Source organism: Stenotrophomonas nitritireducens (assembly GCF_001431425.1).
Taxonomy (GTDB): domain Bacteria; phylum Pseudomonadota; class Gammaproteobacteria; order Xanthomonadales; family Xanthomonadaceae; genus Stenotrophomonas; species Stenotrophomonas nitritireducens.
Window position 1 is genome coordinate 112439 of sequence record NZ_LDJG01000008.1, and the last position, 57246, is coordinate 169684.

Genomic DNA, 57246 nt, shown 5'->3' on the forward strand with positions numbered 1-57246 from the left:
GCCTTCGCCTGCATTTCTTTCTGAGCTGCCTACTCGGCAGCGAACAGTGCTAGATGGCTTCCCGGTGCACGGCTCTTTTTCTGAGCTGCCTACTCGGCAGCGAACAGTCAGGTCCTTTCGCAGCTCGGCGCCAGGCATTTCTGAGCTGCCTACTCGGCAGCGAACTGCCGGTCAAGGGTGGCGTGGTGGTGGTCGATTTTCTGAGCTGCCTACTCGGCAGCGAACGCCTGCCGGTCGCCCATCAGGCAAACCATGTCTTTCTGAGCTGCCTACTCGGCAGCGAACGCCAAGCTGACGCCCGGCGCCGGCGCGGTCAATTTCTGAGCTGCCTACTCGGCAGCGAACGCGCGGGGTGCGGCCGAGCCCGAACTGATCGATTTCTGAGCTGCCTACTCGGCAGCGAACGCTGCAGCCAGGCCTCGGTGTGCTTTCCGAAGTTTCTGAGCTGCCTACTCGGCAGCGAACAAGCGCTGGCACGTGCACGGGATGCCCTGCGTTTTCTGAGCTGCCTACTCGGCAGCGAACCCGAGCACGACCGCGCCGGCCACGATGTCAATTTTCTGAGCTGCCTACTCGGCAGCGAACTCATCCAGGCTGTCACGGGCATAGCCGATACGTTTCTGAGCTGCCTACTCGGCAGCGAACCAGGTCCGCGATGAATGCCTGGTAGCTCTGTATTTCTGAGCTGCCTACTCGGCAGCGAACGCCGGTTGTGCCCTCCCACCCATGCACGCCCATTTCTGAGCTGCCTACTCGGCAGCGAACTCCACGACATTTCCGCACGCTTCGCCCGGCCAGTTTCTGAGCTGCCTACTCGGCAGCGAACGACTTCAACCGCATCGCCGGCGTGCCCGGCACTTTCTGAGCTGCCTACTCGGCAGCGAACGAGCAGAGCCTTCAGGCGCTCGTCCCACCGCATTTCTGAGCTGCCTACTCGGCAGCGAACACGGTTCCGGAGTACGAGCAGCCGATCCTCGAGTTTCTGAGCTGCCTACTCGGCAGCGAACAAGCAGGCCGTTGTAGGTGCCGCTGGCATCATTTTCTGAGCTGCCTACTCGGCAGCGAACACCAGCGGTATGCCGGTGAGTCCGGCCAGCGTTTTCTGAGCTGCCTACTCGGCAGCGAACCGCGAAGAAGCACAACAACACCGGCCGCGACATTTCTGAGCTGCCTACTCGGCAGCGAACCCCGTGCTGACCATTCGCCCCGACTTCGGTGATTTCTGAGCTGCCTACTCGGCAGCGAACAAGGTCACGAACGCCACCCGGATGCGCTACGATTTCTGAGCTGCCTACTCGGCAGCGAACGGATGATGGGCACCTACGCCGAGCTGCCGATGTTTCTGAGCTGCCTACTCGGCAGCGAACCGTCCCTGCAAGTCGTCAACGGGCAAGCCGATTTTCTGAGCTGCCTACTCGGCAGCGAACGCTCTCGGTGCGTGCCCAGGCGTCGACCAGCATTTCTGAGCTGCCTACTCGGCAGCGAACACAATCATCCGCAACACTATCGATGCGCAGAATTTCTGAGCTGCCTACTCGGCAGCGAACGAAGTGGCCTTCGACTGAGGGCTCCGCGCCCATTTCTGAGCTGCCTACTCGGCAGCGAACGGAGTCGGCGATGCCTTCCGCCGTGTTGACAATTTCTGAGCTGCCTACTCGGCAGCGAACGCTACCTATCGACTGGTCTATCGATCCCACTTTTTCTGAGCTGCCTACTCGGCAGCGAACGGCCATGCACAAGCACACGGACGGCATCGCCATTTCTGAGCTGCCTACTCGGCAGCGAACGTGCAGCAGTTGCAGAAGCTGCGCGAAATGGTTTTCTGAGCTGCCTACTCGGCAGCGAACCCGGCGATGCGCTTCTCGTTCTCGGCGGTCTTTTTCTGAGCTGCCTACTCGGCAGCGAACCCGATGAAGTGGTTGCCGTCCTGGTCGACGTATTTCTGAGCTGCCTACTCGGCAGCGAACCGTCTCCGCGCTGCGCTGAATCAGTTCAAGCATTTCTGAGCTGCCTACTCGGCAGCGAACGCACGACGTACACAGTTCGCTGGTTGCTCAATTTTCTGAGCTGCCTACTCGGCAGCGAACCGCGACGGACGGCTTGCCGCGTTGGAGCGTGTTTTCTGAGCTGCCTACTCGGCAGCGAACGCATCCACTTCGGAGGCCCCAGCTTGGCGCCATTTCTGAGCTGCCTACTCGGCAGCGAACTGGTCCACCCAGTACACCGCCACGCCCGGGTCTTTCTGAGCTGCCTACTCGGCAGCGAACGGGAATGGCCGCGAACTTGGCCCGGTGCTGGTTTTCTGAGCTGCCTACTCGGCAGCGAACAGTTCGCGGCAATCGCGCTTAACGCCGTTGATTTTCTGAGCTGCCTACTCGGCAGCGAACAGTGCCCGTACCACAACCTCACCTTCCCCAGCTTTCTGAGCTGCCTACTCGGCAGCGAACAAAAAGCGGCAGCACCTGCGTTGACGCATTCCTTTCTGAGCTGCCTACTCGGCAGCGAACTGGTCGGCAGCCGCGAGCGGAGGTACTTGATTTTTCTGAGCTGCCTACTCGGCAGCGAACGACGTGCAGCTGCTTGAGGCAATCCGTCAGCATTTCTGAGCTGCCTACTCGGCAGCGAACTCGTCGTCCGACGTGGGGGCCGTGCCCAGCAGTTTCTGAGCTGCCTACTCGGCAGCGAACCCGGCCCTGCGCAGCTGCTTGGCCAGCACGTTTTTCTGAGCTGCCTACTCGGCAGCGAACCTGCTGCACGTAGTAATCGCGCACTTTCACGATTTCTGAGCTGCCTACTCGGCAGCGAACTCCCACCGGATGATGTGCGCCACCGCGGCGTCTTTCTGAGCTGCCTACTCGGCAGCGAACTCTGGCTGGACGATGAAATGCCGCTACGGCCATTTCTGAGCTGCCTACTCGGCAGCGAACGCGGATGGTGTTCAGGCCACCGAACTCCAACAGTTTCTGAGCTGCCTACTCGGCAGCGAACTGGTGCAGGTGGACATCCGGGCGGGCTCGTCTTTTCTGAGCTGCCTACTCGGCAGCGAACTCGTCAGTCGCATAGGACTGCATCTGGTAGTTTTTCTGAGCTGCCTACTCGGCAGCGAACCATGCCCCCAGCTTGTCCATCAGCCCCCGCTCGTTTCTGAGCTGCCTACTCGGCAGCGAACTGCGCGCTCTAGAGATGGCGCTCATCTCGACATTTCTGAGCTGCCTACTCGGCAGCGAACTAGACGAATTTCACGTCAAGTCATTGGTAATGCTAAGGAAATCCATGAATAAAGGAATGCCCCCAAAATTCCGGGGGCATTCGCAAGCCACTGATTTTCAAAGAGCGTTACTGACTCCCTGGAAATTGGGTCAGAACCACGGGACGGTACTGGTGCTGCTCAATCCGTGGCTGTTGAACTTTCCCGGTGTGGGGGTAGCCGCCAACGGACCCAGGGCGACGAACAGACAGAAGGGCTGCCCGGTGCTGCGGCTGCGCAGGTGCAGATAGGGCAGGTTGGGGCGGCGCTCCACGGTCTGGGGGATGGCTTGTTGCGCTTGCTGTTCGGTCTCCCCTTGGCGTCGCATACGGCGGCGCCGCAGGCGTTCGACGTTGGTTTTGAACTGCCGGCGGTGCACGGTGCGTTGCGGCACCCCCTCCGGGACCGGATTGATCCCGGTGAGGCGTACGTGGTCGCGCAGACCCTTGAGCCAATCTTCCTGCAGGAGGCGGAGCAGGGTCGCCTCGCTGCCATGCAGGCGCAACACAGTGCCCAAGGTGCGAGGCGCAGTGCTGTAGCCCGGGAAGCTCGCGCCGATGTCCTCGATGCGCTGCTGGACCAGCACCAGGTGCAGGCGGTCATAGAGCGCGCCAAGTAACTGCGGAGCCGTGGTTTCCGGGTCGGGGACGACCTGGATGTCGACATGATGGCTGGTCATGATGTTCAGCTCGCTTCGCCGAACACGCCACCCCGAACCAACGTGGCGATGACAAAGTGCTGCTGCTCCACCGGTGGAGCCTTGTCCTTCAATACCCAGGCATCGAGCAGGTTGTAGAAATCCTGCTTTTCCTTGGGCTGGCGATAGGCCTTGCCCTGCGTGGTCACCGAGCCGTAAGGCTCCACTGCGATGGGGCCGTTGCCGGTAGCCTCCGGATACCAGGTATCCACCGTTCGCAGCGCATTGCCGATCTTCTGCGAGTGGATGGCAGCCACCTTGTCGACGTGGTACAGGGTTTTGCTCTTCTTGCTGGCCGCCTTGTCCAGGATAAGCTCCTGCGAGGGGAAAACCTCTTGGCCTGCGCCCATGCGGACGAAAGCGGTGACCTGCAGCAGCACATGGTTGTCACCGGCCAGGCCAGCGGCAATCAGCTCACCCAGTTCGGCCAGGGCAGCGGTTTCCCCTGCCGGCGCCATGAGATCGTGCAGCGAATGTGCCAGTGCATCGAAGGTCCATTGCTGGGCGGGCTTGCCGTCACGCAGATGGGCCACGCTTACTTCGACCTGCTCGGCGCCAATGCGGTTGCGCCACAGGAAGCGGCCATTGGCCAGATTGGCCGCATAGCGGCGGGCCAGCTCGTTGAAGCCGTGCTGGCGTACATAGCCGTCCACCGTTTCCAGCAGCTTGCTGCGATAGGCGGCGTCGTTGCAGGCCGAGGGCCTGCCGGTTCCACCGAGTACGCGCAAGGTGAACTGCACCATCAGCGTGTCGGCATCAGCTGGCAATGCCGCCACGTCCACGGTCTGCAGGTTCGGCTTCTGGATGTCGGCGTCCAGCTTGGCCGGGTCCTGGCCGCTGGTTTTCAGGCGGTTGGAGATGGTGCCGCGCACGGACTTTTCGCGCAGGCCTACCGGCTTCCAGTCCGCCGCTTGGGTGCGGGCGGCCCAGTTTCCACTGGTGAACAGGGCATCGGACGGGTCCAGCTTGCGTTCGAAGGCCAGGACGGATGCGGTCTTGAGTTCCTTGGACATGATGGGATTCCTTTTCTGCCGGGTCAGTAGGTGGTGGTGTCGAATTCAAGCGGTGTATCCAGCTCATCCTCGTCGAGAGGTTGCGCATGGTCGTTGCGACAGCGATACAGGCCGAGCTCAGGCTGCGTGTCGGCATACCAGAGCAGGCTTTCAGGCACATGCAGACGGTGCGGGCTGATCCATTGACCCGCCGAGTACAGGCTTTCGACGAAGCGGAACGGCGTTACAGCATCGCGGGTGTTGACCACGCTACCGGCAGCGTGCAGTTCGCCCAGCGCGCCGTACCCTACTGGGATGGGAACCACCCAGCCTTTACCAGTTCGGTCGTTGGACCAGCTGCCCTTGCCGGTATCGTGGTCGGCCTGCCAGCGCCAATTGATGCGGGACAATGACAGCCAGGCATCCAATGGGTCTGGCGCCTTGCCTGATCGCTCCTGTTGCTGCAGGCGCTCGGCCAGCAGGTCGTCACGGCTCACAAGCGCGAAGCCGGGCAGCAGGCGCATGCGCGCCTTGGCGAACAGCGCCTGGCGATCGGCTGCGGTGCCTGTCAGCTCCAGCGCCCAGGGTTGGTAGCGCCTACACCAGGGATGGGCCGGCGGTATCAGGCTGCCACCCGCGATGCGCATGCCGGCCAGCAGTTCGGCCAGTGCCCGCAGATCGCCTTCACGCGTTTCTGGCTCCTTCTGCCAGCGAAGGCTTTTGGCGGCCAGCAGCAGGCTCAAGCCCAGATGGATGCGGCCTTCCTCGACGATCGCCGAGCTGCCGCCTTCCTTGTTCATCGGGTTGCGGGTCAGATGGAAGCTGTTGACGAAGCGGCCTTCGGTGGCCAGTTCGCGATGCTGGTGGCAGACCACTCCCACTGCATTGAACCGGACATCCAGTCCCGCAGCATCCGCCTTGCGCTGCAGGGCCCACATCAGCCCCAGGAAAGCCGTCATCGACGGGAAGCCATGCGACAGCGGGCTGGAAATGGCGTTGGCGTTCTGCACCTGCAGATGCGGGAAGACAAGCAGGTGATCGAATTGCGGGCAAGTGCTCATGCCGTGCCTCCTTTCGGTACGCGCCGCCGCACGGGTACCGGCCAGGTCGCATCGGCGACCGCATGGCGCGCCCAGTGCCGGTATTCCGCGTCTCCGACAGCGATCAGTCCGGCGGAGCGCAACCGGTCATTCAACCAGTTGGCGAAATCGCCAGCCACCTGATCAGGCCAATCGCCGAACTCCCAGATGGCGACGAACGCTTCGTCCTCAGCGGCCAGCTCGGGTTCCGGGCGCGGATCCAGCTCCACGCGTTCGGGGTCCAGCCAGACCTGCTGGTGCAGGGGCAGGGTGCAGCTTTCATTCCGCGTCCATCCCGGTTCGAAACGAACCTGCGTTTCTACGGCGAAGATGGCCAACTGGGCCCCCAACTCCTGAGCCAGTTCGGTGCGTTTCCGTCGCGTTGCCTCGGTAGGGGGCGGATTGGACAGAAGAAAGCTGGCCAGTTGGTCAACGGTGTCGCGAACGCCAGGGAACCAGGCCAGGCGGTCCATTGCCGATTCGAGATTCAGCAATTTGCGCGATTGCTCGATGTCCCAGCTCGGCGGAAGGGAGGCCAGCAGGTAGTTGATGCCGCCGCGCTCGCTGTTGAGCTGCGACACATTCTGGGGCTTGGTGCCCCCCAGCTTGCGGGCGACCAGGTTGCGGTAGTCGCGATAGGGCGCTTCGTGCGCCTCCCCGGCGCGGAACGCCTGCCGTGCGGCCTTGTTGTCCTCACCGAAACGCGCGTCCTGGATTTCGGCATGCACGGCATGGGCCAGGCTGCTGGAGAACAGGGGTTGCAGCAGGTGATAGGCCTCGTCTTCCGTCGGTGCGCCGTCGACCAGCCAGTACAGCTGTTTTGCGGCTTCGTGCGACGTAGGGTGGGTATCGCCGCGGACCAGGCCGCTGAAGGCCTTCATCCAGTTGGCCGCGGTCTCGGAATCCGCGTGCAGAGCCGAGCGCAGGTCTGCATCACCGGCTTGCATCCAATCCAGCAGCCGGCGTCCCTCCACTTCGACCTTGAGGAACTTGAATACATCCAGTGCTGCGGCATTGCCCACGACATCCTCTGCGAAGTCGTCGCCCAGCACATGGGTGCCGATCTCGGCGTGGCGGGGCAAGGCGTCTGGCCGGACATGCAGGCTGCTGCCCCGTGCGTCCGGGTGGGTGGCCTTGAGTACGTGGGTGACCGCCTGGATCTGGCCTACCCGCCGGGCAGCATCGGCCAACCAGGCGCCATAGTCGTATTTGGTGGAGATATCGCCTTCTTCTTCCTTGCCTTTCAGCTTGGCTTCGCGCCGGGCTTCGATGAAGCCGGCGATGGCCATACGAAAGCCCTTCCCTCTATCGGTTAATTCCTGCACCACCCATCTCCTTGGTTGATGATCGTGTATGACTCTTTAGAACATATCTTTATCAGTAGCCAAGACGATCATGGTCCGATCGTCATGGATTGAATCCCAACAACGGATGCCATCTCCAGCCATTTGGGCTGGAGCTCACCTCAACTGTGGTGAAGCGCCGGGCGCAGTAGTCCAGTGAGTCTCCCGAGTGTGCGGCCTGATCTTCCAGCAGGGTCATCAGCTCGAACTGTCCCCAAGGGCTGATTCCAATGCCTAAGGTCAGCTGGATATCCCTGCGTTGGCTCTGGTCGACCAGGACGTACAGGGGGGGGGAATGCCGGCCAGCGGCTTCCTCGACCCGATGCAACAGCAACCGCTCACCCTCGTCATCGGGCAGGAACACCAGCGTGGTGGTGTGCATGGTCTGCCGCCGGAACCGCTGCTGTTGGGGGAGAACGCCGGTCAATGCGGCCCGTGGGTATCTCCAGGCAACATAAGCCTGATCCTGCTCGACAGGAGGAATCTGGCTCTCCGTGGCGGCTGATACTGGCAGCATGCTGAGGGCGGTACGTGCCTGCTCCAGGTCGACGAGGCTATGGCGCGTCCGCCAGGTCTTCGACGGCCGTGGCTGGATACGCGGCAAGGCGTCGAGTACCTCGAACTCGGCCGGCTGAAGCAACTCGGCAAGGCGATGCGTGGACAACTGCAGGCGTTTCTGCGCGGGGCTGGAGCCGGACTTCTCGTAACCGGGCCGCTGGAATGCCGGCCGGTCGGAATGAGTCTCTGCAAAGTGGCGAAGGTTGGTATCGAACACCAGCACATTCGCCTCCGACGGTGCATGGCCCCGATGCCGCTGCACGCGTCCAGCCAGCTGGATCAGTGAGCGCATGGATGAAGGTTCGGCTACCGCCCAGTCCGCGTCCCAGTCCCGGCCAACCTCGCAGACGGGGGAGGCCAGTACCACAAACAGGTGCTGCGGTTCCGGGTGGGCATCCAGCGCACTGCGGATGGCGGGAAGCTGGAAGACGGCGTTGGCGTCGCCGCGACGATTGAAAGAACCATCCAGCATTGCCTCGATGGCCGAACGTTGCAAAAGGGGGAAACGCGCGTGATAGACACAGAGGTGGATGCGGACATCTTCCGGCGCGCCTTGCGTGAAAATAGCTCGCGCAACGTCGAACAGCGGGCCTATGTTCGCCATGCGTACCAGCCCGAGGCTGACCTGCTTTCCGCTGACAGGGTCCTTCTGGCAGTGCGCACGATGGAGTTGCAGGCAGGCGTCGCGGACATGCAGGGCGAATTCGGCGTTCCGCTGCTCAGGCTTCCTGGCTTCAAGCGACAGTGGCAGCAATCGCGCGCGGCGCAACGGCGCTACTTTCCGCAGCTGTGCGGCGCGCTTGTCCACGAATCGCAGGTGCTGTTGTTCGAAGTCCTGGCCACCCACACCCGCTACCTGAACGCCGAACTCGTCCGTCCATAGGCAAGGAATCTCCGCCCCAATATTCGCGATACCTGGCTCGCCCCGGTTCTGGCGATACAGCCGCCGCCCGGCGCGGTAAGCGAGATACATGCCGGTGACCAATGCCGGTGGTAGCGTGGCCGACGACAACACCACGCGGCAGCCCAGCATGCCGGCCCAGTGCACCAGCCGCGTGAGCGCTGGCATGTCGTCCAGGTCGTAGTCATCCAGTTCGTCGAGCACCAGGTCGGCACTCATCAAGCGCAGCATCGGGGCGATCTGGCGGCCGGCACGCAGGGATTCCGTTGCGGGCACCATGTGGTCCACCGTGCAGACCAGCACGGGCGCCGATAGCAGGTTGCGGATGTCCGGATCGTGCAGTGCGCGCGACACCAGCGGATGCTGACTGCTGTTGCCCTCGTAAAGAATGTGGCTGTCTTCCTCGATAAGATCCTGGATGGATGCCGATCCGGAAGACTCTGCCTGCTGTTCGTAGTACTCGAACACCGCCCGGCTCGCCGAACCGCCAACGCGTATGGCCAGTTCGTCCTCTCCAAGATGGAGGTCATTCCGGTAGCTGCGGCCGGTCTGCAGCGTGAGCATGCGCAGGCCGAGCGCATACGTCACGCGCATGCCGAGTTGCGGATCGCTGAGTGCGTACAGGATACGTGCATTGGCCAGCGTCTTGCCGCAGCCGGTGGACGCCATGTTGACAATGAAGCCGCCGAGCCTCTGGAAGTCTTCGCGCAGGCTTGTCGCAGCATCAGCGGCCTTGTCCTGCCATGCGAACTTCGGGTTGCTGCTGCGCTTACGCAGTCCCCGGTGATTGGCCAGCCGCGGAAGGTGGCGCTCAAAGCTGGGAAGTGCGTGCGCGACCATGCCTGCATCGCGGGCGACACCGAGCAGGTGCTCAAGCAATGTCTGTTTGAGCTTCCCGTCCTTATGGGTGTTGGCATACAGCTGGCTGTCCGTCTTGACCTTCAACCGCTCGGAAGCATCCGGTGGCAGGCTGGAGTAATGATGGTCAGCCAGCATCAGGCACAGGCGTGCGAGATGCATGACGTAGGGATTGTCGATCCACTGGTTGTCGTCAAGCCGCTGTAGTTGCAACAAATTTCCGGCAACGCGAGCGGCTTGGCGCAGCCAATCCCCCTCAATCACTGGCAAGTATGCGGCGGGTTCCCAGTACGGCTGGGCTTCCTGCTCTGAAGGCGATTGAGGTCTCTCGTTCCACCCATGTGAGACCAGTGCGAGCGGGTCCTTCAGCCAGAGCTCATTCCAGTGCGCGGTACGGGACCCGAGCGGCTGTTGAGTGCCGTCGCTGGCGAGGGCCGGAACAACGGGAAGGCGATGATGGCTGACCACCAGCCACGCGATGGCGCCAGCCAAGGGAGGCAGCCGCTGGAACGGGAAGGCATGCGAGGCATCCATGCCATCGCGCTGATAGCGGTCCTCGGCCAGCCAGTCCAGTTCATTGGCGTTCTCGATATCGCTCAACCGTTTTAGCCACCCCGCGTCGTCATCGGTTCCGACGAAAGCCTGGAACAGGCGCAGCGATACCCACTCATGGCGATACAGGTTGCGTTCGGTACGGGTGCCGCGCAGGCGTTCCTGGAAGGCGATGCTGGCCTTGCCCAGGTCGTGCAGGAGGGCGGCCAATTGGGCCAGGAGTCGGATTGGTTGGGCGGTGTGCCAATCGTTCTCATCGTGGGGGCGCAGGATGTTGCGGCGGGTAGCGTTGGTCGGTACGGCGCCCTCGGCATTAAATCGTCGGGCATCACCAACCACCCACAGCAGTTCGCTGTGATCGCGTCCCCGGATCCAATGGCAGGCAACGGCGGTATTCTTCCGCGCGGTCTTGCGCAGCAATCGCCTCAGCGTATCCAGTCCCTCCTGGGTGATGGCGGTCTGCCAGCTGCGGTCGCCACGGCGCTCGGCGAACTGATCCAGGATGCGCCGTGTTTCGGACAGTGCCCTCTTCTCGCATTGCGAGATCAGCAGGATGTTCAAACTTTCACCTGTGCAGCCGTCGAGAGAGCGATGGCCTTGAGGCTGTCGATGATGAAATCCAGCGAATCGCTGCGTGTAAGCGACTCGATGCAATGGCGGCGGAAGCTCTGCTCGTCGTCGCCACGCATCGCCGAGAGGAATGCCTGGGGAAGGATGCTGGCGTCCTTGATAAGGTCGGCGGCATCGAATACCAGCCCGCCGCGACGGGTCTTTCCGTGCAGTACTGCCAGGCCGTGCGGCAGGCCCAATACCCAGCAGGCCGTGGCGCCCAATCCATAGGCGAGGTAATTGCCATGATCCAAGAAACGATTCGCCGGATCTGTGCCGGTGCCTCGTTTGGCGCGGCTGAATTCGCCGTAGCCGACGGTATCCACCGCAAGCTTGAACAGGGCTTTGCTCAGGCGTGCCTCCTCGGTGAGCAGTGCCGTTGTGTCCTGCGCCAGTTCGATGTTGCGGCTTGAAGGTTGCAGCAGGCTTTCAAGCCGGCCGGCATCGACCTTGAAGCCAGCCTCATGCAACGCACGTTGCTGCCATTGCCCGGATAGCCGCTGCAGCCGCAGTTGTTGGAGCTGCTTGGCCGCCAGAAGACGGAGTTCGTCGTCGAACCAGAATTTCACCCACGCCTGCAGATATTCGGTAGGACGGTACTCGCTCTGTGGCGAGAACCAGGCTACGTCGACGTCGATCTCGTTGGCGCTGAAGAGGGGCGTCCCACCCCCGCCACAGAAGCCCACCAGCACGCCCGCCTTGGCCAGCTCGCGCATCGCCGCCTGGGTGACAGAAGTGCCGGTACCCAGAAGTACGGTAGTGGTGTTGGCGATCGGAATGTTCCAGTAAAGCGATTGTTTCCCGGCGTCGGTGACATACTCGACGCGGCCACCATTGACCAGTACCCGGCAGTGTTGCAGGTAGTAAATATTGGCCCGCTTTGAATGCAGGATTGTCTTCAGGTCCGAAGACGGCAACTGTTCCATGTCGATCCCCTATGCCGTGCCATCCATATGTGCCCTGAACGGATCTCACGGAAGGAGACTGTAGCGGCAATCATGCTGGTCCGGGTACTGGGCTCTGCAGGTCGTTCCGTTTGCCACATCCAATTGGGTGGAGGGAATGGATGGCGGTTCTCTTATAGCTCTGTTGGCCATCTCGGATACTCATGGGCGGTCCCGATCCGTTGACAACTGTTGCGATCCGGCAGCACCAATTACTGGCTGCGGCTGAATTCCGCAGTCGGGTTTGGCAGCTCGAAAGCACAAGAATTCCCTATCGCTCAAGGAGTCCGATATGCGCCGTTCCAAGGAAATCACCCGCGCTTCCACCCCTGCGTCCAACCGCAACCCGTCCAAGCACGAGGTACTCACGCCGCGGATGATCGATTCCGCGCCGGTTCCGGAGTTGTTCTCACCACCGTCTTCGACACCGCCTGCTTCCAGCGGCTGGGCGCGCATGCCCAAGCGCTGCACGATGGGTTGCCTGTACTACGACGAGCGCAGGGGCGAGCAGATAGTCGGTCGTGCCGTGCCCAGGCTGCGTTTGTTCGGCCGTTGGTTGGAACGTTGCGGCTTTGCCGTGGGCGATGCGTTGCAGGTGACGGTGGGGAACGGGTTGTTGTTGATCAGCCGTGGCAAGGGCGACGACTGAGCAGTCCGCTCCGTGGCTGGCGACCAGCACGCACATACGCTGGTGGTGGTCACCATAAAGTGACGTGTGGGTAACGAAACCAAGAGGCCCGCTTGTGCGGGCCTCTTCGCAGGATTGAACGGTCCATACGCCATGGTTTCCCCTATTTTCCTTCCAGCGGGTTCCCACTGACCACGTTCCACAAATGGCCGTTGACAAACCCCCGGCGGAAACGGAATCTGCGTCGCCTTACGCCAGCCCGGCGCTCTATCGGTGGATCACATGCAGCAGGGAAGGGGGCAGGGAATGTGGGGACGCGGTGTAGTGATCGGCACGCTGTTGGTAGGTGGGCTGCTGGCGGGAGTGGTGCAGGCGCAATCCTTCGATCTGCGCGCGCACAAAGGGCCGCAGCATGGGGTGAAGAACGAGGTCGCGGTGCTGGGCACCACGCATCTGGCGAGCATGCCGGAGACGTTCGACCCTGCGACGCTTGATGCGCTGATCGAGCGGATGGCGGCATGGCGGCCGCAGGCTATCGCCATCGAGGTGGTGTCGGGCCTGCAGTGCGACATGATGCGCCGCTACCCGTACCGCTACGCGAGGACGGTTGGCGGCTACTGCCCCGACGTGTCGGCGGCGGCCAAGGCCACCGGGCTGGATGTGCCGGCGGCGAATGCGGCGGCGGAGACGATGCTGGAGGCATGGCCCGCGCAGCCGGCGGCGGCGCAGCGGCGCACGCTGGCCGCCACGTTCCTGGCGGCGGGTGAGCGCGAGTCGGCGTTGGTGCAGTGGCTGCGGCTTCCGCTGGCGGAGCGGCATGCGGGCGACGGGCTGGACCAGGCGCTGGTGGACGTGCTGGAGGCGCTGCGTACCAGCCGTAACGAAACCACGCTGCTTGCCGCGCCGCTGGCCGCGCGCCTGGGGCATGAGCGGCTCTGGCCGATGGACGACCACAGTTCCGACCGCTACGGCCGCGACATCAAGGCCTACGTGGCCGCCATCCGCAAGGCGTGGGACAACCCGGCGACCCAACAGCGGAGCGCGATGTTCAGCGAAATGGAAGCGCAGATGGACACGCCGGAGAAGGTGCTGGCCATGTACCGCCGCTACAACGCGCCGGAGCTTGCCGCCATCGCCTTCGAGAGCGACTACGGCGCCGCGCTGGAGGAACCGTCGGAGCAGGGCTACGGGCGCCTGTACGTGACCAACTGGGAAACCCGCAACCTGCGCATGGCCGCCAACATCCGCGACCTGATGGGGCCGACCCCGGGGATGCGCACGCTGGTGATCGTCGGTGCATCGCACAAGGCGTATCTGGATGCCTACCTCGACCAGATGCACGACGTGCATATCGTCGATGTGCGGCCGCTGTTGAAGTAGCCCACCGACGCGGGGGCTTTCCCGAGGGGAAAAGGAAACAGGCACCCAGCGCGAGCCGGGTGCCTGTTTTCATTGCGGGTCGTGAAGGGTTTGAACCTTGGACCCGAAGACTAAAATTCTTCTGCTCGATCAACATGCAGCACCGCCGGCGCGCTCACGCCACCTTCCCGCGCCGCGCCCGCTCCAGGTGGACCAGCAGCAGCGAGATCGCCGCCGGGGTCATGCCGGGGATGCGCTGCGCCTGGCCGATGGTCTGCGGGCGCACGCGCTCGAACTTCTGCAGCGCCTCGGCCGAGAGGCCATGCACCGCGGCAAAGTCGAAGCCCTCGGCGATCACTGTGTTCTCGTGGCGCTGCTGGCGTTCGATCTCCACCCGCTGGCGGTCCAGGTAGCCGGCGTACTTGACGCTGATTTCCACCTGTTCGGCCACGCGCGCATCGCTCACGCCGGGGCCGAGCGAGGGCACCTGCATCAGCTTGGTGTAGTCCAGTTCCGGGCGCTTGATCAGGTCGAGCACGTTGGTTTCGCGGCTCACCGCCACGCCAGTGGCTGCCTGTACCTCGCGGCCCAGTGCGTTGGCGGGGGTGGCCCACAGGCCGCGCAGGCGCGCGCTTTCGCCGGCGACGGCGGCCTGCTTGGTTTCGAACGCGTGCCAGCGGCGGTCGTCGACCAGGCCCAGCTCGCGGCCGGTCGGGGTCAGGCGCGCGTCGGCGTTGTCCTCGCGCAGTTGCAGCCGGTATTCGGCGCGGCTGGTGAACATGCGGTAGGGCTCGCTGGTGCCGTGGGTGATCAGGTCGTCCACCAGCACGCCGATGTAGGCCTCGTCGCGGCGCGGGCACCAGCCCTCGCGGCCCTGCACGTACAGCGCGGCGTTGACGCCGGCCAGCAGGCCCTGCGCGCCGGCTTCCTCGTAGCCGGTGGTGCCGTTGATCTGGCCGGCGAAGAACAGGCCGGCGACCTGGCGGGTTTCCAGCGTGTTCTTCAGCCCGCGCGGGTCGAAGAAATCGTATTCGATGGCGTAGCCGGGGCGGGTGATGTGCGCGTGCTCGAAGCCGCGGATGCTGCGCACCAGTTCCAGCTGCACGTCGAACGGCAGCGAGGTGGAAATGCCGTTGGGGTAGATCTCCACTACGTTCAGGCCTTCGGGCTCGACGAAGATCTGGTGGCTGTCCTTTTCGGCGAAGCGCACCACTTTGTCCTCGATGGACGGGCAGTAGCGCGGGCCGATGCCTTCGATCTGGCCGCTGTACAGCGGCGAGCGGTGCAGCGCGTTGCGGATCACCTCGTGGGTGCGCTCGCTGGTGTGGGTGATCCAGCAGCTCACCTGTCGTGGGTGCTCGGCGGCGTTGCCCAGGTAGGACATCACCGGCAGCGGGTCGTCGCCGGGTTGTTCGTCCATGACGCTGTAGTCGAGCGAGCGGCCGTCGATGCGCGGCGGCGTGCCGGTCTTGAGCCGGTCGATGGCGAACGGGCGCTCGCGCAGGCGCGCGGCCAGGGTGGTGGCCGGCGGGTCGCCCATGCGCCCGGCGGTGTACTGGGTTTCGCCGATGTGGATCTTGCCGGCGAGGAAGGTGCCGGCGGTGAGCACCACGGCCGGCGCATGGAAGGTCAGCCCGGTCTGGGTGATGGCGCCGCGCACGGCGTCGCCTTCGATCACGAGATCGTCCACCGCCGCCTGGAATACGGTCAGGTTGGGCTGCGACTCGACGATGCGGCGGATCGCCATGCGGTACAGGTTGCGGTCGGCCTGGCAGCGGGTGGCGCGCACCGCCGGGCCCTTGGAGGCGTTGAGCGTGCGCCACTGGATGCCGGCCAGGTCGGCGGCGTGCGCCATGGCCCCGCCCAGGGCGTCGATCTCCTTGACCAGGTGGCCCTTGCCGATGCCGCCGATGGCCGGGTTGCAGCTCATCGCGCCCACCGTTTCCACGTTGTGGGTCAGCAGCAGGGTGCGGGCGCCGCCGCGCGCCGCGGCCAGTGCGGCCTCGGTGCCGGCGTGGCCGCCGCCGATGACGATGACGTCGTAACGATGGAAGGAGTCGGTCATGGGGGTAAGGGCTGGAAGTGTGAAATCCGTCGGTGGCCTGTGGCACAAGCCCTTGGCGACGGCGTGGTGATTTTACCGCCAATGCCTGGCGGGCATGCAGGAAGGCCTAAAGTTGGCACGCAAACTGCAGTTAACGTCATTGCACCCGGTGTGGCATGCGCCATCGGCGCAGTGGCTGGAATTGGAACAGGGGCCAGCCGAAGCGCACACCGGGGAAGCATGGGGCCGGCAGTCGGGGGACTGCCGGCCCTTTTTTCATGGCGCATGTTCCTGTGCGCGACCCGTGTGGCGGCTTTGCCTTGAAGACGGCTGCCCTGCCGCTATTCCCTGCGGGTTCCGGCTATGCCGGCCGGGGGTGCCCGCCTTGTGCGGGCAGGCCTGTCCGGATGGCTGGCAGGAGCGGGCCCGAACCCGGAAAGACGAAGCCCCGGCATGGCCGGGGCTTTGTCGTTATAGGCGCCGATGCCCGACAGGGCCGGAACAGGGGGGATCCAGATTTCCTGACGGACATCGACATTGAAGCGGTGAGGTGTGAAGGGCAGTTCGTGTCAGTTATCGACGCTGCCGGTCACCCGGTTCAACAAGATTGCCTGGTTTTTCCGCAAATGCAAGCGTCTCAGGGCTCCTGCTGCTGCGCCGGGCGCGGGCGATGGGACTGTGACGGCGGTCGGGCCGGTGCCGGACGCTGCATCATCGGGCGCGGCGCGCCATTGGCCTGCGGCGACGGCATCGAGCGCGGCATCGCCTGGGGCTGCGGACGCGGTTGCGGGCGCGGCTGGCGGTCCATGTCACGCCACGGCGACTTGCCGCTGCCGCCGCCATCCACCGGCGGGCGGGGATGCGGCGGGCGTCCGTCGCCGTCACCGGGGCGCGGCGGTGGGCGATGGCCGCCGTTGTCGTTGCCCGTCGGCGGCGGACGATGCCCGTCGCCCCAATGGCCACCGTGCGGCGGGCGCGGGGGCGGGTTGTACGGCGGGCGGTAGACCGGGTACGGGTAGCGGTCGTAGTAGCCGTAGCTGCCGTAACCGTACGGGCCGTAGCCGTAGGAGCCATAGCCATAGGAGCCATAGCCGTAGGAACCGTAGGGATAGCCGTACGGGTAGGTGCGCTGCACCGGCGCCGAGCCGCTGTAGTAGCCGCCGGAGCCACTGCCGACATAGTCGTAGGTGGCGCAGCCGGACAGGCCGAGCAGCAGGCCGGCCGAAAGAATCAGGCGCATTTTCATGAGTTTCTCCCCCTGTTGGGCACGCGGCCAGCTTCGTGCGTTTGCATTGAATCGGTCCTTAACCCTCCCGGCCGGGGCTGAACGCGGGTCCAGTGGCGGCCCGAGATGGTCCGGCACCCGGGGCCTACGTTAACCTTTCCCCATGGTTGAACTCACCCTGCCAGGGCCGGCCGACGTGCTGGCCGCCGCGGCCCGCATCGCACCCCATGCCACGGTCACCCCGGTCCTGCGCTCGCGCGAGCTGGATGCGCTGGCCGGCGCCCGCCTGCACTTCAAGGCCGAGCACCTGCAGCGCGGCGGCGCGTTCAAGTTCCGCGGCGCCTGCAATGCGGTATGGGCGCTGGGCGAGGAACAGGCGCGCCACGGCGTGGTGACCCATTCCTCCGGCAACCACGGCGCGGCGCTGGCCCTGGCGGCACGCTCGCGCGGCATTCCCTGCCATGTGGTGGTGCCGGAAGGCGCGGTGGCGGCCAAGCTGGCCAACATCGCCCGCCATGGCGCGACCCTGTGGCGCTGCGCGCCGACCCAGGCCGCGCGCGAGGCTGAGTGCGCGCGGGTGCAGCAGGAAACCAGGGCGACGCTGGTCCACCCCTATGCCGACATGCAGGTGATCGCCGGGCAGGGCACGGCGACGCTGGAACTGCTGCGCCAGGCCGGCACGGCGCTGGATGCGGTGGTGGTGCCGGCCGGCGGCGGCGGGCTGGCCTCCGGCACCCTGCTGGCGCTGCGCCAGGCGGCGCCGGACTGCGAGCTGGTGCTGGCCGAGCCGGCCGGCGCAGCCGACACCGCGCGTTCGCTGGAAGCCGGGCGGCGGCTGGTCGATTTCGTACCCGACACCGTCTGCGACGGCCTGCGCGGCGCGCTGGGTGAACCCAATTTCGCGTTGCTGCATGGCAGCGCCACGGTCGTGACCGTGGATGACGCCGCCACCGTGGCGGCGATGCGCCTGCTGTGGCAGGTGCTCAAGCAGGTAGTGGAGCCCTCGTCGGCCACGGTGCTGGCGGCGGTGCTGGCGCAGCCGCAGCGCTTTGCCGGGCGCAACGTGGGCCTGGTCCTGTCCGGCGGCAACGTCGACCTGGACGCGCTGCCGTGGATGGGCGCGTGAGCCGCAAGCGCGCCGGCCTGTTCGATTGGCTGTGGCGCCTGTGCGTGCTGGTGCTGCTGTGGCTGCTCGGCGTGGCGGCGTGGATCATCTGGGTCGGCGACCGCGACCAGGCCGCGCCGGCCGACGCGATCATCGTGCTGGGCGCGGCGGCCTACGACGCCAAGCCGTCGCCGGTGTTCGAGGAGCGCATCCGCCATGGGCTGGACCTGTACCGGCAGGGCTATGCGCCCAAGCTGATCTTCACCGGTGGCTTCGGCGGCACCGGCGCGCGTTTCTCCGAATCGCAGGTGGCGCGCCGCTATGCGCTGAAGCAGGAGATTCCCGCCACGGACATCCTGATCGAGAACCGCTCGCGCACCACGCGGCAGAACCTGGTCGAGGCCAAGCGGCTGATGGATGCGCATGGCATGCGCCGCGCCATCCTGGTCAGCGACCCGCTGCACATGGCGCGCGCGCTGCGCCTGTCGCGGGAACTGGGCATCGATGCACTGGCCTCGTCCACGCCGAGCACGCGCTTCCGCAGCTTCCACACCAGCTGGCGGTTCCTGGCGCAGGAAATCTATTTCTTCCACCGCGACCTGTTCGCCGGCGCCACCTGAGCGCCGCCGCTCTTCGAGAAATCCCATGAGCCACGACGTTTCCCCCGCGCAGCAGCAGGCCATCGACCTGGTCCGCGGCTACTACGATGCCTTCAACCGCGGCGACTGGGCCGGAATGCTGGAGCGTCTGAGCGCTGACGTGGCGCACGACCTGAACCAGGGCACGCGCGAAAGCGGCGTCGAGGCGTTCGCCGCGTTCCTGCAACGCATGGACGCCAGCTATCGCGAACAACTGCGCGACGTGGTGGTGATGGCCAGCCTCGATGGCACCCGCGCCGCTGCCGAATACGTGGTGCACGGCGAGTACCACCACACCGACGAAGGCCTGCCGCCGGCCAACGGCCAGCGCTACGTGCTGCCCGGCGGCGCGTTCTTCGACCTCCGGGACGGCCGCATCGCGCGCGTCAGCAACTACTACAACCTGCAGGACTGGATCGCGCAGATAGGCGGTTGAAGGTAGAGCGGGGCAACGCCCCGCTGGGGCTTTACCGGGCAAGCCCCGCCGGGCGTTGCCCGGCGCTACAAAGCGCTTCGCTCTTCCAGGACGGGATCGCGCGGGTAGGTGGCTGAATGTAGAGCGGGGCAACGCCTCGCTGGGGCTCTACCGGGCAGGCTCCGCCGGGCGCTGCCCGGCGCTACAAACCGCTGCGATCCGCTCCCTTCAGGACGGGATCGCGCGGGTAGGCGGCTGAAGGTAGAGCGGGGCAACGCCCCGCTGGGGCTCTACCGGGCAAGCCCGCCGGGCGCTGCCCGGCGCTACAAAGCGCTGCGATCCGCTGAGGCATTCCCGGCAGGCGTCTTCGCGCTGCCGTGGGGTGGCCCCGCGTCTACGGACTCTGTGGCTTGCGCCGGATCGGAATGGCCGACACCGGTACTGCGGCGATGTCGTGGCCGTGCTCGCGGATCGGCGCGCCCGGCTCCGGCGCCCAGGCGTGGGCGTAGATGACTTCCCAGCTGCTGGGAAGTTTGCCGTCGGGCCGGCGCAGCGGTTCATAGGCCGCCTGCGCGGCGTTGAAGCGGCCGCGCCCGGTGAGCGTGTGGCGGCGTTCGCTCAGCGCGTTGGTCGCACCGATGGCCTTGAGTTCGCGCATCAGCGCCGGCAGGCCGTCGTAGGTGAGGGTGAACAGGTCGCGGTCCAGCACCGGGTCGCGGAAGCCGGCCATCATCAGCGCGTCCCCGAACTGCGCGATCTGCACGAAGCGGCTCACGTGCGGGGTGGCGTCGGCCTGTGCGAACGCCTCGCGCAGCTCGATGAGCGTGTCCGGGCCGAAGGTGGAGCACACCAGCAGGCCGCCGGGCTTGAGTACGCGGCGGAAGCCGGCGAACACCGACGGCAGGTCTTCCACCCACTGCAGGCACAGGTTGCTGAAGATCACGTCCACGCTGTTGTCGGCCAGCGGCAGCGCCCGCGCATCGGCGCATACGCGCGAGAACGGGCGCCACCAGCCGGCCTGCTTCTTCGCTTCGGCCAGCATCGGCAGGGCCAGGTCCAGCGCGATCACCTGCGCCTTGGGCCAGCGCTTCTTCATCGCCGCGGTCGAATGCCCCGGGCCGCTGCCGACGTCCAGCACCACCTGCGGCTGCCGCTGCTCCAGGTAGTCCAGCGATTCCAGCAGGCGTTTTGCGACCTCCTGCTGCAGCACGGCGGCGGCATGGTAGCGGGAGGCGGCGCGCGAGAAGGCGCGGCGGACGTGCTTGGCATCGAACAGGGAAGGCATGGGAATACGCGCTTGCAACAGGGTCAGAAGGTACCGGGGTAGGCGCCGCCGTCGAGCAGCAGGTTCTGCCCGGTGATGTAGCCGGCATGCGCACTGCACAGGAAGGCGCAGGCGGCGCCGAATTCGTCGGGCGTGCCGAAGCGGCCGGCGGGGATGCCGGCGCGGCGGCGCGCGGCCACCTCGTCCAGCGGCTGCTGCTGCCTTTGCGCGCTGGCCTGCAGCGTGCCGCGCAGGCGGTCGGTGTCGAACGCGCCCGGCAGCAGGTTGTTGATCGTGACGTTGCGCGCCAGGTGGGTGCGTGCGACGCCGGCGACGAAGCCGGTCAATCCCGAGCGCGCGCCGTTGGACAGGCCGAGAATGTCGATCGGCGCCTTCACCGAACTGGAGGTGATGTTGACCACGCGGCCGAAACCGCGCGCGGCCATCGCATCGACGGTGGCGCGGATCAGCTCGATCGGGGTGAGCATGTTGGCGTCCAGCGCGGCCAGCCACCGTTCGCGGTCCCAGTCGCGGAAGTCGCCTGGTGGCGGGCCGCCGGCGTTGGTGACCAGGATGTCCACCTGCGGGCAGGCGGCGAGCGCGGCGGCGCGGCCGGCGGCGGTGGTGATGTCGGCGGCGACGGCGACGACCTGGCCGGCACCGGGAAGGGCGCGCAGTTCCATCGCGGCCGCTTCCAGCGCGTCGGCGCCGCGGGCGACGATGGCCACGTTGGCGCCTTCGCCGGCCAGTGCGCGCGCGCAGCCCAGGCCAAGCCCCTTGCTGGCGCCGCAGACCAGTGCCCAGCGCCCGGCGATTCCAAGATCCATCGGTCTACTCCCGGTGTGTTCGGTGGCCGCACATGATCGGCGATGCGCGCACGCGGCGGCTCACATGCAGTCCGCAACGAAGCGTTGCAGCAGCCCGGCGACGTGGTCGGCGTGGCCGAGGAACGGCGCATGGCCGCCGCCGTCGATGGTATGCGCGGCGTGCCGGCCGGCCGGCGCCAGCGCCGCGGCGCTGTGCATGGCCTTGGCGGGGACCAGCCGGTCGCGCTGGCCGCCGATCCACAGGCCGGGCGTGCGCAGGCCGGGCAGGGCGCCGCGCAGGTCGCTGCGGTCCAGCAGGGCGAGGCCTTCGTGCAGGGCGCGCGGCGCCGGTTCGCCGCGCTCGACCAGGGCATCGCGCAGGGCGCGCAGTTCGCTGCGCGCGTGCTGCGAGCCCATCACGTCCAGCGCGAGGAAGCGTTCCAGCGTGCCGCGGTAGTCCTGCTCCAGGTCCTGGCCGAACTGCTCGAACACGCTGCGGTCCACTGCGTCGGGCCAGTCGGCATCGCGCACGAAGCGTGGCGTGGCGGCGAGCATCGCCAGCCCGCGCACCTGCGGCAGCGTGGCCGCGGCGTGCAGCGCCACCAGCCCGCCCAGCGACCAGCCGCACCACACCGCCGGCGGCGTGGCGGCGGCGATGGCGTTGACCAGGTAGGGCAGGCGCAGCGGGGTGGTGTCGTCGCGGCTGAAGCCGTGGCCGGGCAGGTCCACCACGTGCAGCTGGAACTGCGGCGACAGGCGCTCCACCAGCGGCGCGAAGATGCCGCCGTGCAGCGCCCAGCCGTGGATCAGGACCAGTGCCGGGCCGGTGCCGGTGACGTCGATATGCATGCGTGGACGATGTGCTTCAGGCGCTGACGGTGTTCAGCGACTGCTCGTAGGACAGCAGGTCGCGCGCGCGGGCGGTGGCATCGACCAGCGCCTTGACCTGCTCGACGGTGTGCAGCGCCGAGAGCGTGATGCGCAGCCGTGCCTTGCCTTCGGGCACGGTCGGCGGGCGGATCGCACCGACCAGGAAGCCGGACTGCTCCAGCGCGGCGCCCAGCGCCATCACCGTGGCCTCGTCGCCGCACAGCAGGGGCTGGATCGGCGTTTCCGAAGGCATCAGTTCCAGCCCGTTGCGGCGCGCGCCGTCGCGGAAGGCGGCGATCAGCTCGACCAGCTTCTCGCGGCGCCAGTGGTCGCGGCGCGCCAGCTTCACCGCCGCCAGCGAGGCGGCGGCCTGCGCCGGCGGCAGCGCGGTGGTGTAGATGTAGGGGCGCGCGGTTTCGGCCAGGTGCTGGATCAGGCTTTCCTCACCCAGCACCACCGCGCCATGGCCGCCCAGCGCCTTGCCCAGCGTGGCCAGCTGCAGCGGCACTTCGTTCACGCCCAGCCCGGCGTCGGCCACGCAGCCGCGGCCGTGTTCGCCGACCACGCCGATGCCGTGCGCGTCGTCGACATAGAACAGCGCTTCCTGCATGCGCGCCACCAGCGACAGCGAGCGCAGCGGGGCGATGTCGCCGTCCATGCTGAACACGCCATCGGTGGCGAGCATGGCCGCGCCGTCGGCGGCGTTCTTCAGCTGGCGCATGGCGCCTTCGCTGTCCAGGTGCGGGTAGCGGCGCAGGCGGCAGCCGGCCAGGCGCGTGGCGTCGAGCAGGCTGGCGTGGTTGAGACGGTCCTGCACGCAGACGTCGCTGTCCTCGGACAGCAACGCCTGCTGCACGGCGAGGTTGGCCATGAAGCCGCTGTCGAACAGCAGTGCGCGCGGATAACCGAGCCAGTCGGCCATCTCGCGTTCCAGTTGCTCGTGCAGCACGTGGTGGCCGCAGACCAGGTGCGAGGCGGTGCTGCCGGCGCCTTCGCGGCCGGCGGCGTCCTGCAGCGCGGCGACCACTTCGAACTGCTGCGACAGGCCCAGGTAATCGTTGCTGCAGAAGCCGGTGAGCCACTTGCCGCCGACGTCCAGGCGCACGCCGTCGCGGCGGGCGACGCTGCGGCGGACGCGGATGCGCCCCTGCGCTTCGCGCAGCTTGCGCTGGTCCTGCAGGCGGGCAAGGAGGTCGGGGCGGGCCATGGCGTCAGTTCATGGGCGGGTGGGTGGCTAGCGTAACCGGTTGCCGGTGGAACCGCTTGCGGGGCGGGTTCGGCGCAGGAACGCTGCTTGGCGCGCGAGGGGCTCTACCGGGAAAGCCTCATCGCGCGGTAAGCGGCGCTCCTGCGGTCAGGCCGCGCAGCCGCACTGCGGGGCGATGTCCAGGTGCACCGTGCCGGGATGGTCGTGGTCGTCGGCATCGACGTTCACTTCCATCGGGCGGATGCCCAGCCGCGCGAACAGCGCCTGGTCGCGTGCGGTGTCCGGGTTGCCGGTGGTCAGCAGCTTCTCGCCGTAGAAGATGGAGTTGGCGCCGGCGGCGAAACACAGCGCCTGCAGCTCGTCGCTCATGCTCTCGCGCCCGGCCGACAGCCGCACCATCGAGCGCGGCATCGCGATACGCGCCACCGCGATCATGCGCACGAACTCGAACGGATCCAGTTCGGCGCTGCCGTGCAGCGGCGTGCCGGCGACCTGCACCAGGCGGTTGATCGGCACCGAATCCGGGTGCGCCGGCAGGTTGGCCAGCGCCAGCAGCAGGCCGGCGCGGTGCCCGCGGGTCTCGCCCATGCCGACGATGCCGCCGCAGCAGGTCTTCAGGCCGGCGTTGCGCACGTGTTCGAGCGTATCGAGCCGGTCCTGGTACTGGCGGGTGTGGATGATCGAGTCGTAGTAGTCCGGCGCGGTGTCGAGGTTGTGGTTGTAGTAGTCCAGCCCGGCGTCCTTGAGCGCGCGGGCCTGGTGGCCTTCGAGCATGCCCAGGGTGGCGCAGGTCTCCAGGCCCAGCGCCTTCACCTCGCGGATCATCGCCGCCACCTTGGGGATGTCGCGGTCCTTGGGCGAGCGCCACGCCGCGCCCATGCAGAAGCGCGAGGCGCCGGCCTGCTTGGCGGCGCGGGCGCGGGCGACCACGCTGTCGGTGTCCATCAGTTTCTGCGCGTCCACGCCGGTGTCGTAGCGCTGCGCCTGCGGGCAATAGGCGCAGTCTTCCGGGCAGCCGCCGGTCTTGACCGACAGCAGGGTGGAGACCTGCACCTGGGCCGGGTCGAAATGCTCGCGGTGCACGCTGGCGGCGCGGAACAGCAGTTCGGGGAAGGGCAGGTCGAACAGCGCCAGCAGTTCCTCGCGGCTCCAGTCGTGGCGGATGACGGCAGACATGGGTGTTTCCTGACAGATCGGGCAACGGAAGCGGGGCAGTCTGGTGAGCATGCATGCCGCTGTCAACAAATCGCTTTCCAGTTGGGTTTACAGGGTGGGCGGGCGGCTGTCCGACCTGCTGTTCCCGCCGGTCTGCCTTGTATGCGGGGAACCGGGCCAGCCCGGGCGCGACCTGTGCCCGGCCTGCGCCGCCGCCCTGCCATGGCTGGAAAGCGCCTGCCGCGGCTGCGCCCTGCCGCTGCCGGCCACCGAGCCGGGCGATGCGCTGTGCGGTGCCTGCCGTCCGGGACGTTCGCCGCTGACGGAAGTCCATGCCGCCTTCCTGTATGCGGCGCCGATGGATGGGCTGCTGCGCCGCTTCAAGTTCCACGGCGATCTTGCCGCCGGGCGCCTGCTGGCGCAGCTGATGCACGCGCCGCTGGCGGCCGTCGAGCGGCCGCAGGCCCTGGTGCCGGTGCCGCTGCACCTGTCGCGCCTGCGCCGGCGCGGCTACGACCAGGCGCTGGAACTGGCGCGGCCGCTGGCCCGCGCGCTGCGCCTGCCGATGCTGGCCGGGCTGCGCCGTACCCGCGCCACCGCGGCGCAGTCGGAACTGGACGCGGCTGCCCGCCGCCGCAACCTGCGCGCGGCCTTCGCCGCCCGCGGAACGCTGCCGGCGCACGTGGCCCTGGTCGACGACGTGATGACCACTGGCGCCACCCTGCAGGCCGCTGCCCGCGCGCTGCGCCGGGCGGGCGTGGCGCGGGTCGATGCCTGGGTCTGCGCGCGGGTACCGTGAACACGGCGGGATGACGTCCCGCTGCCTATGCTAGGCCGGTAGCGGCAATCCCTACGATCACTGCAAGGAGCGATGAGATGAGTGGCAACCCGAATTTCCCGTCCGGTGCGTTGTTCGGCGCGCTGTCCCGCCACTGGTGGGTGGTGCTGCTGTTCGGCCTGTTCGCGGTGGCCTTCGGCGTGCTGGCGCTGATGGCGCCGGTGCGCACCGCGGCGGTGCTGGCGATGTGGCTGGGCGTGATGGCGATCGTCGAAGGCGTGGTGGCGCTGGCCGCGGCCATCGGCGGCTCGGCGCCGGTATCGCGCGGCTGGGCGGTGTTCTACGCGCTGGTGTCCATCGCCTTCGGCGTGCTCGCCCTGCTCAACCCGCTGGCCACCGCGAGCGTGCTGCTGCTGTTCCTGGCGGCGTGGCTGGTGGTGGGCGGCATCTACCGCATCGTCTTCGCCATCCGCGTGCGCCGGCACATCCGCGGCGAATGGCTGCTGATCCTCAGCGGCCTGCTGGCGGTGGCGCTGGGCGTGATGTTCGCCCTCAACCCGCTGGGCGGGCTGATGGTCACCTCGCTGTGGATCGGCGCGATGGCGCTGGTCTATGGCGTGCTGCAGGTCGTGGTCGCGTTCCGCCTGCGCAGTCTGGGCAGGACCGCCGTCTGAGCCATCGGCACGGTCGTTCAAGCGTGCGGCCCGCCATGGGGCGGGCCGTTGCGTGTCAGTCCAGGTACTGGCTGGCGACGATGCCGGCGAACAGCGCGGCCCCGACCCAGTTGTTGTGCAGGAAGGCACGGAAGCAGGCCTCGCGCTCGCGCCGGCGGCACAGCCAGAATTCCCATGCCACCATCGCCGCGGCCACGCCCAGCCCGGCCCAGTACATCGTCCCGAGTCCGGCACGTTGTCCGACCAGCGCCATCGCGGCGAAGAACAGCGCGTAGAGGATGCCCTGGATCACCAGGTCCAGGTCGCCGAACAGGATGGCGGTGGAATGCGAGCCGACCTTCAGGTCGTCGTCGCGGTCGACCATCGCGTACCAGGTGTCGTAGGCGGTGGACCACAGGATGTTGGCCGCGTACAGCACCCAGCCCAGCGGCGGCACTTCGCCCTGCACCGCGGCGAAGGCCATCGGGATGCCCCAGCCGAAGGCCATGCCCAGATAGACCTGCGGCAGGTGGGTGTAGCGCTTGAGGTAGGGATAGGTGGCGGCGAGGAACACGCCGACGAAGCTCAGGCCGATGGTCAATGCGTTCAGGGTCAGCACCAGCGCGAACGCGGCCAGCATCAGCCCGGCGAACAGTGCCAATGCCTGGCGCCCGGAGACCGCGCCGGTGGCCAGCGGGCGATCCTTGGTGCGCTTGACGTGCGGGTCCAGCCAGCGGTCGGCGTAGTCGTTGATCACGCAGCCGGCCGAGCGGGTCAGCCACACGCCAGCGGTGAACACGAACAGCGTCCACAGCGGCGGCAACCCGCCGGAGGCCAGCCACAGCGCCCACCACGTCGGCCACAGCAGCAGCAGGGTGCCGATCGGGCGGTCGGCGCGCATCAGTTTCCAGTAGCTGGCCAGCCGCGAGGGCGTGGGCGCCGGCTCTTGTTCGTATCGTTCGTAACCCATGCGCACAGGTTACCAGCCGTGCCCGGCGCGCCGTTGCGGCGCGTGGTCGCGACGGGGGCAGACCTGCGCATGCATTTGCCGTTAGAATGCGCCTCCGCCCGGCAGCGCCGGTCGGCAGGGAGCCATGCGCTCCCGCTGCAACACACAACGCGCCCGTAGCTCAGCCGGATAGAGTAGTGGCTTCCGAAGCCATTGGTCGGGGGTTCGAATCCCTCCGGGCGCGCCATCTTTCGATGGCATATCGCGTGATTTCCCGCCTTCGCTCACAGCGCCCGCTCATGGCGCCCGGGTGCTTGGCGCCGCGCACGTTGCTGCATGCAGGCGCGGCACTCATCCTTCGAGTGCAGTTGCACCATCGACAAAGCCAACGAAGAAAGCCGGAGCGCCTGCAGCGATTCCGGCTTTTTTGTTGCCGTCGTCCGTGGCGGCGGAACTTCGCGCCCGCCACTGGCCCCGGCAACGCGATGGGTGTACAAATGTACACCCATGATCCCCGCCGACCTGCCACCGCAACGCGCCGCCGTCCTCGCCTTCCTGCGCGGGGAGCTGGCGGCCGGGCGCGCACCCAGCCTGGCCGAGATCGCCGCGGCCTTCGGCTTTTCCTCGCGCAATGCCGCGCAGAAGCATGTGCAGGCGCTGCTGGCCGAGGGCCTGCTGGAGCAGGTGCCGGGGCGCAAGCGTGGCCTGCGCCTGCCCGGCGGCGATGCCGACCTGCTGCCGCTGCCGGTACTGGGACGGGTGGCCGCGGGCCAGCCGATCGGCGCCGACATCGGCCTGGACCAGCAGTTCTGGCTGGACCGGCGGCTGTTCGCGCTGCGCCCGGACTACCTGCTGCGGGTGCAGGGCGATTCGATGATCGATGACGGCATCCTCGATGGCGACCTGGTCGGGGTGCAGCGCACGCCCGAGGCGCGCGACGGCCAGACCGTGGTGGCGCGCGTGGATGGCGAACTGACCATCAAGCGCCTGCAGCGCGGGCCAAAGCGCATCCGCCTGCTGCCGCGCAACCGCGCGCATGCGCCGATCGAGGTGCGGCCGGGGCAGGACTTCGCCATCGAAGGCGTTTACTGCGGGCTGGTACGCCCGGGTTGAATGGGCACGGTGGTCGCCCTCGACAGCCTGCTGGCCGCGCAGACGCTGTGGCATGCCGGGCGTGCGTCGGCCACGGCGCTGGGCGAGCCCACCGGCCATGCCGCGCTCGATGCGCTGCTGCCGCAGGGCGGCTGGCCGCGGCATGCGCTGACCGAACTGCTGCTGCCGGCCGATGGCGTGGGCGAACTGGCCCTGCTGCTGCCGACCCTGGCGCGGCTCAGCGAGGCCGGCGCGACGGTGGCGGTGGTGGCGCCGCCTTATGTGCCCTATGCCCCGGCCTGGCAGGCCGCCGGCGTGGCGCTGGAACAGCTGGAGATCGTGCAGGCCACGCCGCGCGATGCGCTGTGGGCGTTCGAGCAATGCCTGCGCAGCGGCGCCTGCGCCGCGGTGCTGGGCTGGCCGCTGCACGCCGATGCGCAGGCGCTGCGGCGGCTGCAGGTGGCGGCCGACAGCGGCCGGTGCCTGGGCTTCGCCCTGCGCGACCGCCGCCATGCCGCCAATCCCTCGCCGGCCGCGCTGCGCCTGGAGGCGGTGCGCGACATGCACGGCGGCAGCGCCTGGCAGGTGCGCAAATGCCGTGGCGGCCCGGCGCCGGCGCGCGCCTTCGCCCTGGCCACGCCCTGAGCCGCGGCCATGCTCTGGGCCTGTGTACTGTTGCCGCAGCTGGCGCTGGACGCCGTCCTGCGCCGTTGTCCTGATCCGCAGGCGCCACTGGCGCTGATCACCGGCCCGGCGCAGCTGCGCACCCTGCAGGCGGTCAATGCCGCCGCGGCCGCGGCCGGCGTGCAGGCCGGCATGCGCCTGACCGCCGCGCACGCGCTGCTGCCCGGGCTGGCCCTGGTCGAACACGATCCGCAGGCCGAACAGCGCTGGCAGCGTTTCCTCGCCGCCTGGGCCTACCGGCACAGTTCGCTGGTCAGCGCGCAGTGGCCCGGCTGCATCGTGCTGGAAGTGCGCGCCAGCTTCGCCCTGCTCGGGCCCTGGCCGCGCATCGAGGCGCGGCTGCGCGAGGAACTGGAGCTGCTGGGCTTCAGCCACCGCATCGGGCTGGCGCCGACCCCGCGCGCCGCGCAGGTGCTGGCCGGCCTGCGCGACGGCCTGGCGGTGACGCAGCCGGCGGCGATGGCGGCCCTGCTGGACCGCGTGCCGGTGCGCCGCGCGCGGTTGCCGGAGGATGGTGGCGAGCGCCTGCGGCACATGGGCATCGGTGACCTGCACACGCTGCGCGCGCTGCCGCGCGATGCCCTGCGCCGCCGCTTCGGCCTGCCGCTGCTGGAACACCTGGACCGTCTGTACGGCCAGGCTGACGACCCGCTGGCGTATTACGCGCCGCCGGATCACTTCGACGCGCGCCTGGAACTGGGCTACGAGGTCGAGAGCCATACCGCGCTGCTGTTCCCGCTGCGCCGCCTGGTCGGCGACCTGTGCACCTATCTGTCGGTGCGCGATGGCGGCGTGCAGCGCTTCGTGCTGCGGCTGGAGCACGAGGAAGGCCACAGCGACGTGGCGGTGGGGCTGCTGGCCGCCGAGCGCGAGCCGGCGCTGCTGTTCGAGCTGGTGCGCAATCGCCTGGAGCAGGTGCGGATCGGCCAGCCGGTGGTCGCGCTGCGCCTGCTGGCGCGCGAGCTGCCGCCGTTCGTGCCCGCCTCGCGCGACCTGTTCGATCCGCGCACGCGCCAGCAGCAACCATGGCCGCAGCTGCGCGAGCGCCTGCGTGCGCGGCTGGGCGATACGGCAGTGCATCGGATTACGCCGACCACCGATCCGCGCCCGGAACGTGCCTGGCGGCCGCTGCAGGGCGACGAGGGCCGCATCGGCGATGCGGCCCCGGGGCTGCCGCCGCGTCCGGCGTGGCTATTGCCGCAGCCGGTGCCGCTGCGCGATCCGCGCCCGCGCATCGTGTCCGGCCCGGAGCGGCTGGAAAGCGGCTGGTGGGACGGCGACGACGCGCGCCGCGACTACTACGTGCTGGAAACCTCGCAGGGCCAGCGCGCCTGGGCATTCGCGCCGCCGGGCGAGCGGGGCGGCTGGATGCTGCACGGGTGGTTCGCATGAGCCGGCGCGAAGCGCGCGACTCGCATGCCGGCACCCGCGCGCCGCGCGCCTGGGAAGTGGCGCAGCGGCTGGGCCGCGAAGCCGCCAACGACGGCGCGCCCGGCGAGGAAAACCTGCCGGCCTACGCCGAACTGCACTGCCTGTCCGACTTCTCCTTCCTGCGCGGCGCGGCCAGCGCCGAGGAGCTGTTCGCGCGTGCGCGCGACTGCGGCTACGAAGCGCTGGCGATCACCGACGAGTGTTCGCTGGCCGGCATCGTGCGCGCCTGGGAAGCGGCGCGCGCCAGCGGCGTGAAGCTGGTGGTCGGCAGCGAATTCGCCCTTGCCTGTGGCCTGCGCTGCGTGCTGCTGGTGGAAACCGCCGCCGGCTACGCACGGCTGTGCGAACTGATCACCCGCGGCCGCCGCGCTGCCGGCAAGGGCGATTACCTGCTCGGGCGTTCCGACGTGGAAGCGGTGCTGGAAGGCATCGATCCGGAGGCCTCGGGCCTGTTCGCGCTGTGGCTGCCGGGTGCGGAGCCGCAGGAGGAGCAGGGCCGCTGGCTGCAGGCGTGGTTCGGCGCGCATGCGCACCTGGCGGTGGAACTGCACCGCGAGCAGGACGACGACGCGCGGCTGCAAGGACTGCTGGCGTTGGCCGATGCGCTGCGGATGACGCCGCTGGCCAGCGGCGACGTGCACATGGACGTGCGCCGCCGCCGCATGCTGCAGGACACGATGACCGCCATCCGCCACAACCTGCCGCTGGCCGACTGCGGCGCGCACCTGTTCCGCAACGGCGAGCGCCACCTGCGCACCCGCCGCGCACTGGGCAACATCCATCCGCCCGCGCTGCTGGACAACGCGGTGCGGCTGGCGCGCCGCTGCAGCTTCGACATGAGCCAGCTGCAGTACCGGTACCCCACCGAGCTGGTGCCCGCCGGGCATACGCCCACCAGCTGGCTGCGCGAGCTGACCGGACGCGGCATGCGCGAACGCTGGCCGGAGGGAACGCCGCCCGATGTCGCCCGGCAGATCGAGGACGAGCTGGAGCTGATCGCCTACAAGCAGTACGAGGCCTTCTTCCTGACCGTGCAGGACATCGTGCGTTTCGCCAAAGAGCGCGGCATCCTGTGCCAGGGCCGCGGTTCCTCGGCCAACTCGGCGGTGTGCTTCGCGCTGGGCATCACCGTGGTGAATCCGGCCGAAAGCCGGCTGCTGATGGCGCGTTTCCTGTCGCGCGAGCGCGACGAGCCGCCGGACATCGACGTGGACTTCGAGCACGAGCGGCGCGAGGAAGTGCTGCAGTACGTTTACGGAAAATACGGCCGCCACCGCGCCGCGCTGGCGGCCACGGTGATCCGCTACCGCGGCAAGAGCGCGGTGCGCGACGTGGCCCGCGCCTTCGGCCTGCCGCCGGACCAGATCGCGCTGCTGGCCGGATGCCAGGGTTGGGGCAATGGCGAAGTGCCGATGGCGCAGCGGCTGCGCGAGACCGGCTTCGATCCGGACAATCCGCTGATCCGGCGGTTGATGGCGGTCACCGCGCAGCTGCGCGGCCATCCGCGCCACCTGTCCCAGCACGTGGGCGGCTTCGTGATCAGCGATGCGCCGCTGTCCAGTGTGGTGCCGGTGGAGAACGCGGCGATGGACGGGCGCACCATCATCCAGTGGGACAAGGACGACCTGGAGACGATGAAGCTGCTCAAGGTCGACTGCCTGGCGCTGGGCATGCTGACCTGCATCCGCAAGGCGCTGGCGCTGGTGGAGCGCCAGCGCGGCTACCGTATCGATCTGGCAGCGCCTGCCGACGACTCCCACACCTACGACATGATCGAGGCCGCCGACACCGTGGGCGTGTTCCAGATCGAATCGCGCGCGCAGATGAGCATGCTGCCGCGGCTCAAGCCCCGCTGTTTCTACGACCTGGTGATCGAGGTGGCGATCGTGCGCCCGGGGCCGATCCAGGGCGGCATGGTGCATCCCTACCTGCGGCGGCGGCAGGGCAAGGAGGAGGCGACCTGTCCGGAGGCGCTGAAGGAAATCCTCGGGCGCACCTGCGGCATTCCGCTGTTCCAGGAGCAGGTGATGGAGCTGGTCATCATCGCCGCCGATTACACCCCCTGCGAGGCCGATGTCCTGCGCCGTTCGATGGCGGCCTGGGGCCGGGGCGGCGACATGGAACCGCATCGCGTCCGCATCCGCGAACGGATGCGGGACAACAACTACTCCGACGAATTCATCGACCAGATCTTCGAGCAGATCAAGGGTTTCGGTTCCTACGGGTTTCCGCAGAGCCATGCCGCCTCGTTCGCCAAGCTGGTCTACATCAGCAGCTGGCTCAAGCGCCACGAGCCGGCGGCCTTCGCCTGCGCCCTGCTCAACGCGCAGCCGATGGGCTTCTATTCGTCCAGCGAGATCGTGCAGGACGCGCGCCGTGATGGTCGCGGTGGACGTCGCGGCGTGGAGGTGCGGCCGGTGGACGTGACCTGCAGCGGATGGGACAACACCCTGGAAGGCGGGCGGATGCGCCGCGGCAAGGACGACGACGCAGGACAGGCGGCCCTCCGCCTGGGCCTGCGCCAGGTGGCCGGACTGTCGGAAGCCGCGGCGTCGGCCATCGTCGCCGCGCGTGCCCTGCGTCCGTTCGCCGACGTGCGCGACCTGTGCCTGCGCGCCAACCTCGACGACCGGGTGCGGCGCGCGCTGGCCGAGGCCGGCGCGCTGCAGGCACTGGCCGGGCACCGTCACGCCGCGCGCTGGGAAGTGGCCGGCATCGAGCGGCAGCGGCCGCTGCTGCCCGGCAGTCCCGACGAGGACGCCGTCGTGCTGCCGGCGCCCTCGACCGGGGAGGACGCGCTGGCTGACTACCGCACGCTCGGCCTCACCCTCGGCGAACACCCGCTGTCGCTGCTGCGCGCGCGGCTGCGGCGCGAGCGCATGCTCGACATCGCCCAGGTCCGGCAACTGCCGCACGGTCGCGGCGCGCACGTGGCCGGCATCGTCGTGCAGCGGCAACGCCCGGGCACGGCCAAGGGCACGGTGTTCGTCACCCTCGAGGACGAACACGGCCCGCTCAACGTGGTGGTGTGGCAGGACCTGGCCGCGCGCCGGCGCAAGGTGCTGCTGGGCGCGCGGCTGATGGCGGTGCGCGGGCGCTGGGAACAGGTGGACGGCGTGCAGCACCTGATCGCCCGCGACCTGCACGACCTCAGCCACCTGCTGGGCGACCTGCAGACCCGCTCGCGGGATTTCCACTAGCGCGGCGCACGGCGAGTGCCGCGACGGGGCGACGCAGGCGATGCGCTACCTTCGCAGCGCCCGGCAGCGCCGACGGCCGGGCGCCGCATGCTTGCCCGGTTCCAGTGCGGAGTGACGTTGAACACCGCACGCTTGGCGGCCGCCGTCGGCATCGGTGCGGTACGCGGCGGGCCCGGGATCCGGCCGCACCTGCCGCTTCTCGCCTTCGGCCAGTGCCAGTTGCGCCTGCCCGCCCTGCAGCTGGGCCGGCAACGCGTCGGCACGCAGCGCCACGCCGGCCTGGATGGCGCTGCGCACGTGCGGTCGCTCGAAGCTCGCCGACAGCGGCCTTCGACCACCGCACGCTGTTCCAGGTCGAATCCTCCGCGGGTCCGGGTGCCGCCGTCGCGCAGGCCGGCGTGACGGTGCCTTCCTTCGCCCATCCGTTCCGGTGCCTGCCCGGAGAGTGCCGCCGTCAGCGGTCCGTTCCCGGCCTCACGCCCAGTCCGACAGCGCGATCTTCAGCTCCGCCGCGAAGCCCTTGGCCGAGGACAGGGGCACCGTGAATACGTTGGGAGCCTGCTGGCTGATGCCGATGGCCCTGGCCTTGGCGCTGTCCAGTTCGGCCTGCGTCTTCGGGCCGCCGGCCCATTGGTCGTCGCCCCAGACATAGCGCAGCCGCCAGCCGTCGCCATCGGGCTTGGCGAACAGCACCAGCGTGTTGCGGAACAGGTACTCGCCGGGGATGTGGTTCTTGAGGAACAGCGCGCCATCGACCTCGTAGCCGGCGTTGCACACCGCCAGCTCGATGGAGAAGGCGATCTCGCTGCCGGCGGTGATGCGGCGGCTGTCCAGGAACACCGAGAACAGTACCGGCGCGCGCGCGTCGCGGCGTACCTTGCCGTCCGCGTCGAAGATGTCGCTGTATTCGCGGCGCACCGCGCACTCGTTGGCCTGGGTGCGCGCGGTGAGCTCGTAGGTATAGGCGCCGCGCGGCGCCACGGTGGCCTCGATGTAATACGAGGAACGCACCTGCTTGCCACGCTTGCGCGCGGCCTCGACTTCCGGCGGCAGGGCCAGCGCGGTGATGTCCAGCTGCGCGGTGGCGCAGATGTCGCCGAACAGGAAACGCGACAGGTTCTGGTAGCCCTCCTCGGAATTGACGATGCCGAAGTAGCCGCTGTGGCTGCGGTTGACGAAGGCCCGCGGCGCGCCTTCGACATACGCATTGGCGATGCGCACCAGGCCGTCGCTGAGCGCGCCGACCGCGAATGAGGACAGGCCGCGCGCCACCGCGTAGTCGCGGCTGTTGGTGCCGATCAGGCAGAACATGCGCTCGGGCGGGAAGCCGGAATCGCCGAGCGTGTTGACCTTGTCCCTGGGCACCTTCAGGTAGCGCGCCATGTTGCCGCGGTTGAAGTTGTTCATGTCGTTGGCCGACAGCAGGTCGGGCACGTTGATGCCTGCGATGTCGATGCCGTTGTGCGGCGTAGCGTAGGTGAACACCTTGTCCACCAGTGTGCGCGCTTCGGCGCCGGCGACCTCGGGGTTCTGCAGCAGGCAGCGGCAGATCAGCCCGCCCATCGAATGCGCGACCAGGTACACGCGGAAATCGCGGCGCTGGCTGGCGTTGTTGCCGCACACGCTGTCGCGCAGCTCCAGGATGCGCCGGCCCAGGCTGGCGGCGGCATCGGTGATCGACGGCGCCTTGCCGTCGCCGAACGCCGGGTCAGCCACGTCGTAATAGCGGTGGATGACGATGCTGCGCGGCGCGATGCCGCTGCGCAGTTCGGCGCCGCCGTCGTAGACGTCGCGGTACCCGTAGTCCTTCATCAACCGCACCAGCGGCGACTCGAACACGAACTTCAGCACCGAGCCGTCCTGCGCCTGTCGGATCTTGGTGGAGCCAGCTTCCAGGCCCATGTAGGGCGTGGAGGTGGTCTCGACGATCTCCGAGCGGGTCATGGCGTAGCCGCGCACGTAGATGATCGGGAAGAAGGGGCGTTCGATCCTGTCCATGTCCGGCTCCGCGGGAAGGGAAGGCGATGCTTGGCCATTGTGGTCGCATCCGGGGCGATCGGCGACCGGGCGTGGGCTAGCGGCAGGGCGGTCGGGCTGTGTAGCGCCGGGCAGGGCCCGGCGGGGCTCGCCCGGTAATGCTCCAGCGGGGCGTTGCCCCGCTCTACAGGGAGGTGGGGTTCTGTAGCGCCGGGCGACGCCCGGCGGGGCTTGGCCGGGGATGCCCCAGCGGGGCGTTGCCCCGCTCTACAGGGAGGTGGAGTTTTGTAGCGCCGGGCGACGCCCGGCGGGGCTTGGCCGGTAATGTCCCAGCGGGGCGTTGCCCCGCTCTACAGGGCGCGGTCTGTGGGGCTGCGATCCAGCTGGCGGTAGCCGATGGCCTCGGCAAGATGCGCGCGTTCGATGGGGGCACCGCCAGCCAGGTCGGCGATGGTGCGGGCCACGCGCAGGATGCGGTGCATGGAGCGGGCCGACAGCTGCAGGCGTTCCATCGCCTGTTCGAGCATCGCCTGGTCCGGGCGGGCCAGGGTGCAGTCGCGCAGGGTCTGCCCGGGATCCAGCCGGGCATTGGGTTTGCCCGCCCGCTGCAACTGGCGGATGCGGGCCTGCGCCACACGCTCCCGCACGGTTGCGCTGCTTTCCCCGGGCGGCGCATCGCCGTGCAGTTCGGCCGGCGCCAGCCGTGGAACCTGCAGCTGCAGATCGATGCGGTCCAGCAGCGGACCGGAGATGCGGGCGCGATAGCGGGCGATCGCGTCGCCGGAGCAGCGGCAGCGTCCGCTGCGGTCGCCGGCCCAGCCACAGGGGCAGGGGTTCATGGCGGCCACCAACTGGAAGCAGGCGGGAAACTCGGTGCTGCGTGCCGCGCGCGAGATGGTGACCACGCCCGATTCCAGCGGTTCGCGCAGGACCTCCAGGGCCTGTCGTTTCCACTCGGGAAGTTCGTCGAGAAAAAGCACGCCGTTGTGGGCGAGCGATACTTCGCCAGGTCTGGGGAGCGAGCCCCCGCCGACGAGCGCCACCGCGCTGGCCGTGTGGTGGGGAGCTCTGTATGGCCGTTGCCGCCAGCGCGCCGGGTCCACGCCATGCCGGCCGGCCGAGGCGACGGCGGCGGTTTCCAGCGCTTCGGCCTCGCTGGCTTCGGGCAGGATGCCGGGCAGCCGCGAGGCCAGCAGGGTCTTGCCGCAGCCGGGCGAGCCGACCAGCAGCAGATGGTGTCCGCCGGCCGCGGTGATTTCCAGCGCGCGCCGTGCCTGCGCATGGCCGCGCACATCGGCAAGGTCCGGGAGTGGAACCGGTTCCGTGGTGGCGACCTGCGCGTCCGGCAGTGCCTTCTCGCCGGACAGCGCGGCGCAGACTTCCAGCAGGGTGCGCGCGACCTTGACCGTCGCCTGCCGGGCGAGCGCGGCTTCGTCCGCGTTGTCCGGTGCCACCACCAGGGTGCGCTGTTCGCGCGCCGCGGCGAGGGCGGCCGGCAGCGCGCCATCCACGCCGCGCAGTTCGCCGGTCAGTGCCAGCTCGCCGATGAACTCGTGGCCCGCCAGCGCCTGCCGGTCGATCTGCCCGCTGGCGGCGAGGATGCCGAGTGCGATGGGCAGGTCGAAGCGGCCCCCCTCCTTGGGCAGGTCGGCCGGGGCCAGGTTGATGGTGATGCGCCGGGCCGGGAACTCGAACTGCGCACAGAGGATGGCCGCGCGCACGCGGTCGCGCGATTCGCGCACCGCCGCTTCCGGCAGGCCCACGATCTGGGTGCAGGGCAGCCCACCGGAGAGGTGCACTTCGACCCGTACCGGCGGCGCATGTACCCCGGCGCGGGCGCGGCTGTGCACCAGCGCCAGGCTCATGGCCTGCGCCTCAGGCGTCGCTGGCGGGGCGCTTTTCCAGTGCGGCGACGGCCTGTTCGAGCGCGTCCAGCTTCTCGCGGGTACGCAGCAGCACCGCGCGCTGTACCTCGAACTCTTCGCGGGTGACGAGGTCCAGCCTGGCCAGGCCGGCCTGCAGGGCGCTCTTGAAGGTGGCCTGCAGTTCCTCGCGCGATTCGCGCAGTCCCGGTGGTACCAGGTCGCTCAGGCGGCGGGCCAGCGCATCGATGTGGTTCAGGTCGATCATGGGAAGTCTCCGCAGGGCAGGCTGGCAGGTTAGGCGCCGCCCGCAAACGCGGCCATCGGGCTCTTTTGCGTGGGGACGTAAGGATAATCCCCTGGTGCCCGCGGCGGCACGCCGGGCCTGCCCGGTCGGGGCCGGGCAGGCTATCCTTCACCGGCACACCGACAGGGAACCGACCGATGAAAATGATCATGGCCATCGTCAAGCCGTTCAAACTGGACGACGTGCGCGAGGCGCTTGCCGAGCGCGGCGTGGCCGGCATCACCGTCACCGAGGTCAAGGGTTTCGGCCGCCAGAAGGGCCATACCGAGCTGTACCGCGGCGCCGAGTACGTGGTCGATTTCCTGCCCAAGGTGAAGATCGAGGTCGCGGTCACCGATGCCCAGGCCGACGAGGTGGTGGAAGCCATCGTCAAGGCCGCCGGCACCGGCAAGATCGGCGATGGCAAGGTGTTCGTCTACGACCTGGGCAGCGTGGTGCGCATCCGCACCGGCGAGCTCGACGCCGACGCGCTCTGAGCCAGGGCGGCCATGGACGGCGACTTCGGTCGGCGCCTGCAGCGGGCGCTCGTGCTGCTGGACGGCAAGGGGCTGCCGCGCGGTACCTCCGCGCCGTTGCTGTACCGGTTGCTGTGGAAGCTGGGCTTCCGCGTGCCGCCGCCACCGATGGCGGGCTTCGCCTCCACCGCCCTGCTGACCGGCGCCTTTTTCGGGCCGGTGTGGGGCCTGGCGATGTGGCTGATGATGTGGCGCCGTTCGCAGATGCCGGTGGGCATGGTGTTGTTGGCCATGGTGCTGGCGGGCGTGCTGTTCGGTCTGACGATGGGACTGCATGGGCGCAGGAATGCGCGCCGGCGCGGCATTCCGCTGTGGCGCGATTTCCAGGGCTGATCCTGCCGGGCAGCCTGGCGCAGTGAGGTGTGGCAAATGAAAAACCCGCGTCGCCGCGGGTTTTTTCTGGACGAAGACCGGGCTTCGCCCCCCAATGTCCTGGCCACGAAAGGCGGGCGGGCCAGAAGCGGCGATCTGGCGTGATGGCTCTTTGCAGGAAGAGATCATCGGGACGAGGCGACCGCATGCCGGGAGGCATCGGCATACCTCAATCGCTGCTCTCCCCGGGTTGTTTATCCGCCTCCATTTCCTTCAACGCCGCATGGGCGCTCTGGCTGGTCGGATCCAGCTTCAAGGCGGTCTGATAGCTTTTGCGCGCCTCATCCAGGCGCCCCGCCGCCCGGTACGCCTCACCGAGACTGTCGTGGGTATTGGCCGAGCCGGGATACGCTGCCACGCCCCATTCGAATACTCTGACCGCCTCGTCCTTCCGGCCAGCGCGAAGAAACTTGTAGCCCAGCGCGTTCAAGGCCTTCTCGTTGTGGTCGTAGTCGTCGCGACGCGGCCCCAGGCCTTCATAGGCCGCGGCCATGGCCGGGAGCCCCTGGCGATAGGCGATCGGGGTCAGCAGGTCGTCCAGGCTCCGCTTTGCCGGTTGCATCGGCTTGCCGTTGAGAACCTCCATGAGGTCCTGGCCCATCGCCACCACAAGCGAACCCTGCCAGAAGTTGTCGAGGATGATGACGCAGTCCTCATGCGACTCGGACCGCAGGTAATAGCTCTGGTAGCCCGGTACGCTGCCGGTGTGGGAAACAACCTGCAGCGTGGCGCCATCGGGCAAGGTCCAGTCATCGACGTTCCATCCGAATCCATAGCTGGAGGCCTGCACGGTCAGCATCTTCCGCCGCGTGTCATGGTTCAGCAGGCGCTCGCCGTACAGCGCCCGATCGAAGCGGTAGAGATCATCGACCGTGCTGTAGATTCCCGCCGCCGCGAACGACACGCTCGGGTCGATCCACTGCGGGTGCACCAACGTGCCTTCCGCCGTGCGGGTGTAGCCTTCGGCGAGCCGTTCCTGCACCGACCTGCCGTTGAAAAGACCACTGGAAGCCATGTCCGCCGGGGCGAATATCCGCTCCTGCAGGTTGTCCGCAAGAGACCGCCCCGTGGCCTGTTCGATCAGCAGGCCGAGCAGGAAAAAGCCGTTGTTGTTGTATCGCCACTGCTGGCCCGGGTTTTCCAGAAGCGTCGGTCTGATCCACTCCCGCGCGAAGTCCATCGGCGCATAGCTGCGGCGTGCGGCGGTCTGCCACCACGGGTCGGTGTAGCGCCCGGGGATGTCCGCAAGCCCCGAGGTGTGGCTGAGCAGCTGGGCCACAGTCACCGCCGCGGCGGGCGTCCCGGCATAGAGCGCCGGCAGGTATTCGCCCAGTGTCCCCTCCAACCGCAGCTCGCCCTGCTGGATCAACTGCATCGTGAGCGTGGCGACCAGCGGCTTGCTCAGCGAACCGACCCGATAGCGCCCTTCCACCCGGTTGGGCGTTGCCCATTCGACGTTGGCTTGGCCATAAGCGGCGCGCAGCAGCACCTGGTCTCCCCGCGCCACCAGCACTGTCCCGTTGAATCCACGGTGATCGGCGTAGCTGTCGACCAGGCGGCGCAGTTCATCGGCAGTAGGAGGTTGCTTCGCCAGGGCGACTGCGCTGCACATCAGCAGGACGAAACCACACACCCGGGCAATGGGACGCATCGACTGACCTCAATTGGCGAATCCGCCTGAAACTATCTCTTGACTACATATGTAGTCAATGGGTCTTCGGCGCCGCTCGAGAGCCGCTTGGGGCGAGGTACTGGGCTGTGCGGGGTGAGGGCTGCGCCCGGCAGGGGAGTGGATCCGGGTGGGGGCGTGGGGTACCGGAAGAACAATGAAAACCCCGCGCCGGTGGCCGGCGCGGGGTGCGGTACGGTACAGCGATGCAGTGCGGGCTTACTCGCCCAGTGCCTTGGCCACGAACGGCGGGCTGACCAGCACGCCGGTGTGCAGCGGGGCGGTGTAGTACAGGGTGTCGAAGGGCTTGGCGGCCGAGTCGGCCTCGCGGAAGCCGAAGCCGAAACCGGCCTGCTTGCTGGCCACGGTCACCGACCACCAGCCGGTCGGGTAGCACGGCTGCGGGAACGGCAGGGTCTTGAACGACTGGAAGCCGGCCTTGCCCATTTCCGTGCGCATGTCCTTGATCAGGTCCAGCAGCGCCAGCGGCGATTCGCTCTGCTGCACCAGCAGGCCGTCATCCTTCAGGGCGCGGAAGCAGCTCTCGAAGAAGGCCTTGTTGAACAGGCCCTCGGCCGGGCCGACCGGATCGGTGGAGTCCACGATCACCACGTCCACGCTGCTCGGGGCGCAGTTGGCCATGTAGGCCACGCCGTCGTCGAACAGCAGCTCGGCGCGGGCGTCGCCGTTGGATTCGCACAGTTCCGGGAAGTACTTCTCGGCCATGCGGGTGACCTGCTCGTCGATATCGCACTGGGTGGCGCTCTCCACGCCCGGGTGCTTGAGCACCTCGCGCAGGGTGCCGCAGTCGCCGCCGCCGATGATCACCACGCGCTTGGGCGCCGGGTGGGTGAACAGCACCGGGTGGCTGATCATCTCGTGGTAGAAGAAATTGTCCTTGGTGGTCAGCATCATGGCGCCGTCGATGACCATCAGCTTGCCCCAGTCGGTGCTGTCGTAGATCTCGATCTTCTGGAACGGCGACTGCACCTCGTCCAGCTTGCCGGTGATGCGGAAACCGATGGCCGAGCCGGTCGGCTGGAAGTGTTCGATGAACCAGTTTTCGTTGGTGGTCATGGGGGATCCTGAGTGCTGGGGGCCGGCCTTCTCCGGGCGGAAAAAGCGGCCACGAAGGAAAGGATGCGGCCGGGTGGAGCCTGCCACGGGCAGGTTTCATCCGGGCTGACGTCCAGGCCGATCGTTCTCCCCGGGTAGAGGGGAGGTGGCGCGGGCGCGGATTGTAACGGACCGCCGCCCCGCAGGCGTTAGAATGCGCGCCTGCGCCGCACTGGCCCGACCGTTGCGGCAGACGATGAACGCGTCGCCACGCGCCAGATACAGTAAATAGCCATGACCCTCAGCTGTACCTGGTCCCTCGACCAGGCCCGCAAGACCTATTCGATCCCGCACTGGTCCGACGGTTATTTCGACGTCGATGCCGCCGGGCATGTCGTGGTGCGCCCCACCGGCGCGCAGGGGCCGGCCGTGTCGTTGCCGGAAGTCGTCGATTCGGCCCGCGCCGCCGGCGCCAAGCTGCCGCTGCTGGTGCGCTTTCCGGACATCCTCGGCCAGCGCCTGGGCAAGCTGCAGGCGGCGTTCGCCCAGGCCCAGTCCGATTGGGACTACGCCGGCGGCTATACCGCGGTGTATCCGATCAAGGTCAACCAGCACCAGGGCGTGGCCGGTACGCTGGCCTCGCACCACGGTGAGGGCTTCGGCCTGGAGGCCGGTTCCAAGCCGGAGCTGATGGCGGTGCTGGCGCTGTCGCGCCCGGGCGGACTGATCGTCTGCAACGGCTACAAGGACCGCGAGTACATCCGCCTGGCCCTGATCGGCCGCAAGCTCGGCCTGCAGACCTATATCGTCATCGAGAAGCCGTCCGAGCTAAAGCTGGTGCTGGAGGAATCCAGGGCGCTGGACGTGAAGCCGGGCCTGGGCGTGCGCATGCGCCTGGCCTCGCTGGGTGCGGGCAAGTGGCAGAACAGCGGCGGCGACAAGGCCAAGTTCGGGCTGTCGCCGCGCCAGCTGCTGGACCTGTGGAAGTCGCTGCGCGACACCGAGTACGCCGATTGCCTGAACCTGCTGCACTTCCACATGGGCAGCCAGATCAGCAACGTGCGCGACATCGCCAACGGCATGCGCGAGGCCACCCGCTACTTCGTCGAGCTGTCGCGGCTGGGCGCGAAGATCAGCCACGTCGACGTCGGCGGGGGCCTGGGCATCGACTACGAAGGCACCCGTTCGCGCAGCTACTGCTCGATCAACTATGGCCTGAACGCCTACGCCAGCAACATCGTGCAGCCGCTGGCCGAGGCCTGCGAGGAGCACGCGTTGACCCCGCCGCGCATCATCACCGAGTGCGGCCGTGCGATGACCGCCCACCATGCGGTGCTGATCGCCAACGTGTCCGAAGTGGAGCAGGCCGCCGAAGGCCGCATCCCCGAGGCGCACGACGACGAACCGGCCGCCGTCCGCCACCTGCGCGAGATCCACGGCGAGCTGGACCAGCGCCCGGCGGTGGAACTGTTCCAGGAAGCACAGCATTTCCACGCCGAAGGTCTGAGCGCCTACGCGCTGGGCCAGATCGACCTGCCGCAGCGCGCGCGCATCGACGACCTGTTCTACGCCATCGCCAACGGTGTGCGTGCGCGCCTGAGCTATGACGAGAAGAGCCATCGCCCGGCGCTGGACGAACTGAACGACCGCCTGGTCGACAAGTACTTCGTCAACTTCAGCGTGTTCGAGTCCATTCCCGACGCCTGGGCGATCGACCAGGTGTTCCCGATCATGCCGATCCAGCGCCTGGACGAGCGCCCGCAGCGCCGCGGCGTGATCGCCGACATGACCTGCGACTCCGACGGCATGGTCAAGACCTATGTCGAGAACGAGAGCCTGGACAGTTCGCTGCCGCTGCACGCCGTGCGCCATGGCGAGAGCTACCGCATCGGCTTCTTCCTGGTCGGCGCCTACCAGGAGATCCTCGGCGACATCCACAACCTGTTCGGCGACACCGATGCGGTGGAAGTCACGGTCGATGACAGCGGTTACCGCATCGCCCAGCAGCGCCGTGGTGACACCACCGACGTCATGCTCGACTATGTCGGCTACAGGCTGGACGACCTGCGCGCGGCCTACCGCCAGCGCGTGGCCGCCGCCAACCTGCCGGCCGCACGCGCCGCCGAGCTGGACGCGGCGCTGGAAGCCGGGCTCACCGGCTATACCTACCTGTCGGACGAGCCGCTGGGCTGAAGGCAGGTCCCCGGCGAGGCTGCGGCAATCGCTGCAGCCTCGATGGCACCGGGACGGTCGCGTCGGTGGCAGCGCGCCGTCTGATCGCCGCGCGGCGCGCTTCATTCCGGCCTGAGCGCCCGTTCACCGCCCGGGTGGCAGCGCACGGGCGATGGCGGCATCAGCTCCCGCGCGCGACCTGGAAGCCGGCGAACGACTGGCTGACCGGCATCAGCTCGAGGCGATTGATGTTCAGGTGCGGTGGCAGGGTGGCGACCCAGAAGATCTGCTCGGCGATGTCCTGTGCGGTCATCGGGTTGGCACCCTTGTAGAGCTGGTCCGAGGCGGCCTGGTTGCCATGGGTGCGCACCAGGGTGAACTCGGTCTCGGCCATGCCCGGTTCGATCGCCGTCACGCGTACGCCGGTGCCGTGCAGGTCCGCGCGCAGGCCCAGCGAGAACTGGCTGACGAAGGCCTTGGTGCCGCCATAGGCGTTGCCGCCCGGGTACGGATGGATGGCGGCGGTCGAGCTGATGTTGATGATCGCGCCGCGGCGCTCGATCAGCTGCGGCAGCAGGCGATGGGTGAGGGTGACCAGCGCGGTGATGTTGGTGTCGATCATCGTGCGCCAGTCTTCCAGGCTGGCGTGCTGGGCGGCGGCGGTGCCCTGTGCCAGCCCTGCGTTGTTGACCAGCAGGTCGATGTCGCGGAATCCCGCCGGCAACGCCGCCAGCGCCGCTTCCATCGCCGCGGTGTCGCGGATGTCGAAGACTGCCGCGTGCACCGTGTCCGCACCGAACTCGTCCATCAGCGGTTGCAGGCGTGCGGCGCGGCGGCCGGTGGCGATCACTTTCCAGCCGGCACCGGCAAAGCGGCGCGCCGCAGCGGCGCCGAAACCGGACGTGGCGCCGGTGATCAGGACGGTCTTGGACATGACGGGTTTCCAGGGAAAGGGGCTGTCGATTTTCGCACCTTCGCGGGCCACCGGCGCCGGTGGATGCAGGACATGACCGACATGGCGCATTCCGCCAAAGCCCCAGCAGGGCAAGCCCCGCACCTGCGCAGGCAACCGGAGAAACAGCCCTCTTGAGTCAAGGGGGCGCGCCGACAGGCGCGGGGATGTGGAGGTAACGGACACGGGGCCCAAGGTTTGCTGTGCAAACCTTGGGGTAATTCCGCCTTCGCGGAATTACTGCGCCTTGATCGCCATCGCCTGCAGGCCGCTGCCGTCGAGCTTGGCCTTGGCTTCGGCCAGTTCGCTGGCGGTGCCATAGGGGCCCATGCGCACGCGGTAGACCGTGTTGCCGTTGATCTGCGCCGATTCGACGCGTGCGGCCAGGCCCATCATCGCCAGTTTGGCCTTGGTGGCCTCGGCGTCGCCGGAGGCACCGAAGGCGCCGGCCTGCAGGATGTAGCGGACGTTGTCGTTGCCTGCGGTGGCGACGCTGGCCATCGCAGCGGCGGCTTCAGGCTGCTTCTGCGGGGGCGTCGCCGCTGCCGCGGGGGCCGTGCTGGCCGCCTGCGCGGTGCGGGCCGGGGCCGTGTCGGCGGCCGCCGTCTGCTGGCGTGGCGCTTCGGTGATGGGCGCGGGCAGGGGGGCGGCGGCCGGCGGTACCGCACGGCCTTCCAGCGCGGCCTGTGCGCGCTGGGCTTCGCTGGTCTGCGCCGTACGCGCGGCCTGGGCGCGGCGCTGTTCCTCGGCGCGGGCGCTGGCGGCCAGTTCGGCGTCGGACATCTGGACTTCCTTGCCCGGCAGCAGGGTGTAGAAGTCGTACTGGGTCGCAGCCGGCTTTTCTGCCGGCTGCGCTCCCGTGCGCGCGGCCGGACGCGGCAGGTCCGCACCGGCGTCGATGTCGGCATCGGCGACCGGCGCCGGCTGCGCGTCCGGGTTGGGCTGCGGGCCCACCCGCAGGAAGCCGTCGCCCTCCTTCTTGAACAGATTCGGGGCGGCCAGGAACACCACGGCCGCGATCGCCGCGCCGGCGACCAGCCATACCCAGCCGGGCGTCCCGTTGCCGCTGTTGCGCCGGGCCTGGCTCTTGCCGCGTCGTGCTGCCATTTCTGCTGCTTCTCCTTGCTTACATCTTTTCCGGCGCGCTTACGCCCAGCAGGCCCAGGCCGTTGGCGAGCGTCTGGCGGGCCGCGCCGGCGAGGGCGAGGCGGGCGTTGCGCGTGGCGGCATCGTCCACCAGCACCGGCGTCCCGTGATACCACGTGTGGAAGGCATGCGCCAATTCACGCAGGTACTGCGCGACCAGGTGCGGCTCCAGTGCCACGCCGGCGGCTTCGACCACTTCCGGGTAACGCGAGATCTCGTTCATCAGCTCCAGCGAGGCGGCGTCGTCCAGCTGCGCCAGTGCGGCCAGGCCCTGCGCCTGGTCGTGGTCCAGGCCCTTCTCCTGCGCCTGGCGCAGCAGCGAGCAGACGCGGGCATGCGCGTACTGCACGTAGAACACCGGGTTGTCGTTGCTCTGCTGGCGCGCCAGGTCGATGTCGAAGGTCAGCTGCGAATCGGGCTTGCGCGCGATCAGGAACCAGCGCACGGCGTCGCTGCCGACCTCGTCGATCAGGTCGCGCAGGGTCAGGTAGCTGCCGGCGCGCTTGGACAGCTTCACTTCCTCGCCGCCGCGCATCACCGTCACCATCTGGTGCAGCACGTATTCCGGCCAGCCCTGCGGGATGCCCACGCCCAGCGCCTGCAGGCCGGCGCGCACGCGCGCCAGCGAGCCGTGGTGGTCGGCGCCCAGTTCGGTGATGGCACGCTCGTAGCCGCGCTGCCACTTGCTCAGGTGGTAGGCCACGTCCGGCAGGAAGTAGGTGTAGGTGCCGTCGGACTTGCGCATCACGCGGTCCTTGTCGTCACCGAAGTCGGTGCTGCGCAGCCACAGCGCGCCGCCTTCCTCGTAGGTGTGGCCGGAGGCGACCAGCTGGTCCACCGTCTCGGCGACCTTGCCGTCCTTGTACAGCGAGCTTTCCAGGAAGTAGATGTCGAAATCCACGCCGAACGCGGCCAGGTCCAGGTTCTGCTCGTTGCGCAGGTAGGCCACGGCGAAGCGGCGGATGGCCTCGAAGTCCCCGGCATCGCCGGCACCGACCACCTGGCTGCCTTCCAGTTCGACGGTCTGGCCGAGCAGGTAGGCCTTGGCGACGTCAGCGATGTACTCGCCGTTGTAGGCCTCGGCGGGCCACTGCGCGTCGCCCGGCTTGAAGCCTTGCGCGCGCGCCTGCACGGAGCGGGCGAGGTTCTCGATCTGCACGCCGGCGTCGTTGTAATAGAACTCGCGCCTGGCGTTCCAGCCGTTGGCTTCCAGCACGCGCGCGATGCAGTCGCCGATGGCGCCGGCGCGGCCGTGGCCGACGTGCAGTGGGCCGGTCGGGTTGGCCGAGACGTATTCCACGCCGACATTGCGGCCGTTGCCGCCCAGGTTGCGGCCATAGTCGGCGCCTTCGCGCAGCACGCTGGCCACTTCGCGCTGGAACGCCACCGGCGCCAGTTTGAAGTTGATGAAGCCCGGGCCGGCGATCTCGACGCTGCTGACGTCGTCGCTGGGCGGCAACGCCGCGACCAGCGCCTGCGCCACGGCGCGCGGGTTGCTGCGCGCGGCCTTGGCCAGCAGCATCGCGGCGTTGGTGGCGAAGTCGCCATGCTCGCGGGTCTTGGGTCGTTCGACCACGAAATCCGGCGGCAGGGTGTCGGCAGGCAGGGTGCCGTTGGCGCGCAAGGCTTCGATGCCTTGGCCGATCAGGGCGCGGAGTAGGGATTTCACGTGACTGTCTGCTTGGAGCGCGGAACTGCGCATTTTACCCGACCGACGGGACAGCTGCTTCCGGGGCCGGCCCGGCGGTCAGCGAAGTCAACGCGGGGTGCAGGAGCGGGCTGTGGCCTGCGTCCGGGGGAAGCAGCATGCGAGGAATGTCTGCCTGCGCTACCGGCCGGCACGGACCCGTGGCGGTTCCCCGCAGCAGGCGCGGCGGTTCCCCGGCACGCGGGGGCCGGGTCCTGCTACATCCAGCCACGGGCCGCCAGGGACACCGGCAGGCCGTCGCCGATGACGAAGTGGTCCAGCAGCCGGATCTGCACCAGGGCCAGGGCTTCGCGCAGGCGCAGGGTGACGGCGCGGTCGGCCGTGGAGGGCTCGGCGTTGCCTGAAGGATGGTTGTGGCCGACGATCACCGCCGCGGCGTTGTGCGCCAGCGCCCTGCGCACCACCTCGCGGGGATGCACCTCGGCGCCGTCGATGGTGCCGCGGAACAGTTCCTCGAAGGCCAGCGCCCGGTGCCGGGTGTCCAGGAACAGGACCGCGAAGACCTCATGGGACTGGGGCCGCAGCCGCTGGACGAAGTAGCGGCCGGCCGAGTCCGGGTCGGTCAGGGTGGTGCCCCGCTTCAGGTCCGAGGCCAGATGGCGCTGGCCCAGTTCCAGCGCTGCGACCAGCCGGCAGGCGCGGGCCGGGCCCAGCCCCGGCACCCGCATCAGCTCGCGCGCGCTGCGGTCCAGCAGCTGCCGCAGCGGGCCATGCGTCTGCAACATCTCGCGCGAGGTCCGTATCGCATCCTGGCCGGGCAGGCCCGAGCCCAGGAAGATCGCCAGCAGCTCCGCGTCGGAAAGGATGCGGGCCCCATGTGCCAGCAGCTTTTCGCGGGGGCGTTCGGAGTCGGGCCAGTCGCGGATGTGCATGGCCTCAGGATGAGCGCGGACCATGCGCAAGGTAATAAGTCGTAACGGACCCTTCGGGTAAGCTAAAGATTCTTGTGCAGGTAGGATTTCCCAAAGTGACCGGCTTTCCCCACAGTGTCCATGCGCCGTCCCGGCCGCTGGACGGACAGAAGCTGCTGCTGTGCGTCGGTGGCGGCATCGCCGCCTACAAATCGCTGGAGCTGGTGCGCCGCCTGCGCGACGCCGGCGCCAGCGTGCAGGTGGCGATGACCGATGGCGCCCAGCAGTTCGTCACGCCGTTGAGCTTCCAGGCACTGTCCGGCCAGCCGGTCCGCACCACCCTGTGGGACAGCGCCGCCGAACAGGCCATGGGCCATATCGAACTGGCGCGCTGGGCCGACCGCGTCGTCATCGCGCCGGCCACCGCCGACCTGCTGGCGCGGCTGGCGCACGGCCATGCCGACGATCTGGTCAGCACCCTGTGCCTGGCCACGACCGCGCCGCTGACGGTGTGCCCGGCGATGAACCACCGGATGTGGCTGCACCCGGCCACGCAGGCCAACATCGCGCTGCTGCGCGAGCGCGGCGTGCAGGTGGTCGGGCCGGAGGACGGCCCGCTGGCCGAGGGCGAATCCGGCCCCGGCCGGCTGAGCGAGCCGGAGGCGATCGTCGCCGCGCTGGCCGGCAATGCCGCGCCCACGGCGCCGGCCGCGCCGGACCGGCTGCACGGCATGCGCGTGCTGATCAGTGCCGGCCCCACGTATGAAGACCTGGACCCGGTGCGCTACGTCGGCAACCGCTCCAGCGGCAAGATGGGCTATTCGCTGGCCGCGGCCGCGGCGCGCCGTGGCGCGCAGGTGGTGCTGGTCAGCGGGCCGGTGCAGCTGCCGACGCCGCCCGGCGTGCAGCGGGTGGACGTGCGCTCGGCCGCGCAGATGCGCGAAGCGGTGCTGGCCGCGCTGCCGGCCGATATCTATATCGGCGCCGCCGCGGTGGCTGACTACACGCCGCGCCAGGTGGCGCAGCAGAAGCTGAAGAAGACCGCAGGCAGCCAGACGCTGACGCTGGAGCTGGTGCGCACCCCGGACATCCTGGCCGAAGTGGCCGCGCAGGAGCAGGTGCTGAAGCTGGTGGTCGGCTTCGCCGCCGAGACCCACGACGTGGAGAAATACGCGCGCGGCAAGCTTGCCGACAAGCATCTGGACCTGATCGTCGCCAACCAGGTCGGCATCGCCGGCGGCGGTTTCGAGAGCGACCAGAACGCGGCCACCGCCTACTGGAACGATGGCCACCGCGTGTTCCCCGGCACCGCCAAGACGCAGCTGGCCGAACAACTGCTGGACCTGATCGCGGAGAGACTGGACGCATGAATACGGACACCGCCCTGCAGCCGCTGCAGGTGAAACTGCTGGATCCCCGCTTCGGCGATGCCTGGCCGCTGCCGGCCTACGCCACCGAGGCCAGCGCCGGCATGGACCTGCGCGCAGCGATCGAGGCGCCGATGACCCTGGAGCCCGGCGATGCGGCGCTGCTGCCCAGCGGCATCGCCATTCATATCGCCGATCCGGGCCTGTGCGCCGTGGTGCTGCCGCGCTCCGGGCTCGGCCATCGCCACGGCATCGTGCTGGGCAACGGCACCGGCCTGATCGATGCCGACTACCAGGGGCCGCTGCTGATCAGCGTGTGGAACCGCGGCCGCGAGCCGTTCACCATCGAGCCGGGCGACCGCATCGCCCAGTTGGTCGTCATGCCGATCGCCCGCGTGACCTTGCAGGTGGTGGATACTTTCATCGACAGTGCGCGTGGAACGGGTGGATTCGGCCACACCGGAGTGCGCTGACAGGGGAAACGCACGATGAGCCAAGGGAACGAAAGCCGGCGTCCGCGCGCGGCGCTCGGCCGTTCGACACCGGTGCTGGCGGCGCTGCTGGTGCTGCTGGCCGGCTGGTTCGGCTGGGGCGCCTTCGAGCAGTGGCAGCAGGCCAGTACCGGCTCCAGGCTGGAACAGGCGCGCGACCAGGCGGTGGAGGAGCTGCACAAGACCATCGCCGCGCAGACCGCGCAGTTCGCCCGCCAGCTCGAGCTGGAACCGGTCAAGGCTGCCCTGGCCAAGGGCGACGCCGCCGCGGCGGCGTCTGCGATGCGCGAGAAATGGGACGGCGCGGACGATGCGCAGGTGTTCGATGGCGGGCTGTCCGACGCTTATGCCGACCCTGCCGCGTTCGGCTATTCGCGGCTGGCCCTGCTGGAACTGGCGATGAGCGAAGGCAAGCCGGTCGCGCGCGTGGTGCGCGACGGCAATGGGCCCCGCCTGGGCCTGGCCGCGCCGGTGCGCCTGCAGGAGCGGTCGGCGGTCGCCTACATCCGCCAGCCGCTGACCCGCCTGGGCGCGGTGTTCGACGCGCTGGACTCGCCGGATTCCGCCTTCCTCGGCCTGCGCCAGGGCGGCTTCACGGTATTTCGCCGGGGAGATGCGGCGCTGGGCAACGGCGCCGATGCGCTGGCGCGGCCGGTGGCCGACACCGGCCTGCGCGTGGTGGCGGAAGTGCCCGACACGACGACAGGCCCGCTGGGCCTGGGCACGGTGAGCAGTGCGACGGTCGCGGTGCTGATGCTGGCGACGGCGGTGCTGTTGCTGGTTGGCCGCAAGCGCCTGCGCCTGCCGGCGCTGCGCCGCGGTGGCGAAGCGCCGGCCGCCGATGACGGCGTCACCCTCAGCGAGGCGCTGGCGCAGGAACCGTTGCCTGTGGCGGCGGTACGCGAGCGCGAGGCCGGCGAGGAGCCGGCGGCGCCCGAGGCGGGCATCGGCGCCGTGGCTTCCGGCATTTTCCGCGCCTACGACATCCGCGGCGTGGTCGGCAGCGAGCTGACGCCGGCCGTGGCCACGCTGATCGGCCAGGCCATCGGCAGCCAGGTACAGGCGCAGGGTCTGCGCGAGGTGGTGGTGGGCCGTGACGGCCGCCTGTCCGGCCCCGAGCTGGTGGCCGGACTGATCGAAGGCCTGCGCCGCGCCGGTTGCGACGTCATCGACATCGGCATGGCGCCGACGCCGGTGGTGTATTTCGCCGCCTACCACCTGCGCGCCGGCAGCTGCGTGGTGGTGACCGGCAGCCACAACCCGCCGGACTACAACGGTTTCAAGATCGTCATCGGCGGCGAAACGCTGTCCGGCGAGGCGATCACCGACCTGTACCGGCGCATCGCCGACGGCCGCCTGCAGCGCGCCGATGCGCCGGGCGGCCTGCAGCAGCGCGAGGTCATCGCCGACTACGTGCAGCGCATCGCCGACGACGTGCAGCTGGACCGCCCGCTCAAGGTGGTGGCCGACGCCGGCAACGGCATTGCCGGCGCAGTGGCGCCGCAGCTGCTGGAGGCCATCGGCGCGGAGGTGATCCCGCTGTACTGCGAGGTGGACGGGCAGTTCCCCAACCACCACCCGGACCCGAGCGAGCCGCACAATCTCGAGGACCTGGTGCAGATGGTCCGGCGTTTCGACGCCGACCTCGGCGTGGCCTTCGACGGCGACGGCGACCGCCTCGGCGTGGTGACCAGGGAAGGCAGGATCGTGTTCGCCGACCGCCTGCTGATGCTGTTCGCCGCCGACGTGCTGGCGCGCAACCCCGGCGCGATGGTCATCTACGACGTCAAGTGCACCGGCAGGCTGTCGGATTACATCCTGCGCAACGGCGGCAGCCCGATGATGTGGAAGACCGGGCACTCGCTGATCAAGGCGCGCATGCGCGAGACCGATGCCGAGCTGGCCGGCGAGATGAGCGGCCACTTCTTCTTCAAGGAGCGCTGGTACGGTTTCGACGATGGCCTGTATGCGGCCGCGCGCCTGCTGGAGATCCTGGCCCAGCGCGAGGAAGGCCCGTCCGAGGTGCTCGACGAGCTGCCCGATGCGATCTCCACGCCGGAGCTGAAGGTGGCGGTGGCCGAGGGCACCCAGCACGCGCAGGTGGCGCTGGTGGTGGCCGCGGCGCAGGCCGAGGATTCGCCGTTCGCCGGTGCCCGCATCTCCACCATCGACGGCCTGCGTGCCGATTTCGGCGACGGCTGGGGCCTGGTGCGCGCCTCCAACACCACGCCGGTGCTGGTGCTGCGCTTCGAGGCGGACGATGAGGCCGCGCTGGAGCGGATCAAGGGCCTGTTCCGCGACCAGCTGCGGCAGGTGCTGCCGGCGGGGACCGAGCTGGGCTTCTGATCGCCGCCGTGGTCGCGCCGGGCAGCGCCCGGTGGGGCTTTGGCTGGGACTGCCACAGCGGGGCGTTGCCCCGCTCTACAGGTTGGCTGTGCTCTGTAGCGCCGGGCAACGCCCGGCGGGGCTTCGGTTGGGAATGCCACAGCGGGGCTTTGCCCCGCTCTACAAGGAGCGCGGTGTTCTGTAGCGCCGGGCAACGCCCGGCGGGGCCTTCGCAGGTAGTGCCGCAGCGGGGCGTTGCCCCGCTCTACAGGGGCATCGCGTGGAAGCGCAGGCCGACGCCGGGTTCGGTGAACAGGTAGCGCGATTCCAACGCCGAGTCGCCGAGCTTGTGCCGCAGCCGGCCGACCAGGATGCGCAGGTAATGCGTGTCGTGGCGATGGCTCGGCCCCCAGACTTCCTGCAGGATCTGCGGCTGGGTGACCACGCGCCCGGCATTGCGCAGCAGCAGCGCCAGCAGCGCGTATTCCTTGCGGGTCAACGCCACCGCCGCACCGTCCAGGCGTACCTCGCGGCGGGCCAGGTCGATGAGCAGGTGGCCGTCGTCGAACAGCGGCACCTGGCCTTCGCCGTCGGCGCTGCGGCCGCGCAGCAGCGCCCTTGCCCGCGCCATCAGTTCCTGCGTGCCGAAAGGCTTGGTCACGTAATCGTTGGCGCCGTTGTCCAGCGCCCGCACCTTCTCCGCTTCGCCGGCGCGCACGCTGAGCATGATCACCGGCACCTGGCTCCATTGGCGCAGTTCGGCCAGCACGTCGTGGCCCTCCATGTCGGGCAGGCCGATGTCCAGGATCACCAGGTCGGCGCCTTCGCCGGCAAGTTTGCGCAGGCCTTCGCCGCCCGTGGCCGCCTGGCTGGTGGCGTAGCCCTGCGCGCGCAGCGAGATGTCGAGGAAGCGGCGGATCTGCACCTCGTCGTCGATCACCAGCACGCGCGCCGGCGGGATGGCGGGGGCGTCAGCCATCGTCGCGCGGGCTCTCCGGATGCGGCTGGAGCAGGGGCAGGGTCATGCGCACCAGCGTACCGCGGCCATCGCGGCCAGGCAGCGCTTCGACGTGGCCGCCGTGCGCGCCGATCATGCCCTGGCAGATGGTCAGGCCCAGGCCGGTGCCCTGGCGGCCACGGTCGCCGCGTTCCACGCTGTAGAACATGTCGAAAATGCGCGCACGCTCGGCATCGGGAATGCCCGGCCCCTCGTCGATCACCTCGATGCACAGTTCGCCGCCGTGCAGGCGCGCGCGCACCTCGACCGCGATGCCCGGGGGCGAGAACTTGGCCGCGTTCTCCATTACGTTGAACAGCGCCTGTTCGACCAGCGCCGGATGCACCCAGATCGGCGGCAGGTCGTGCGGGATGTCCAGCTTCAGCAGCGCATCCGGCTGGTAACGCTGCAGGCGCCGCGCCGCCGAGCCGATCAGCTCGTCCACGCCGATCCAGTCGCGGTTGAGCTTGAGACCGTCGTGGCCGAGCCGGGTCATGTCCAGCAGGTTCTGGATGTAGCGGTCCAGGCGTTCGCCCTCGACCACGATGGTGTCGAGCAGCGCGCGGCGGTCGCTGGCGTCCATCGCCTCGGCATAGCTGGAAAGGCTGTCGGCCGAACCGATCATCGCTGCCAGCGGCGAGCGCAGGTCGTGCGACACCGAGGACAGCAGGGCCGAGCGCAGGCGTTCGGTCTCGTTGTGCAGGTGCGCGGTTTCCAGGTCGGCGACCAGGCGCGTGCGCAGCGCCGCCTGGGCGATGTCGTCGGCCATGGCTTCGGCCAACTGGCGCTGCTCCGGCGCCAGCCGCGGGTACTGGCGGTCCAGGCGCAGGCCGGCCACGCCGATACCGTGCCCTTCGCCGTCCAGCAGCGGCAGGAACCACCAGTCGGCGCCGGCCAGGGTGTCGGTGAAGCGGCCCGCCGGCTGGCCATGGCGCAAGGCCCAGTCTGCCGCGGCCAGGTCGGTGGCGCCGGGCGCCGCGCTGCCACTGGTACTGGTGTCCTGTGCGATCCGCACCCAGGCCGGCGAATCGAGGGCCTGCTCCAGCGCGACGCGGCCGGCGTGCGCCACCTGCGCGTTGTCGGTCGCGCCGACCAGTTGCCGGCCCAGCGCCTGGCGCACGTTTGCATGGCGGTTGGCCGCGCGCAGCGCCACCACCTGCATGCGCAGCCGCGACGCGAGCCGCCCGGCCACCAGCGCCGCGGCCAGGAACAGGAACACGGTGATCACGCCCTGGCGCGCGTTGATGGCGAAGGTGAAGCGCGGGGCGATGAAGAAGAAGTTGTAGGCCAGGAAGCACAGCGTGGCCGCCAGCACCGCCGCGCTCATGCGCGTGCGCGCGGCCACCAGCACCACGGCGACGATGAACACCATCGCCAGGTCGCTCAGGCCGATCCAGCGTTCGCCCAGCCACGCCGCCAGGCAGGCCGCGGCGGTGGCCAGCAGCGCCAGCGCCGCGTCCCTGCTCCAGTTCTCCGGATCGAGCGACAGCCCGGTGCGGCGCGCGCTGGCGCGCGCCTGCGGCGTACTGATGATGGTGATTTCGTAGTGCGCGCCGCGCTGGATCAGCTGCTGGGTCAGGGTCTGGTTGAACAGCCGCGCCAGCGGGCGTTCGCGGGTGCGGCCCAGCACCAGGGTGGAAACGGCGTTGTGCGAGGCGTAGTCCAGCAGCACGTCGGCGATGCCCGGCCCATGCAGCAGTTCGGCATCGCCACCGAGACGGCGCGCCAGCGCGAAGGCGGCGTCGATCTCGCGGCCGGTGGCCTCGTCGTGGCGGCGGTTCCGCACCGTCACCACCGTCCACGGCGCGTCGCGGCGCTCGGCAATGCGCCGCGCCACGCGCACCAGGTATTCGCTCTGGCCGCCGCCGTCGATGGCGACCAGCACCCGCCGCCGCAACGGCAGGTTGCCCTCGCCGCGCGCCGCCCGCGCCTCGCGCAGGCTGCTGTCGACGCGGTCGGCGGCCTCCTGCATGGCCAGTTCGCGCAGCGCGGTGAGGTTGGCCGGCGAGAAGAACGCCTGCAGCGCCTGCGCGGCCTGTTCGGGCACGTACACCTTGCCCTGGCGCAGGCGCTCGATCAGTTCGCGCGGCGGCAGGTCGACCAGCACGATGTCGTGCAGGCGGTCGAACACCACGTCCGGCACGGTCTCGCCGACGCGTACGCCGGTGATGCGCATCACCACGTCGTTGAGGGTTTCCAGATGCTGGATGTTGATGGTCGTCCAGACGTCGATGCCGGCGTCGAGCAGTTCCATCACGTCCTGCCAGCGCCGTTCGTGGCGGCTGCCGGGTGCGTTGCGGTGGGCCAGTTCGTCGACCAGCACCAGCGCCGGGTGCCGCGCCAGCACCGCGTCCAGGTCCATTTCCTGCAGGCGGTGGCCGCGGTAATCGACTTCGCGCAGCGCGATCGCCGGCAGCCCGCCCAGCAGCGCGGCGGTGTCGCTGCGGCCATGCGTTTCCACCACGGCCGCGACCACATCCACGCCGCGGCGCCGCTGTTCCTGCGCGCGGGTGAGCATGGCGTAGGTCTTGCCGACGCCGGGCGCGGCGCCGAGGAAGGCCGTCAGCTTGCCGCCGGCCTCGCGTTGCAGGCTTTCGGCCAGCGCATCGGCCTGGCGGCTGCGGGGGTCGTTCATGGCCGCGATTGTGCGCCGTGTCCGGCAGGCGGGGAATCAGGGCGCATGCGCGGCGGCATCCAGGGCCCGGTTCAACGCGACCACGTTGACGCGCGGCTGCCCGAACACGCCCCATTGCCGGTCCTGCAGCTGGTCCTCCAGCAGCGCCTGCACGCGCTGCGGCGGCCAGCCGCGCGCGCGCGCCACGCGCGCCACCTGCAACCGCGCCGCCGCCGGCGAGAGTTGCGGGTCGAGTCCGCTGGCGGATGCGGTGACCAGATCGCCCGGTACCTGCGCCGGCGCGACCCGCTCGCGCGCGGCCACGGCGGAGGTGGCCGCGGCCACGCGCCTGGCCAGTTCCGGATTGCTGCGCGCCAGGTTGCTGCCGGCGGCGGCCATCGGGTCGTAGCCGGCTGCCGATGGCCGTGCCTGGAAATAGCCGTCGCCCGCGAAGGGCTGCGCCAGCAGGACGGAGCCGCGCACCGTGCCGTCGGCGTCGCGGACCAGGCTGCCGTCGGCCTGCGCCGGGAACAGCGTGCCGGCGATGCCGGTGGCGAGCAGGGCGTAGAGCAGGCCGGTACCGAGCAGGCCGAACAGCGTCAGGCCGATGGCCGGGCGCCACAGTGGAGTGTGCATTGCAGGATTCATGTGCCGGACACCAGGACGAGGAGAAGGTCGATGGCCTTGATCGCCACGAAGGGCAGCAGCACGCCGCCGACGCCGTAGACCAGCATGTTCCGGCGCAGCAGCGCGGTGGCGCTGGCCGGGCGGAAGCGCACGCCGCGCAGCGCCAGCGGGATCAGGGCCGGAATCACCAGCGCGTTGAAGACCAGCGCCGCCAGTACCGCGTTGCGTGGGCTGGAGAGCTGCATCACGTTCAGCGCCGCCATCGACGGGATGGCCGCGGCGAACAGCGCCGGCAGGATCGCGAAATACTTGGAGACGTCGTTGGCCAGCGAGAAGGTGGTCAGCGCGCCGCGGGTGATCAGCTGCTGCTTGCCCACTTCCACCACCGCCAGCAGCTTGGCCGGGTCCGAATCCAGGTCGACCATGTTGCCGGCCTCCTTGGCCGCCTGCGTGCCGGAATTCATCGCCAGGCCGATGTCGGCCTGGGCCAGCGCCGGGGCGTCGTTGGTGCCGTCGCCGACCATCGCCACCAGCCGCCCACCGGCCTGTTCGCTGCGGATGCGCGCCAGCTTGTCCTCGGGCCTGGCCTGGGCGATGTAGTCGTCCACCCCGGCTTCGGCGGCGATGGCCGCGGCGGTCAACGGGTTGTCGCCGGTGATCATCACCGTGCGGATGCCCATCGCCCGCAGCTGCGCGAACTTCTCGCGCATGCCGTGCTTGACCACGTCCGACAACGCCACCACGCCGAGCACATGGCGGCCTTCGCACACCACCAGCGGGGTGGCGCCACCGCGGGCGACCTGCTCCACGCGCGCCTGCAGCTCGTTGGGTACGTTGCCGCCCAGCGCCTGCACGTGCGCGGCGATGGCGTCGGCTGCACCCTTGCGGATGCGGCGGCCGTCGTCCAGGTCGACGCCGGACATGCGGGTCTGCGCGCTGAAGGCCAGGTAGTCCG

The 57246-nt window shown here is 68.8% G+C and carries 45 protein-coding genes, 1 tRNA gene and 1 CRISPR repeat array (2 of these 47 only partly in view); of the genes, 18 read left to right on the top strand and 28 right to left on the bottom strand.

Annotated elements, in window-relative coordinates:
* Window positions 1-3229: direct repeats of the CRISPR family, unit length 28 nt; unit sequence TTTCTGAGCTGCCTACTCGGCAGCGAAC (it extends 2743 nt beyond the left edge of the window).
* 130 nt (window positions 3230-3359) lie between these two features.
* The 6 genes from cas6f to cas1f all read right to left on the bottom strand — a co-directional run bounded on the left by cas6f (window position 3360) and on the right by cas1f (window position 11762).
* Window positions 3360-3926 (bottom strand): type I-F CRISPR-associated endoribonuclease Cas6/Csy4, encoded by a 567-nt coding sequence (gene cas6f / locus ABB22_RS06960; RefSeq protein WP_055772941.1) that lies wholly within the window; start codon window positions 3924-3926, stop codon window positions 3360-3362.
* 5 nt (window positions 3927-3931) lie between these two features.
* Window positions 3932-4957, bottom strand: coding sequence for a type I-F CRISPR-associated protein Csy3 (csy3, locus tag ABB22_RS06965; RefSeq protein WP_055772946.1), 1026 nt, complete (start codon window positions 4955-4957; stop codon window positions 3932-3934).
* Between the two features lie 23 nt (window positions 4958-4980).
* A complete protein-coding gene (gene csy2 / locus ABB22_RS06970) occupies window positions 4981-5997 on the bottom strand; it encodes a type I-F CRISPR-associated protein Csy2 (protein ID WP_055772949.1) in 1017 nt (338 codons plus the stop codon).
* Window positions 5994-7304: a type I-F CRISPR-associated protein Csy1 gene (gene csy1, locus ABB22_RS06975; protein ID WP_244481333.1), complete on the bottom strand. Its 1311-nt coding sequence runs from the start codon at window positions 7302-7304 to the stop codon at window positions 5994-5996. The genes csy2 and csy1 overlap by 4 nt, the downstream gene beginning before the upstream one ends.
* Window positions 7305-7422: 118 nt before the next feature.
* Entirely contained in the window at window positions 7423-10788 is a 3366-nt protein-coding gene (cas3f, locus tag ABB22_RS06980) for a type I-F CRISPR-associated helicase Cas3f (protein WP_055772952.1), read from the bottom strand.
* A complete protein-coding gene (cas1f, locus tag ABB22_RS06985) occupies window positions 10785-11762 on the bottom strand; it encodes a type I-F CRISPR-associated endonuclease Cas1f (protein ID WP_055772955.1) in 978 nt (325 codons plus the stop codon). The genes cas3f and cas1f overlap by 4 nt, the downstream gene beginning before the upstream one ends.
* Before the next feature lie 310 nt (window positions 11763-12072).
* On the opposite strand from cas1f, the gene ABB22_RS18715 reads away from it, so the two are divergent.
* Both ABB22_RS18715 and ABB22_RS06995 read left to right on the top strand, forming a co-directional pair.
* A complete protein-coding gene (locus ABB22_RS18715; protein ID WP_235504358.1) occupies window positions 12073-12429 on the top strand; it encodes a SymE family type I addiction module toxin in 357 nt (118 codons plus the stop codon).
* A 285-nt stretch (window positions 12430-12714) separates the two neighbouring features.
* Complete coding sequence (locus ABB22_RS06995; protein WP_055772958.1) at window positions 12715-13788, top strand: DUF5694 domain-containing protein; 1074 nt, start codon at window positions 12715-12717, stop codon at window positions 13786-13788.
* Window positions 13789-13942: 154 nt separating this feature from the next.
* Here ABB22_RS06995 and mnmG read toward each other — a convergent pair whose 3' ends face one another.
* Window positions 13943-15832, bottom strand: a complete 1890-nt coding sequence (gene mnmG, locus ABB22_RS07000) for a tRNA uridine-5-carboxymethylaminomethyl(34) synthesis enzyme MnmG (protein WP_055772961.1) — start codon at window positions 15830-15832, stop codon at window positions 13943-13945.
* Window positions 15833-16448: 616 nt separating this feature from the next.
* Window positions 16449-17057, bottom strand: coding sequence for a hypothetical protein (locus ABB22_RS07005; RefSeq protein ID WP_082443810.1), 609 nt, complete (start codon window positions 17055-17057; stop codon window positions 16449-16451).
* 142 nt (window positions 17058-17199) lie between these two features.
* Between ABB22_RS07005 and ABB22_RS07010 the strand changes: the two genes are divergently transcribed.
* From ABB22_RS07010 to ABB22_RS07020, 3 genes are read left to right on the top strand one after another with little or no spacing between them, the layout of a single operon-like run.
* On the top strand, window positions 17200-18162 hold the full coding sequence (locus tag ABB22_RS07010; RefSeq protein ID WP_055772969.1) for a pyridoxal-phosphate dependent enzyme: 963 nt from the start codon (window positions 17200-17202) through the stop codon (window positions 18160-18162).
* Window positions 18147-18761, top strand: a complete 615-nt coding sequence (locus ABB22_RS07015) for a YdcF family protein (RefSeq protein WP_055772970.1) — start codon at window positions 18147-18149, stop codon at window positions 18759-18761. Before ABB22_RS07010 ends, ABB22_RS07015 begins: the two co-directional genes overlap by 16 nt.
* A 25-nt stretch (window positions 18762-18786) precedes the next feature.
* The gene (locus ABB22_RS07020) at window positions 18787-19215 is read left to right on the top strand and encodes a ketosteroid isomerase-related protein (RefSeq protein WP_055772974.1); all 429 of its coding nucleotides are present in this window, start codon (window positions 18787-18789) and stop codon (window positions 19213-19215) included.
* A gap of 373 nt (window positions 19216-19588) precedes the next feature.
* Here ABB22_RS07020 and bioC read toward each other — a convergent pair whose 3' ends face one another.
* The 5 genes from bioC to bioB form a co-directional block, all read right to left on the bottom strand.
* Window positions 19589-20479, bottom strand: coding sequence for a malonyl-ACP O-methyltransferase BioC (gene bioC, locus ABB22_RS07025; RefSeq protein WP_055772976.1), 891 nt, complete (start codon window positions 20477-20479; stop codon window positions 19589-19591).
* Between the two features lie 23 nt (window positions 20480-20502).
* The gene (locus ABB22_RS07030; protein ID WP_055772979.1) at window positions 20503-21285 is read right to left on the bottom strand and encodes an SDR family oxidoreductase; all 783 of its coding nucleotides are present in this window, start codon (window positions 21283-21285) and stop codon (window positions 20503-20505) included.
* A gap of 60 nt (window positions 21286-21345) precedes the next feature.
* On the bottom strand, window positions 21346-22113 hold the full coding sequence (gene bioH, locus ABB22_RS07035) for a pimeloyl-ACP methyl ester esterase BioH (RefSeq protein WP_055772982.1): 768 nt from the start codon (window positions 22111-22113) through the stop codon (window positions 21346-21348).
* A 16-nt stretch (window positions 22114-22129) separates the two neighbouring features.
* On the bottom strand, window positions 22130-23341 hold the full coding sequence (gene bioF, locus ABB22_RS07040) for an 8-amino-7-oxononanoate synthase (protein ID WP_055772984.1): 1212 nt from the start codon (window positions 23339-23341) through the stop codon (window positions 22130-22132).
* Window positions 23342-23488: 147 nt separating this feature from the next.
* Window positions 23489-24517, bottom strand: coding sequence for a biotin synthase BioB (gene bioB / locus ABB22_RS07045; protein WP_055772987.1), 1029 nt, complete (start codon window positions 24515-24517; stop codon window positions 23489-23491).
* Between the two features lie 49 nt (window positions 24518-24566).
* Between bioB and ABB22_RS07050 the strand changes: the two genes are divergently transcribed.
* The gene (locus ABB22_RS07050) at window positions 24567-25295 is read left to right on the top strand and encodes a ComF family protein (protein WP_055773118.1); all 729 of its coding nucleotides are present in this window, start codon (window positions 24567-24569) and stop codon (window positions 25293-25295) included.
* 77 nt (window positions 25296-25372) lie between these two features.
* The gene (locus tag ABB22_RS07055; RefSeq protein WP_055772989.1) at window positions 25373-25948 is read left to right on the top strand and encodes an HdeD family acid-resistance protein; all 576 of its coding nucleotides are present in this window, start codon (window positions 25373-25375) and stop codon (window positions 25946-25948) included.
* 55 nt (window positions 25949-26003) lie between these two features.
* On the opposite strand, the gene ubiA is transcribed toward ABB22_RS07055, so the two are convergent.
* Complete coding sequence (gene ubiA / locus ABB22_RS07060; protein WP_055772993.1) at window positions 26004-26897, bottom strand: 4-hydroxybenzoate octaprenyltransferase; 894 nt, start codon at window positions 26895-26897, stop codon at window positions 26004-26006.
* A gap of 149 nt (window positions 26898-27046) precedes the next feature.
* On the opposite strand from ubiA, the gene ABB22_RS07065 reads away from it, so the two are divergent.
* The 5 genes from ABB22_RS07065 (at window position 27047) to ABB22_RS07085 (ending at window position 33283) form a co-directional block, all read left to right on the top strand.
* Window positions 27047-27123: transfer RNA gene (locus tag ABB22_RS07065), tRNA-Arg, on the top strand.
* 260 nt (window positions 27124-27383) lie between these two features.
* On the top strand, window positions 27384-27989 hold the full coding sequence (lexA, locus tag ABB22_RS07070; protein WP_055772995.1) for a transcriptional repressor LexA: 606 nt from the start codon (window positions 27384-27386) through the stop codon (window positions 27987-27989).
* The gene (gene imuA / locus ABB22_RS07075; protein ID WP_055772998.1) at window positions 27990-28613 is read left to right on the top strand and encodes a translesion DNA synthesis-associated protein ImuA; all 624 of its coding nucleotides are present in this window, start codon (window positions 27990-27992) and stop codon (window positions 28611-28613) included. It begins immediately after the preceding gene.
* Between the two features lie 9 nt (window positions 28614-28622).
* Entirely contained in the window at window positions 28623-30044 is a 1422-nt protein-coding gene (locus ABB22_RS07080; RefSeq protein ID WP_055773001.1) for a Y-family DNA polymerase, read from the top strand.
* Entirely contained in the window at window positions 30041-33283 is a 3243-nt protein-coding gene (locus ABB22_RS07085; RefSeq protein ID WP_055773004.1) for an error-prone DNA polymerase, read from the top strand. The genes ABB22_RS07080 and ABB22_RS07085 overlap by 4 nt, the downstream gene beginning before the upstream one ends.
* 45 nt (window positions 33284-33328) lie before the next feature.
* On the opposite strand, the gene ABB22_RS07090 is transcribed toward ABB22_RS07085, so the two are convergent.
* From ABB22_RS07090 to ubiK, 4 genes are all read right to left on the bottom strand, one after another.
* Window positions 33329-33580 carry a hypothetical protein gene (locus tag ABB22_RS07090; RefSeq protein ID WP_055773007.1) on the bottom strand — a complete coding sequence of 84 codons (252 nt, stop codon included), beginning with the start codon at window positions 33578-33580 and terminating at the stop codon, window positions 33329-33331.
* A gap of 177 nt (window positions 33581-33757) precedes the next feature.
* Window positions 33758-35281 carry a lipase family alpha/beta hydrolase gene (locus ABB22_RS07095; protein ID WP_055773010.1) on the bottom strand — a complete coding sequence of 508 codons (1524 nt, stop codon included), beginning with the start codon at window positions 35279-35281 and terminating at the stop codon, window positions 33758-33760.
* Between the two features lie 329 nt (window positions 35282-35610).
* Complete coding sequence (locus ABB22_RS07100; protein WP_055773013.1) at window positions 35611-37125, bottom strand: YifB family Mg chelatase-like AAA ATPase; 1515 nt, start codon at window positions 37123-37125, stop codon at window positions 35611-35613.
* Window positions 37126-37135: 10 nt separating this feature from the next.
* Window positions 37136-37390, bottom strand: coding sequence for a ubiquinone biosynthesis accessory factor UbiK (gene ubiK, locus ABB22_RS07105; protein ID WP_055773016.1), 255 nt, complete (start codon window positions 37388-37390; stop codon window positions 37136-37138).
* A gap of 176 nt (window positions 37391-37566) precedes the next feature.
* Here ubiK and ABB22_RS07110 point away from each other — a divergent pair, with 176 nt between their 5' ends.
* Both ABB22_RS07110 and ABB22_RS07115 read left to right on the top strand, forming a co-directional pair.
* A complete protein-coding gene (locus ABB22_RS07110; protein WP_054662546.1) occupies window positions 37567-37905 on the top strand; it encodes a P-II family nitrogen regulator in 339 nt (112 codons plus the stop codon).
* 12 nt (window positions 37906-37917) lie between these two features.
* Window positions 37918-38277 carry a DUF6404 family protein gene (locus tag ABB22_RS07115; protein WP_055773019.1) on the top strand — a complete coding sequence of 120 codons (360 nt, stop codon included), beginning with the start codon at window positions 37918-37920 and terminating at the stop codon, window positions 38275-38277.
* A gap of 208 nt (window positions 38278-38485) precedes the next feature.
* Here ABB22_RS07115 and ABB22_RS07120 read toward each other — a convergent pair whose 3' ends face one another.
* Both ABB22_RS07120 and speE read right to left on the bottom strand, forming a co-directional pair.
* Entirely contained in the window at window positions 38486-39967 is a 1482-nt protein-coding gene (locus ABB22_RS07120; protein ID WP_057505125.1) for a serine hydrolase domain-containing protein, read from the bottom strand.
* Window positions 39968-40204: 237 nt separating this feature from the next.
* Window positions 40205-41062: a polyamine aminopropyltransferase gene (speE, locus tag ABB22_RS07125; RefSeq protein WP_055773025.1), complete on the bottom strand. Its 858-nt coding sequence runs from the start codon at window positions 41060-41062 to the stop codon at window positions 40205-40207.
* Between the two features lie 273 nt (window positions 41063-41335).
* Here speE and speA point away from each other — a divergent pair, with 273 nt between their 5' ends.
* Complete coding sequence (speA, locus tag ABB22_RS07130) at window positions 41336-43234, top strand: arginine decarboxylase (protein WP_055773028.1); 1899 nt, start codon at window positions 41336-41338, stop codon at window positions 43232-43234.
* 160 nt (window positions 43235-43394) lie between these two features.
* On the opposite strand, the gene ABB22_RS07135 is transcribed toward speA, so the two are convergent.
* The 4 genes from ABB22_RS07135 to radC form a co-directional block, all read right to left on the bottom strand.
* Window positions 43395-44147, bottom strand: coding sequence for an SDR family NAD(P)-dependent oxidoreductase (locus ABB22_RS07135; protein WP_055773031.1), 753 nt, complete (start codon window positions 44145-44147; stop codon window positions 43395-43397).
* A 255-nt stretch (window positions 44148-44402) separates the two neighbouring features.
* Window positions 44403-45272 (bottom strand): SPOR domain-containing protein, encoded by an 870-nt coding sequence (locus ABB22_RS07140; RefSeq protein WP_055773034.1) that lies wholly within the window; start codon window positions 45270-45272, stop codon window positions 44403-44405.
* A gap of 19 nt (window positions 45273-45291) precedes the next feature.
* The gene (gene argS / locus ABB22_RS07145; RefSeq protein ID WP_055773037.1) at window positions 45292-46980 is read right to left on the bottom strand and encodes an arginine--tRNA ligase; all 1689 of its coding nucleotides are present in this window, start codon (window positions 46978-46980) and stop codon (window positions 45292-45294) included.
* Window positions 46981-47216: 236 nt separating this feature from the next.
* Window positions 47217-47891, bottom strand: a complete 675-nt coding sequence (gene radC / locus ABB22_RS07150; protein ID WP_055773041.1) for a RadC family protein — start codon at window positions 47889-47891, stop codon at window positions 47217-47219.
* A 95-nt stretch (window positions 47892-47986) separates the two neighbouring features.
* Here radC and coaBC point away from each other — a divergent pair, with 95 nt between their 5' ends.
* The 3 genes from coaBC to ABB22_RS07165 are packed head-to-tail and all read left to right on the top strand — an operon-like array spanning window position 47987 to window position 52074.
* Entirely contained in the window at window positions 47987-49240 is a 1254-nt protein-coding gene (coaBC, locus tag ABB22_RS07155; protein ID WP_055773045.1) for a bifunctional phosphopantothenoylcysteine decarboxylase/phosphopantothenate--cysteine ligase CoaBC, read from the top strand.
* Window positions 49237-49710: a dUTP diphosphatase gene (gene dut, locus ABB22_RS07160; RefSeq protein ID WP_055773048.1), complete on the top strand. Its 474-nt coding sequence runs from the start codon at window positions 49237-49239 to the stop codon at window positions 49708-49710. The genes coaBC and dut overlap by 4 nt, the downstream gene beginning before the upstream one ends.
* 15 nt (window positions 49711-49725) lie before the next feature.
* A complete protein-coding gene (locus tag ABB22_RS07165) occupies window positions 49726-52074 on the top strand; it encodes a phosphomannomutase/phosphoglucomutase (protein WP_055773051.1) in 2349 nt (782 codons plus the stop codon).
* 244 nt (window positions 52075-52318) lie between these two features.
* Here the strand turns inward: ABB22_RS07165 and ABB22_RS07170 are convergent, their stop codons facing one another.
* The 4 genes in view from ABB22_RS07170 to kdpB are tightly spaced (at most 36 nt apart) and all read right to left on the bottom strand, a layout consistent with a single transcriptional unit that may run on beyond the window.
* A complete protein-coding gene (locus ABB22_RS07170; protein WP_055773053.1) occupies window positions 52319-53032 on the bottom strand; it encodes a response regulator transcription factor in 714 nt (237 codons plus the stop codon).
* Window positions 53025-55685, bottom strand: a complete 2661-nt coding sequence (locus ABB22_RS07175) for a sensor histidine kinase (protein WP_055773056.1) — start codon at window positions 55683-55685, stop codon at window positions 53025-53027. The genes ABB22_RS07170 and ABB22_RS07175 overlap by 8 nt, the downstream gene beginning before the upstream one ends.
* Window positions 55686-55721: 36 nt before the next feature.
* Window positions 55722-56300 carry a potassium-transporting ATPase subunit KdpC gene (kdpC, locus tag ABB22_RS07180; protein ID WP_235504359.1) on the bottom strand — a complete coding sequence of 193 codons (579 nt, stop codon included), beginning with the start codon at window positions 56298-56300 and terminating at the stop codon, window positions 55722-55724.
* A gap of 8 nt (window positions 56301-56308) precedes the next feature.
* A protein-coding gene (gene kdpB, locus ABB22_RS07185; RefSeq protein ID WP_235504360.1) for a potassium-transporting ATPase subunit KdpB crosses the window boundary here: on the bottom strand, window positions 56309-57246 show its end. The gene runs 1084 nt beyond the window's last position; the window shows 938 of its 2022 coding nt (coding positions 1085-2022); its start codon lies off the right edge, out of view — the gene reads right to left on this strand; it ends in the stop codon at window positions 56309-56311.

Excerpts from the sequence above, each read along its gene's own strand:
- ubiK (WP_055773016.1), bottom strand. The coding sequence starts at position 37,390 with ATGATCGACCTGAACCACATCGATGCGCTGGCCCGCCGCCTGAGCGAC.
- bioF (WP_055772984.1), bottom strand. The coding sequence starts at position 23,341 with ATGGCCCGCCCCGACCTCCTTGCCCGCCTGCAGGACCAGCGCAAGCTG.
- csy3 (WP_055772946.1), bottom strand. The coding sequence starts at position 4,957 with ATGTCCAAGGAACTCAAGACCGCATCCGTCCTGGCCTTCGAACGCAAG.
- ABB22_RS07140 (WP_055773034.1), bottom strand. The coding sequence starts at position 45,272 with ATGGCAGCACGACGCGGCAAGAGCCAGGCCCGGCGCAACAGCGGCAAC.
- ABB22_RS07050 (WP_055773118.1), top strand. The coding sequence starts at position 24,567 with ATGCATGCCGCTGTCAACAAATCGCTTTCCAGTTGGGTTTACAGGGTG.
- lexA (WP_055772995.1), top strand. The coding sequence starts at position 27,384 with ATGATCCCCGCCGACCTGCCACCGCAACGCGCCGCCGTCCTCGCCTTC.
- ABB22_RS07165 (WP_055773051.1), top strand. The coding sequence starts at position 49,726 with ATGAGCCAAGGGAACGAAAGCCGGCGTCCGCGCGCGGCGCTCGGCCGT.
- cas6f (WP_055772941.1), bottom strand. The coding sequence starts at position 3,926 with ATGACCAGCCATCATGTCGACATCCAGGTCGTCCCCGACCCGGAAACC.
- ABB22_RS06995 (WP_055772958.1), top strand. The coding sequence starts at position 12,715 with ATGTGGGGACGCGGTGTAGTGATCGGCACGCTGTTGGTAGGTGGGCTG.
- ABB22_RS07115 (WP_055773019.1), top strand. The coding sequence starts at position 37,918 with ATGGACGGCGACTTCGGTCGGCGCCTGCAGCGGGCGCTCGTGCTGCTG.
- ABB22_RS07120 (WP_057505125.1), bottom strand. The coding sequence starts at position 39,967 with ATGCGTCCCATTGCCCGGGTGTGTGGTTTCGTCCTGCTGATGTGCAGC.
- csy1 (WP_244481333.1), bottom strand. The coding sequence starts at position 7,304 with ATGGCCATCGCCGGCTTCATCGAAGCCCGGCGCGAAGCCAAGCTGAAA.
- speE (WP_055773025.1), bottom strand. The coding sequence starts at position 41,062 with ATGACCACCAACGAAAACTGGTTCATCGAACACTTCCAGCCGACCGGC.
- bioB (WP_055772987.1), bottom strand. The coding sequence starts at position 24,517 with ATGTCTGCCGTCATCCGCCACGACTGGAGCCGCGAGGAACTGCTGGCG.
- ABB22_RS07085 (WP_055773004.1), top strand. The coding sequence starts at position 30,041 with ATGAGCCGGCGCGAAGCGCGCGACTCGCATGCCGGCACCCGCGCGCCG.
- dut (WP_055773048.1), top strand. The coding sequence starts at position 49,237 with ATGAATACGGACACCGCCCTGCAGCCGCTGCAGGTGAAACTGCTGGAT.
- radC (WP_055773041.1), bottom strand. The coding sequence starts at position 47,891 with ATGCACATCCGCGACTGGCCCGACTCCGAACGCCCCCGCGAAAAGCTG.
- csy2 (WP_055772949.1), bottom strand. The coding sequence starts at position 5,997 with ATGAGCACTTGCCCGCAATTCGATCACCTGCTTGTCTTCCCGCATCTG.
- ABB22_RS07010 (WP_055772969.1), top strand. The coding sequence starts at position 17,200 with ATGGTTGAACTCACCCTGCCAGGGCCGGCCGACGTGCTGGCCGCCGCG.
- ABB22_RS07110 (WP_054662546.1), top strand. The coding sequence starts at position 37,567 with ATGAAAATGATCATGGCCATCGTCAAGCCGTTCAAACTGGACGACGTG.
- ubiA (WP_055772993.1), bottom strand. The coding sequence starts at position 26,897 with ATGGGTTACGAACGATACGAACAAGAGCCGGCGCCCACGCCCTCGCGG.
- bioH (WP_055772982.1), bottom strand. The coding sequence starts at position 22,113 with ATGCATATCGACGTCACCGGCACCGGCCCGGCACTGGTCCTGATCCAC.
- ABB22_RS07055 (WP_055772989.1), top strand. The coding sequence starts at position 25,373 with ATGAGTGGCAACCCGAATTTCCCGTCCGGTGCGTTGTTCGGCGCGCTG.
- imuA (WP_055772998.1), top strand. The coding sequence starts at position 27,990 with ATGGGCACGGTGGTCGCCCTCGACAGCCTGCTGGCCGCGCAGACGCTG.
- cas1f (WP_055772955.1), bottom strand. The coding sequence starts at position 11,762 with ATGGAACAGTTGCCGTCTTCGGACCTGAAGACAATCCTGCATTCAAAG.
- ABB22_RS07135 (WP_055773031.1), bottom strand. The coding sequence starts at position 44,147 with ATGTCCAAGACCGTCCTGATCACCGGCGCCACGTCCGGTTTCGGCGCC.
- kdpC (WP_235504359.1), bottom strand. The coding sequence starts at position 56,300 with ATGCACACTCCACTGTGGCGCCCGGCCATCGGCCTGACGCTGTTCGGC.
- mnmG (WP_055772961.1), bottom strand. The coding sequence starts at position 15,832 with ATGACCGACTCCTTCCATCGTTACGACGTCATCGTCATCGGCGGCGGC.
- ABB22_RS07095 (WP_055773010.1), bottom strand. The coding sequence starts at position 35,281 with ATGGACAGGATCGAACGCCCCTTCTTCCCGATCATCTACGTGCGCGGC.
- ABB22_RS18715 (WP_235504358.1), top strand. The coding sequence starts at position 12,073 with ATGCGCCGTTCCAAGGAAATCACCCGCGCTTCCACCCCTGCGTCCAAC.
- ABB22_RS07005 (WP_082443810.1), bottom strand. The coding sequence starts at position 17,057 with ATGAAAATGCGCCTGATTCTTTCGGCCGGCCTGCTGCTCGGCCTGTCC.
- ABB22_RS07100 (WP_055773013.1), bottom strand. The coding sequence starts at position 37,125 with ATGAGCCTGGCGCTGGTGCACAGCCGCGCCCGCGCCGGGGTACATGCG.
- ABB22_RS07020 (WP_055772974.1), top strand. The coding sequence starts at position 18,787 with ATGAGCCACGACGTTTCCCCCGCGCAGCAGCAGGCCATCGACCTGGTC.
- ABB22_RS07080 (WP_055773001.1), top strand. The coding sequence starts at position 28,623 with ATGCTCTGGGCCTGTGTACTGTTGCCGCAGCTGGCGCTGGACGCCGTC.
- ABB22_RS07030 (WP_055772979.1), bottom strand. The coding sequence starts at position 21,285 with ATGGATCTTGGAATCGCCGGGCGCTGGGCACTGGTCTGCGGCGCCAGC.
- ABB22_RS07175 (WP_055773056.1), bottom strand. The coding sequence starts at position 55,685 with ATGAACGACCCCCGCAGCCGCCAGGCCGATGCGCTGGCCGAAAGCCTG.
- bioC (WP_055772976.1), bottom strand. The coding sequence starts at position 20,479 with ATGCCTTCCCTGTTCGATGCCAAGCACGTCCGCCGCGCCTTCTCGCGC.
- speA (WP_055773028.1), top strand. The coding sequence starts at position 41,336 with ATGACCCTCAGCTGTACCTGGTCCCTCGACCAGGCCCGCAAGACCTAT.
- ABB22_RS07170 (WP_055773053.1), bottom strand. The coding sequence starts at position 53,032 with ATGGCTGACGCCCCCGCCATCCCGCCGGCGCGCGTGCTGGTGATCGAC.